The organism is Caballeronia calidae (assembly GCF_900044055.2).
In the GTDB taxonomy this organism is placed as follows: Bacteria; Pseudomonadota; Gammaproteobacteria; order Burkholderiales; family Burkholderiaceae; genus Caballeronia; species Caballeronia calidae.
The window spans coordinates 113,374-169,598 of sequence record NZ_FCOX02000012.1 but is presented as its reverse complement, the minus strand read 5'-3'; the positions used below and the strand labels follow the sequence as shown (position 1 = coordinate 169,598).

52 protein-coding genes and 2 pseudogenes (1 of these 54 running past the window's edge) are annotated in these 56,225 nt (G+C 63.0%); 22 read left to right on the top strand and 32 right to left on the bottom strand.

Going from position 1 to position 56,225, the window contains the following annotated elements; translation table 11 throughout:
* Window positions 1–236: 236 nt before the first annotated feature.
* Complete coding sequence (gene fdhA, locus AWB78_RS14160) at window positions 237–1,433, bottom strand: formaldehyde dehydrogenase, glutathione-independent (protein WP_062605216.1); 1,197 nt, start codon at window positions 1,431–1,433, stop codon at window positions 237–239.
* A gap of 249 nt (window positions 1,434–1,682) precedes the next feature.
* Here fdhA and betI point away from each other — a divergent pair, with 249 nt between their 5' ends.
* From betI to betA, 3 genes are read left to right on the top strand one after another with little or no spacing between them, the layout of a single operon-like run.
* Complete coding sequence (betI, locus tag AWB78_RS14155) at window positions 1,683–2,270, top strand: transcriptional regulator BetI (protein ID WP_062605215.1); 588 nt, start codon at window positions 1,683–1,685, stop codon at window positions 2,268–2,270.
* Between the two features lie 25 nt (window positions 2,271–2,295).
* Window positions 2,296–3,765 (top strand): betaine-aldehyde dehydrogenase, encoded by a 1,470-nt coding sequence (gene betB / locus AWB78_RS14150; protein ID WP_062605214.1) that lies wholly within the window; start codon window positions 2,296–2,298, stop codon window positions 3,763–3,765.
* Window positions 3,766–3,776: 11 nt separating this feature from the next.
* Window positions 3,777–5,504, top strand: coding sequence for a choline dehydrogenase (betA, locus tag AWB78_RS14145; protein WP_062605213.1), 1,728 nt, complete (start codon window positions 3,777–3,779; stop codon window positions 5,502–5,504).
* A 181-nt stretch (window positions 5,505–5,685) separates the two neighbouring features.
* On the opposite strand, the gene AWB78_RS14140 is transcribed toward betA, so the two are convergent.
* The 7 genes from AWB78_RS14140 to AWB78_RS14110 are packed head-to-tail and all read right to left on the bottom strand — an operon-like array spanning window position 5,686 to window position 13,043.
* Complete coding sequence (locus tag AWB78_RS14140) at window positions 5,686–5,949, bottom strand: hypothetical protein (protein WP_062605212.1); 264 nt, start codon at window positions 5,947–5,949, stop codon at window positions 5,686–5,688.
* Window positions 5,946–6,392 (bottom strand): dihydroneopterin aldolase, encoded by a 447-nt coding sequence (locus AWB78_RS14135; RefSeq protein ID WP_062605211.1) that lies wholly within the window; start codon window positions 6,390–6,392, stop codon window positions 5,946–5,948. The genes AWB78_RS14140 and AWB78_RS14135 overlap by 4 nt, the downstream gene beginning before the upstream one ends.
* Window positions 6,389–7,051 carry a sarcosine oxidase subunit gamma gene (locus AWB78_RS14130; protein ID WP_062605210.1) on the bottom strand — a complete coding sequence of 221 codons (663 nt, stop codon included), beginning with the start codon at window positions 7,049–7,051 and terminating at the stop codon, window positions 6,389–6,391. The genes AWB78_RS14135 and AWB78_RS14130 overlap by 4 nt, the downstream gene beginning before the upstream one ends.
* Window positions 7,041–10,043, bottom strand: a complete 3,003-nt coding sequence (locus tag AWB78_RS14125; protein ID WP_062605209.1) for a sarcosine oxidase subunit alpha family protein — start codon at window positions 10,041–10,043, stop codon at window positions 7,041–7,043. Before AWB78_RS14125 ends, AWB78_RS14130 begins: the two co-directional genes overlap by 11 nt.
* A complete protein-coding gene (locus AWB78_RS14120; protein WP_062605208.1) occupies window positions 10,040–10,339 on the bottom strand; it encodes a sarcosine oxidase subunit delta in 300 nt (99 codons plus the stop codon). The genes AWB78_RS14125 and AWB78_RS14120 overlap by 4 nt, the downstream gene beginning before the upstream one ends.
* Window positions 10,340–10,364: 25 nt before the next feature.
* Window positions 10,365–11,609, bottom strand: coding sequence for a sarcosine oxidase subunit beta family protein (locus AWB78_RS14115; RefSeq protein ID WP_062605207.1), 1,245 nt, complete (start codon window positions 11,607–11,609; stop codon window positions 10,365–10,367).
* A 39-nt stretch (window positions 11,610–11,648) separates the two neighbouring features.
* Window positions 11,649–13,043 (bottom strand): L-serine ammonia-lyase, encoded by a 1,395-nt coding sequence (locus tag AWB78_RS14110; RefSeq protein ID WP_062605206.1) that lies wholly within the window; start codon window positions 13,041–13,043, stop codon window positions 11,649–11,651.
* A gap of 381 nt (window positions 13,044–13,424) precedes the next feature.
* On the opposite strand from AWB78_RS14110, the gene AWB78_RS14100 reads away from it, so the two are divergent.
* From AWB78_RS14100 to AWB78_RS14080, 5 genes are all read left to right on the top strand, one after another.
* Window positions 13,425–13,739 (top strand): hypothetical protein, encoded by a 315-nt coding sequence (locus AWB78_RS14100; RefSeq protein ID WP_062605204.1) that lies wholly within the window; start codon window positions 13,425–13,427, stop codon window positions 13,737–13,739.
* A 137-nt stretch (window positions 13,740–13,876) separates the two neighbouring features.
* On the top strand, window positions 13,877–14,965 hold the full coding sequence (locus AWB78_RS14095) for a GlxA family transcriptional regulator (RefSeq protein ID WP_062605229.1): 1,089 nt from the start codon (window positions 13,877–13,879) through the stop codon (window positions 14,963–14,965).
* A gap of 51 nt (window positions 14,966–15,016) precedes the next feature.
* Window positions 15,017–15,784 (top strand): class II aldolase/adducin family protein, encoded by a 768-nt coding sequence (locus AWB78_RS14090; RefSeq protein ID WP_062605203.1) that lies wholly within the window; start codon window positions 15,017–15,019, stop codon window positions 15,782–15,784.
* A 166-nt stretch (window positions 15,785–15,950) separates the two neighbouring features.
* The gene (locus AWB78_RS14085; protein WP_062605202.1) at window positions 15,951–16,433 is read left to right on the top strand and encodes a DUF2778 domain-containing protein; all 483 of its coding nucleotides are present in this window, start codon (window positions 15,951–15,953) and stop codon (window positions 16,431–16,433) included.
* Window positions 16,430–16,957, top strand: coding sequence for a hypothetical protein (locus AWB78_RS14080; protein ID WP_062605201.1), 528 nt, complete (start codon window positions 16,430–16,432; stop codon window positions 16,955–16,957). The genes AWB78_RS14085 and AWB78_RS14080 overlap by 4 nt, the downstream gene beginning before the upstream one ends.
* 44 nt (window positions 16,958–17,001) lie before the next feature.
* Here the strand turns inward: AWB78_RS14080 and AWB78_RS14075 are convergent, their stop codons facing one another.
* From AWB78_RS14075 to AWB78_RS14050, 7 genes are all read right to left on the bottom strand, one after another.
* The gene (locus tag AWB78_RS14075; protein WP_062605200.1) at window positions 17,002–17,949 is read right to left on the bottom strand and encodes a choline ABC transporter substrate-binding protein; all 948 of its coding nucleotides are present in this window, start codon (window positions 17,947–17,949) and stop codon (window positions 17,002–17,004) included.
* A gap of 92 nt (window positions 17,950–18,041) precedes the next feature.
* A complete protein-coding gene (locus tag AWB78_RS14070) occupies window positions 18,042–19,034 on the bottom strand; it encodes a GlxA family transcriptional regulator (protein WP_062605199.1) in 993 nt (330 codons plus the stop codon).
* A gap of 13 nt (window positions 19,035–19,047) precedes the next feature.
* Window positions 19,048–19,950 carry a choline ABC transporter permease subunit gene (gene choW, locus AWB78_RS14065; RefSeq protein WP_062605198.1) on the bottom strand — a complete coding sequence of 301 codons (903 nt, stop codon included), beginning with the start codon at window positions 19,948–19,950 and terminating at the stop codon, window positions 19,048–19,050.
* Window positions 19,943–21,121, bottom strand: coding sequence for a quaternary amine ABC transporter ATP-binding protein (locus AWB78_RS14060; RefSeq protein WP_062605197.1), 1,179 nt, complete (start codon window positions 21,119–21,121; stop codon window positions 19,943–19,945). The genes choW and AWB78_RS14060 overlap by 8 nt, the downstream gene beginning before the upstream one ends.
* 459 nt (window positions 21,122–21,580) lie before the next feature.
* Window positions 21,581–21,733: a hypothetical protein gene (locus AWB78_RS47615; protein ID WP_198399269.1), complete on the bottom strand. Its 153-nt coding sequence runs from the start codon at window positions 21,731–21,733 to the stop codon at window positions 21,581–21,583.
* Window positions 21,734–21,986: 253 nt separating this feature from the next.
* A complete protein-coding gene (locus AWB78_RS14055; RefSeq protein ID WP_062605196.1) occupies window positions 21,987–22,988 on the bottom strand; it encodes a hypothetical protein in 1,002 nt (333 codons plus the stop codon).
* A 205-nt stretch (window positions 22,989–23,193) separates the two neighbouring features.
* On the bottom strand, window positions 23,194–23,877 hold the full coding sequence (locus AWB78_RS14050; RefSeq protein WP_062605195.1) for an MgtC/SapB family protein: 684 nt from the start codon (window positions 23,875–23,877) through the stop codon (window positions 23,194–23,196).
* Window positions 23,878–24,001: 124 nt separating this feature from the next.
* On the opposite strand from AWB78_RS14050, the gene AWB78_RS14045 reads away from it, so the two are divergent.
* Complete coding sequence (locus tag AWB78_RS14045) at window positions 24,002–25,132, top strand: AGE family epimerase/isomerase (RefSeq protein WP_082883310.1); 1,131 nt, start codon at window positions 24,002–24,004, stop codon at window positions 25,130–25,132.
* Window positions 25,133–25,138: 6 nt separating this feature from the next.
* Here the strand turns inward: AWB78_RS14045 and AWB78_RS14040 are convergent, their stop codons facing one another.
* Window positions 25,139–26,680 (bottom strand): methyl-accepting chemotaxis protein, encoded by a 1,542-nt coding sequence (locus AWB78_RS14040; protein WP_062605193.1) that lies wholly within the window; start codon window positions 26,678–26,680, stop codon window positions 25,139–25,141.
* Between the two features lie 271 nt (window positions 26,681–26,951).
* On the opposite strand from AWB78_RS14040, the gene AWB78_RS14035 reads away from it, so the two are divergent.
* On the top strand, window positions 26,952–27,392 hold the full coding sequence (locus AWB78_RS14035) for a PaaI family thioesterase (RefSeq protein WP_062605192.1): 441 nt from the start codon (window positions 26,952–26,954) through the stop codon (window positions 27,390–27,392).
* 74 nt (window positions 27,393–27,466) lie between these two features.
* On the opposite strand, the gene AWB78_RS14030 is transcribed toward AWB78_RS14035, so the two are convergent.
* The 9 genes from AWB78_RS14030 to AWB78_RS13990 are packed head-to-tail and all read right to left on the bottom strand — an operon-like array spanning window position 27,467 to window position 36,225.
* The gene (locus AWB78_RS14030) at window positions 27,467–28,315 is read right to left on the bottom strand and encodes an ureidoglycolate lyase (RefSeq protein ID WP_062605191.1); all 849 of its coding nucleotides are present in this window, start codon (window positions 28,313–28,315) and stop codon (window positions 27,467–27,469) included.
* 42 nt (window positions 28,316–28,357) lie between these two features.
* Entirely contained in the window at window positions 28,358–29,101 is a 744-nt protein-coding gene (locus AWB78_RS14025; protein WP_062605190.1) for an SDR family oxidoreductase, read from the bottom strand.
* Between the two features lie 52 nt (window positions 29,102–29,153).
* On the bottom strand, window positions 29,154–29,990 hold the full coding sequence (locus AWB78_RS14020) for an amidohydrolase family protein (RefSeq protein WP_062605189.1): 837 nt from the start codon (window positions 29,988–29,990) through the stop codon (window positions 29,154–29,156).
* On the bottom strand, window positions 29,987–31,036 hold the full coding sequence (locus AWB78_RS14015) for an aldo/keto reductase (protein ID WP_062605188.1): 1,050 nt from the start codon (window positions 31,034–31,036) through the stop codon (window positions 29,987–29,989). The genes AWB78_RS14020 and AWB78_RS14015 overlap by 4 nt, the downstream gene beginning before the upstream one ends.
* A gap of 49 nt (window positions 31,037–31,085) precedes the next feature.
* Complete coding sequence (locus AWB78_RS14010) at window positions 31,086–32,354, bottom strand: UxaA family hydrolase (RefSeq protein ID WP_062605187.1); 1,269 nt, start codon at window positions 32,352–32,354, stop codon at window positions 31,086–31,088.
* 9 nt (window positions 32,355–32,363) lie between these two features.
* Window positions 32,364–32,681: a UxaA family hydrolase gene (locus tag AWB78_RS14005; protein ID WP_062605186.1), complete on the bottom strand. Its 318-nt coding sequence runs from the start codon at window positions 32,679–32,681 to the stop codon at window positions 32,364–32,366.
* A 10-nt stretch (window positions 32,682–32,691) separates the two neighbouring features.
* Window positions 32,692–33,714, bottom strand: coding sequence for an ABC transporter permease (locus AWB78_RS14000; protein WP_062605185.1), 1,023 nt, complete (start codon window positions 33,712–33,714; stop codon window positions 32,692–32,694).
* Window positions 33,704–35,209: a sugar ABC transporter ATP-binding protein gene (locus AWB78_RS13995; RefSeq protein ID WP_232477704.1), complete on the bottom strand. Its 1,506-nt coding sequence runs from the start codon at window positions 35,207–35,209 to the stop codon at window positions 33,704–33,706. Before AWB78_RS13995 ends, AWB78_RS14000 begins: the two co-directional genes overlap by 11 nt.
* Before the next feature lie 8 nt (window positions 35,210–35,217).
* A complete protein-coding gene (locus tag AWB78_RS13990; protein ID WP_062605183.1) occupies window positions 35,218–36,225 on the bottom strand; it encodes a sugar ABC transporter substrate-binding protein in 1,008 nt (335 codons plus the stop codon).
* 238 nt (window positions 36,226–36,463) lie between these two features.
* Here AWB78_RS13990 and AWB78_RS13985 point away from each other — a divergent pair, with 238 nt between their 5' ends.
* Together AWB78_RS13985 and AWB78_RS13980 are read left to right on the top strand one after the other, a co-directional pair.
* Entirely contained in the window at window positions 36,464–37,240 is a 777-nt protein-coding gene (locus AWB78_RS13985) for an IclR family transcriptional regulator (RefSeq protein WP_062605182.1), read from the top strand.
* Window positions 37,241–37,333: 93 nt separating this feature from the next.
* A complete protein-coding gene (locus tag AWB78_RS13980) occupies window positions 37,334–37,879 on the top strand; it encodes a hypothetical protein (RefSeq protein WP_062605181.1) in 546 nt (181 codons plus the stop codon).
* On the opposite strand, the gene AWB78_RS13975 is transcribed toward AWB78_RS13980, so the two are convergent.
* A complete protein-coding gene (locus AWB78_RS13975) occupies window positions 37,876–40,305 on the bottom strand; it encodes a bifunctional acetate--CoA ligase family protein/GNAT family N-acetyltransferase (RefSeq protein ID WP_062605180.1) in 2,430 nt (809 codons plus the stop codon). The genes AWB78_RS13980 and AWB78_RS13975 overlap by 4 nt on opposite strands.
* A 458-nt stretch (window positions 40,306–40,763) precedes the next feature.
* On the opposite strand from AWB78_RS13975, the gene parA reads away from it, so the two are divergent.
* The 3 genes and pseudogenes from parA to AWB78_RS13965 form a co-directional block, all read left to right on the top strand.
* On the top strand, window positions 40,764–41,426 hold the full coding sequence (parA, locus tag AWB78_RS13970) for a ParA family partition ATPase (RefSeq protein ID WP_062605179.1): 663 nt from the start codon (window positions 40,764–40,766) through the stop codon (window positions 41,424–41,426).
* Between the two features lie 24 nt (window positions 41,427–41,450).
* Window positions 41,451–41,556 (top strand): annotated as a pseudogene (locus tag AWB78_RS49705) (ParB/RepB/Spo0J family partition protein); the annotation flags it as partial.
* Between the two features lie 77 nt (window positions 41,557–41,633).
* Window positions 41,634–42,515: pseudogene (locus tag AWB78_RS13965) on the top strand (ParB/RepB/Spo0J family partition protein); the annotation flags it as partial.
* Window positions 42,516–42,607: 92 nt separating this feature from the next.
* Here AWB78_RS13965 and AWB78_RS13960 read toward each other — a convergent pair.
* A complete protein-coding gene (locus tag AWB78_RS13960; RefSeq protein WP_062605177.1) occupies window positions 42,608–43,972 on the bottom strand; it encodes a replication initiation protein in 1,365 nt (454 codons plus the stop codon).
* 1,688 nt (window positions 43,973–45,660) lie between these two features.
* On the opposite strand from AWB78_RS13960, the gene AWB78_RS13955 reads away from it, so the two are divergent.
* Entirely contained in the window at window positions 45,661–46,893 is a 1,233-nt protein-coding gene (locus AWB78_RS13955) for a DNA-binding protein (RefSeq protein ID WP_374729465.1), read from the top strand.
* Between the two features lie 23 nt (window positions 46,894–46,916).
* On the opposite strand, the gene AWB78_RS13950 is transcribed toward AWB78_RS13955, so the two are convergent.
* Window positions 46,917–47,957, bottom strand: coding sequence for a tyrosine-type recombinase/integrase (locus AWB78_RS13950; RefSeq protein WP_062605175.1), 1,041 nt, complete (start codon window positions 47,955–47,957; stop codon window positions 46,917–46,919).
* A gap of 188 nt (window positions 47,958–48,145) precedes the next feature.
* Between AWB78_RS13950 and AWB78_RS13945 the strand changes: the two genes are divergently transcribed.
* Window positions 48,146–49,570: a DUF2252 domain-containing protein gene (locus AWB78_RS13945; RefSeq protein WP_062605174.1), complete on the top strand. Its 1,425-nt coding sequence runs from the start codon at window positions 48,146–48,148 to the stop codon at window positions 49,568–49,570.
* Window positions 49,571–49,620: 50 nt separating this feature from the next.
* Here the strand turns inward: AWB78_RS13945 and AWB78_RS13940 are convergent, their stop codons facing one another.
* A complete protein-coding gene (locus tag AWB78_RS13940; protein ID WP_062605173.1) occupies window positions 49,621–49,974 on the bottom strand; it encodes a DUF2471 family protein in 354 nt (117 codons plus the stop codon).
* A gap of 267 nt (window positions 49,975–50,241) precedes the next feature.
* On the opposite strand from AWB78_RS13940, the gene AWB78_RS13935 reads away from it, so the two are divergent.
* A complete protein-coding gene (locus AWB78_RS13935) occupies window positions 50,242–50,430 on the top strand; it encodes a CsbD family protein (protein ID WP_061168765.1) in 189 nt (62 codons plus the stop codon).
* Window positions 50,431–50,572: 142 nt separating this feature from the next.
* Here AWB78_RS13935 and AWB78_RS13930 read toward each other — a convergent pair whose 3' ends face one another.
* On the bottom strand, window positions 50,573–51,175 hold the full coding sequence (locus tag AWB78_RS13930; protein WP_062605172.1) for a helix-turn-helix domain-containing protein: 603 nt from the start codon (window positions 51,173–51,175) through the stop codon (window positions 50,573–50,575).
* 152 nt (window positions 51,176–51,327) lie between these two features.
* Here AWB78_RS13930 and AWB78_RS13925 point away from each other — a divergent pair, with 152 nt between their 5' ends.
* Window positions 51,328–52,530, top strand: a complete 1,203-nt coding sequence (locus AWB78_RS13925; protein WP_062605171.1) for a glycine C-acetyltransferase — start codon at window positions 51,328–51,330, stop codon at window positions 52,528–52,530.
* Window positions 52,531–52,631: 101 nt separating this feature from the next.
* On the top strand, window positions 52,632–53,663 hold the full coding sequence (gene tdh, locus AWB78_RS13920; protein WP_062605170.1) for an L-threonine 3-dehydrogenase: 1,032 nt from the start codon (window positions 52,632–52,634) through the stop codon (window positions 53,661–53,663).
* A gap of 12 nt (window positions 53,664–53,675) precedes the next feature.
* Here tdh and AWB78_RS13915 read toward each other — a convergent pair whose 3' ends face one another.
* Window positions 53,676–54,314, bottom strand: a complete 639-nt coding sequence (locus tag AWB78_RS13915; protein WP_062605228.1) for a YceI family protein — start codon at window positions 54,312–54,314, stop codon at window positions 53,676–53,678.
* Window positions 54,315–54,496: 182 nt separating this feature from the next.
* Here AWB78_RS13915 and AWB78_RS13910 point away from each other — a divergent pair, with 182 nt between their 5' ends.
* Window positions 54,497–55,015, top strand: coding sequence for a hypothetical protein (locus tag AWB78_RS13910; RefSeq protein WP_062605169.1), 519 nt, complete (start codon window positions 54,497–54,499; stop codon window positions 55,013–55,015).
* A 45-nt stretch (window positions 55,016–55,060) separates the two neighbouring features.
* On the opposite strand, the gene AWB78_RS13905 is transcribed toward AWB78_RS13910, so the two are convergent.
* Window positions 55,061–55,954, bottom strand: coding sequence for a LysR substrate-binding domain-containing protein (locus tag AWB78_RS13905; RefSeq protein WP_062605227.1), 894 nt, complete (start codon window positions 55,952–55,954; stop codon window positions 55,061–55,063).
* Window positions 55,955–56,086: 132 nt separating this feature from the next.
* Between AWB78_RS13905 and AWB78_RS13900 the strand changes: the two genes are divergently transcribed.
* Window positions 56,087–56,225: the 5' portion of a M20 aminoacylase family protein gene (locus tag AWB78_RS13900; RefSeq protein ID WP_062605168.1), read on the top strand. Its footprint extends 1,043 nt past the window's final position; the window shows 139 of its 1,182 coding nt (coding positions 1–139); it begins with the start codon at window positions 56,087–56,089; the stop codon falls past the right edge of the window.

The window sequence follows — 56,225 nt, the reverse complement described above, 5'->3', positions numbered from 1 at the left end:
GAAGTACTTTGGATGGGGATAGCTGTTTCTTTGGTTACTTTCTTTGCAGCAGCAAAGAAAGTGACTGCCGCCCCGCACAGGGGCAACGCTAATAGACCACTAAGAAAACGGGATCCGGCGAAACGAAACGAAACGAAACGAAACGAAACGAAGCGAAGCGAAACGAAACAAATCGAAAAGCCCCCACGGGCGAGGCCCGAAAAAACCAACCTCACCCGCAGGAAGCAACGAAAACCTCAAGCCGCCTTCAACAACCCGTGCGGGTCGAGCACAAACTTCCTCGGTGCTCCACCATCAAACGCCCGATACCCTTCCGGCGCCTCGTCGAGCGAAACGACCGTCACATTCACGATATCCGCGATCGGCAACCGATCCCACAAAATCGCCTGCATCAAATTGCGGTTGTACTTCATGACAGGTGTCTGCCCGGTATGGAACGAATGCGACTTCGCCCAGCCGAGGCCAAACCGGATGCTCAAACTACCCTTCCTCGCCGCAGCATCGGCCGCCCCCGGATCATCCGTCACATAAAGACCCGGAATACCGATCGCGCCCGCAGCCTTGGTGATCTCCATCAACGAGTTGAGCACCGTCGCGGGCGCTTCGTGACCGCTGTCCGTGCCGTGGCCGTGCGCCTCGAATCCCACGCAATCGACCGCGCAGTCCACTTCGGGCTTGCCAAGAATCTGCTCGATCTGCTCGCCGAGCGTCGCGTCCTTCGACAGGTTGATCGTCTCGAAGCCCATCGCGCGCGCGTGCGCAAGGCGCGCCTCGTTCATGTCGCCGACGATCGTGCACGCCGCGCCCAGCAGCCGCGCCGATGCCGCCGCCGCCATGCCCACCGGCCCCGCGCCCGCGATATACACCGTCGAGCCCGGTCCCACACCTGCCATCACCGCGCCGTGATAACCCGTCGGAAGAATGTCGGAGAGACAGGTGAGATCGCGGATCTTCGACATTGCCTGCGCCTTGTCGGGAAACTTCAGCAGATTGAAGTCGGCGTACGGCACCATCACATACTCAGCCTGGCCGCCGATCCAACCGCCCATATCCACATAGCCGTACGCGCCGCCCGCGCGCGACGGGTTCACGTTCAGGCACACGCCCGTATGCTGCGACTTGCACGTCGGACAACGCCCGCACGCGACGTTGAACGGCACCGAGACGAGATCGCCGATAGACAGCGTCTCGACATCGCGGCCCACTTCGATCACCTCGCCCGTGATCTCATGGCCGAGCACGAGGCCGACCTCCGCAGTCGTGCGGCCACGCACCATGTGCTGGTCCGAACCGCAAATGTTGGTGCTGACTACTTTCAAAATGACGCCATGGCCGATCGCGCGGCCGCGTGGATCGACCATCTTCGGATAGTCGATGGATTGCACTTCGACCTTGCCCTGCCCCAGATAAACGACGCCGCGATTGCTGCTCATTGATCGTCTCCTTGTTTCGTGGACGGCACGCGCGACAAACCCGCCGCACTCGTTTGGGTCATCGCGCCCGTGCAACGAGGGTAGCGCCGCCGCGAGCCTGTGACCGTGACTCAATGCGACGCGCGTTTGACTGAAACCGACATCGCGACCCGAAAGCCTTTCGACCCGGTTTTTATTGATTGACCGTTCAAAATAAAAAACCTAGTATCGGCTCGATCCAAGATACGCAAAGTTCAAGACAGAGCCGCCATGCCCAAGCTCGGAATGCGCGAAATCCGCCGCGCGCAACTCATCGACGCCACGCTGCACACCATCGACCAGTCCGGACTCGCGGGCGCGACGCTCGCTTCGGTCGCGCAGCGCGCGAGCACGTCGACGGGTATCGTGAGCCATTACTTCGGCGACAAGGACGGCCTGCTCGAAGCCACGATGCGGCACGTGCTGCGCTCGCTGTGGCAAGGCACGTCGCGCCGCCGCAAGGCCGCGAAAGCGGACCCGCGCGCGAAACTGCGCGCGGTCGTCGCCGCGAATTTCGACGTCGAACAGGTGAACGGGCCCGTGATGAAGACGTGGCTCGCGTTCTGGTCGGAAAGCATGCACAAGCCCGAGTTGCGGCGGCTGCAGCGCGTGAATACGCGGCGTCTGCATTCCAACCTGTGCGCCGATTTCTCCAGAGCATTGACGAAGCCCGCCGCGCGCCGTGCCGCAAGCGGCCTCGCCGCGCTGATCGACGGCCTCTGGCTGCGCGGCGCGCTCGCGGGCGAACCGTTCGACACGAAGGGCGCGCTGCGCCTCGCTTATGAATACATCGACCTCGTGCTGGACGCGCGCGGCTGATCGCACACATTTAAAGGAGCGCAACATGTCCGCATTCGGAGAACAACGGCTTTATATCGGCGGCGAATACGTCGATGCGACGAGCGGCGAAACCTTCGACACGCTCGATCCCGCCACGGGCGAAACGCTCGCGCGCGTGCAGCAGGCGTCGCAGGCGGATATCGATCGCGCGGTGCGATCGGCGCGCGAAGGGCAGCGCGAATGGGCCGCGATGACCGCGATGCAGCGCTCGCGCATCCTGCGGCGCGCGGTCGATCTGCTTCGCGCGCGCAACGACGAACTCGCCGCGATGGAAACGCGCGATACCGGCAAGCCGATCGCGGAGACGCGCGCCGTCGATATCGTCACGGGCGCGGATGTCATCGAGTATTACGCCGGGCTCGCGACCGCCATCGAAGGCGGTCAGATTCCGCTGCGCGAATCGTCGTTCGTTTATACGCGGCGCGAGCCGCTCGGCGTGTGCGCGGGCATCGGCGCGTGGAACTACCCGATTCAGATCGCATGCTGGAAGTCCGCGCCCGCGCTCGCGGCGGGCAACGCGATGATCTTCAAGCCGAGCGAAGTCACGCCCCTGACCGCGCTGAAGCTCGCGGAGATCTATAGCGAAGCGGGCGTGCCCGCCGGCGTCTTCAACGTCGTGCAGGGCGACGGACGCGTCGGCGCGATGCTCGCCGATCATGCGGGCATCGAGAAGATATCGTTCACGGGCGGCGTCGAGACCGGCAAGAAAGTGATGGCGCGCGCGGGCGGATCGACGCTCAAGGAAGTGACGATGGAGCTCGGTGGCAAGTCGCCGCTCATCGTGTTCGACGATGCCAACCTCGAACGCGCCGCCGATATCGCCATGAGCGCGAACTTCTTCAGTTCCGGGCAAGTGTGCACGAACGGCACGCGCGTATTCGTCGAGCGCGGCGTCATCGACAAGTTCGAAGCGTTGGTGATGGAACGTGTGAAGCGCGTACGCATCGGCGCACCCGACGATCCGCGAACCAACTTCGGGCCGCTCGTGAGCGCGGCGCAGTTGCAGAAAGTGCTCGGCTTCATCGAAAGCGGCAAGCGCGAAGGCGCGCGGCTCGTGGCGGGCGGCGCGCGCATCACCGATGGCGCATTCGCGCGCGGCCAGTATGTCGAGCCGACGGTGTTCGCCGATTGCCGCGACGACATGCGCATCGTGCGTGAAGAGATATTCGGTCCGGTCATGAGCATTCTCGCGTTCGATGACGAAGACGAAGTCATCGCGCGCGCCAACGATACCGACTATGGCCTCGCTGCGGGCGTCGTGACGGAGAACCTGTCGCGCGCGCATCGCGTGATTCATCGGCTCGAAGCGGGCATTTGCTGGATCAATACGTGGGGCGAATCGCCGGCAGAAATGCCCGTGGGCGGCTACAAGCAATCGGGCATCGGGCGCGAGAACGGCATCGTCACGCTGAACGCTTACACGCGCATCAAGTCCGTGCAGGTCGAGCTCGGCCCCTATCAGCCCGTGTTTTGAGGAGCATTGCGATGAGCGCGAACGAATACGACTACATCATCGTCGGCGCGGGATCGGCGGGCAACGTGCTCGCGTCGCGCCTCACGGAGGACGAAGACATCACGGTGCTGCTGCTCGAAGCGGGCGGGCCGGATTATCGCTTCGACTTTCGCACGCAGATGCCCGCGGCGCTGGCTTTCCCGCTGCAGGGGCGGCGCTATAACTGGGCGTATGAAACCGAGCCCGAGCCGCATATGAACAACCGGCGCATGGAATGCGGGCGCGGCAAGGGGCTCGGCGGTTCGTCGCTGATCAACGGCATGTGCTATATCCGCGGCAATGCGCTCGATTACGACAACTGGGCGTCGATGCAGGGTCTCGATAACTGGAGCTATCGCGACTGTCTGCCGTATTTTCGCAAGGCGGAGACGCGCGATATTGGCGCGAACGCGTATCACGGCGGCGACGGTCCCGTGCATGTGACGACGAGCAAGCCGGGCAACAATCCGCTCTTCGCGGCGATGGTCGAGGCCGGCGTGCAGGCGGGCTATCCGCGCACCGAAGATTTGAACGGCTATCAGCAGGAAGGCTTCGGCCCGATGGATCGCACCGTCACGGCGAAGGGACGGCGCGCAAGCACCGCGCGTGGCTATCTCGATCGCGCGAAGCATCGCGGCAATCTCACGATAGTCACGCATGCAACTACCGACCGCGTGTTGTTCTCGGGCAAGCGTGCGATTGGCGTGGCGTATCTGCATGGCGGGCAACGCGTCATCGCGCATGTGCGGCGCGAGGTGCTCGTGTGCAGCGGCGCGATTGCGTCGCCGCAATTGCTGCAGCGTTCGGGCGTGGGGCGGCCGGACTGGCTGAAGGCGCTGGAGATTCCCGTCGTTCACGATCTGCCGGGCGTCGGTGAGAATTTACAGGATCACCTCGAGATGTACATGCAGTACGAATGCAAGGAGCCGGTGTCGCTGTATCCGGCGTTGCAATGGTGGAATCAGCCTGCAATCGGGCTCGAATGGATGTTGAACGGGACGGGCATCGGCGCGAGCAATCAGTTCGAAGCGGGCGGCTTCATCCGCACGCGCGACGACGATCTCTGGCCGAACATCCAGTATCACTTCCTGCCGGTCGCGATCAATTACAACGGATCGAACCCGATCAGGATGCATGGGTTCCAGGCGCATGTCGGCTCGATGCGTTCGCCGAGCCGCGGGCGCGTGAAGCTCAAGTCACGCGATCCGAACGCGCATCCGAGCATTCTTTTCAACTACATGGCCGATCCGCTCGACTGGCGCGAGTTTCGCGACGCGATCCGCATCACGCGGGAGATCATGCGGCAGCCTGCTTTGGAGCGGTATCGCGGACGCGAGCTTCATCCTTCCGATGATCTGACGAGCGATGCTGAACTCGATGCGTTCGTGAGAGCGAAGGCGGAGACGGCTTTTCATCCTTCGTGTTCCTGCAAGATGGGCTATGACGATATGGCTGTCGTCGATGGCGAAGGGCGCGTGCATGGGATGGAAGGCTTGCGCGTCGTCGATGCCTCGATCATGCCGCAGATCACGACCGGCAATCTCAATGCGCCGACGATCATGCTGGCGGAGAAGATCGCGGATCGGATTCGCGGGCGGGAGGCGTTGGGGCGGGTCGATACGCCTTACTTTGTGGCGGGGGGGAAGCGGGCGCGAGAGTCGGCCTGGAAGTTAGGCGAGTCGTTGCAGACCGTCAGGAAGGAGGTTTTGAATTTGCGTTGAGGCGTGAAGACGGAGGAAGCGCGAGGGTGGCAATCACCCTCGCTCCGAACAAAAAAAAACCGCGCAAAGCGCGGCTTTAAAATCGCCCTACTCATACCACCTGCAAACTCACTCCCTGGCCAAAGCCAGCACTACACTCCCTTCCTGCTCTGTTCCCTGCCCTTCCACTATCGCGCCCGCGTCACGCATCGAAGCGCGAGCGCGCTGCAGCCGCGATGCGCATCAACGCGTCCACGCTCAATCGCGCCGCAATAGCCTTCACATAATCGTGATGCCGCGCTTCGAGCGGCGCATCGAGATACTGCGCGTGCAAATAGCGAATCAGCGCGATGCGGCGATGCTTCAACGCAATGCTCCGGTCGAGCAGCGCGAGCGCCGCGCCCGCATCGTGCTTCTTGAATGCTCGTTCGGAAAGCTGCGCGGCAACGTCGCGTGACGCGTTCATCGCTCAGTCGCGTGAAGCGCCGTGGCCTTCAAACGCCACGCATCGTAATCCGCGCGTCGCCAGTCGAGCTCGAGCCCAAGACGCCGCGTGCCCTCGCGGATCTTCGGCTTGTGCAGCGTCAGCGTGAGCGCATCGAGCGCGGGCCATTCGTCGAACGACAGCGCCGCGATTTCGATCGCGAGCGTTTCGAGCAGACGCGTGTGCGGCTTCGTTTCGAGAAACGCACTCACGCGATTGCACCACGCTTCGTAATCGATCAGGCCATCGCTCGATTCATGCGGCATCTCGCGATAGCGCAGGCTCGCATCGATGCAAACCGGCTGCGGCCCCTCATGCTCATGCTCGTACAGGCCGACGCGCGTCTTCACGATGAGTTCATCGACGACGACACGCCAGCCCTGCCCGCCCGCATTGAACACGCCAAGCGGCTCGAACGGCTTCATGACAGCAGCGGCTCGGCGGCGTCGAGCATCATCTTCACGAAGTAATCGGCGAAGCTGCGGCGAATGACGAGCTCATAGCGATCGCCGCCCAGCGGCACGATGGTCATCGATGCCTTGAAGAAGTGGCTCTGCGCGCACTGGCCTTCGCCGAAGAGCTTCGGATGCAGATCGAGCGGACAGCCGCGCGAGAGCACTTCGCGCGTCTTCGGGCCGTCGATGTCGAGCACCGTGTAGCCGCTGCCGATATCCACCGCCGCCGAGAACTGGCCGACGAACGCATCGCGCAGCTTCGCTTCGAGCGGCGCGGGACGCGCTGCGTCGTGTGCCGTGTCGGACTGCACGAGCCATTCATCGGGACCGAGCCACAGCATCGTGTAGCCGTTGCCGCGCGCGATGGTGTTCGCCTTCTCGGGCGGCGCGCAGCCGATCACGCTCTGAATCGACTTCACGAAAGCGGGATCGCGCGTATCGCCGCGCACGTTCACGAGTTCGAGGAACGGACGCTCGATGAGACGAAACGCCTTCGGCGAACCGCTCTGATGCACTTTCATCAATGCATCGGTGCCTACGAGGGGCGACTCCTGCCAGGTGCCACTGAGGCCTTGTCCGCTGATGGCACGGTCGACGACCGTCGCGGATGCCCTGATCTCATTCAACATGCTGACGTGCTCCTTCGCTATCGTAGAACACCGAACTGGTGATTTTTGCAGTGATGCGCTTGCCGTTCGCAAGCGGAATCAGAACCGATTCGCCCATCTTGTCGAGACCGCCCTTCACGACGGCCAGCGCGATCGAGCGCTTCAAAATAGGGCTGTAATAGCTTGACGTAACGTGACCGAGCATCGGCGCGGTATCGCCCTGGAACGGACCCGCGACGATCTGCGAGCCTTCCGGCAGCACGTACTGCGGATCGTCCGTCAGCAGGCCGACGAACTGCTTGCGCCCCTGCTTGGCCGTATCCGAGCGCGTGAGCGACCGCTTGCCGATGAAGTCCTTCGACTTCGCGATGAGTCCGCCCATGCCGAGGTCGTAAGGCGTCATCGAGCCGTCCGTATCCTGGCCGACGATGATGTAGCCCTTCTCCGCGCGCAGCACGTGCATCGTTTCCGTGCCGTACGGCGTGATGTCGAACTCCGCGCCCGCTTCCATCAGCGCTTCCCACACCGCGCGGCCTACGTTGGCCGGCACGTTCACTTCATACGCGAGCTCGCCCGAGAAGCTGATGCGCATCACACGCGCCGCTGCGCCCGCTACCGTGCCGTCGCGATAGCTCATGAACGGGAACGCCGCGTTAGCGAAGTCGATGTCCTGACATACCTTCTGCAGCACCTTGCGGCTGTTCGGGCCGACGACCGCGAAGGTCGCCCAATGGTCCGTCACCGATGCGAGACGCACGCGCATGTCGGGCCATTCGGTTTGCAGCCAGCGCTCGAGCCACGTCAGCACGCGCGCCGCGCCGCCGGTGGTCGTCGTCATCATGTAGTGCTGTTCGCCGAGGCGCACCGTTACGCCGTCGTCGAAGATCATGCCGTTTTCGTCGAGCATCAGGCCATAGCGGCACTTGCCGACTTCGAGCTTGCTCCACGGATTCGTGTACATCCAGTTGAGCAGCTTCGCCGAATCCGGGCCTTGAATGTCGATCTTGCCGAGCGTCGATGCATCGAGAATGCCGACGCTCTGACGCACCGCGAGCGACTCGCGCGCAACGGCCGCGTGCATGTCCTCGCCCGGCTTCGGGAAGTACCAAGGACGCTTCCAGTTGCCGACGTCCTCGAACAGCGCGCCGTTCTCGACGTGCCATTCGTGAACCGCGGTCTTGCGCACCGGATCGAGGAACTCGCCGAGTTCGCGGCCCGCGAACGTGCCGAACGTGACAGGGGTGTAATTCGGGCGGAACGTCGTCGTGCCGGTCTCGGGGATCGTCTTGCCCAGCGCGCCCGCGAGAATCGCCATGCCGTTGATGTTGCCGAGCTTGCCCTGATCCGTGCCGAAGCCCATCGCCGTATAGCGCTTCACGTGCTCGACGGATTCGAAGCCTTCACGCGCCGCCAGATAAATATCCGCCGCCGACACATCGTTCTGGAAATCGACGAACTGCTTCGGACCGCGCGTCGCCATGTCCTTGTTGCCGACGATCCACAGCGGCATCATCGGCGCTTCGACGATTTCCGCCACTTTCAGCGCAGCCGGCTTCACGACGATATGACCCGCCGCGCGCGCCGCTTCCGCGCCCGCTTCTGCTCCGAAGCGAAGGCCGCGCGCCAGCGAGAACTCGCCTGCGCACGCGCCGACGCTGCTCTCGAGTTGCAGCGCCTTGCCGGGAACGAAGCACGCTTTCTCGTCGTGCCAGTGCGCCTTGCCGCCCGACTGTGCGAACAGGTGCAGCACCGGGCTCCAGCCGCCCGACAACGCGACCAGATCGCACGGCAGTTCCGACTGCTTCTGGCCGACCTGGCCCTTCGCATACGATGCGACTTCCACCGACGCGACGCGCAGCTTGCCGCGCGCAACGGTGACCACCGCGTTGTTCATCACGCGCACGCCCTGGCGGCGCGCCGCTGCGGGCAATGCGCCTTTCGATTCGGCCGGACGCGGATCGACGACGGTCACTTCGGCGCCTGCCGCCTTCAGATCGAGCGCGCACTGGTACGCGTCGTCGTTGTTCGTGAACACGACGGCGTTGCGGCCCGGCAGCACCGCATAGCGATGCAGATACGTCGACACCGCCGACGCCAGCATGATGCCCGGCAGATCGTTGTTGCCGAACACGATCGGACGCTCGTGCGCGCCGGTCGCGAGAATCACGCGCTTCGCGCGCACTTTCCACATCAGTTCGCGCGTGCCGCTGCGGCGCGAAACCGGCAGATGTTCCGTCAGACGCTGCGTGATCGTGACGAGGTTGTGATCCTGATAGCCGAACGCCGTGCTGCGCGAAAGAATCTTCACGTCGGGCATCTTGCGCAGTTCGGCTTCGACCTTCTGCACCCATTCCAGCGCGGGCTTGCCGTCGATGTCCGCGCGGCACGACAGCAACGAGCCGCCGAGTTCGCGCTGATCGTCGACGAGAATCACGCGCGCACCCGACAGGCCGGCCGCATGCGCCGCCGCGAGACCCGAAGGTCCGCCGCCGACCACGAGCACGTCGCAATGCGCGAAGCACTTGTCGTAGCGGTCCGCATCGAGATGCTTCGGCGCTTCGCCGAGGCCCGCCGCATCGCGGATGACTTCTTCGTACTTCGGCCACAGCTTGCGCGGCCACATGAACGTCTTGTAGTAGAAGCCCGCGGGAATGAAGCGCGCGATCTTCTGGTTGACCGCCATGCGATCGTTCTCGATGTTCGGCTTCGCGTTCACGCTCTTCGCGACGAGGCCCTGATACAGCTCGACTTCCGTCGCGCGTGCATTCGGCACGGTGTATGCGCCGGTTTCGAGCTGCACGACTGCGTTCGGCTCTTCGACGCCCGCCGTGATGATGCCGCGCGGACGGTGATACTTCCAGCTACGCGCGACGAAGCGCTCGCCGTTGGCCAGCAGAGCGGACGCGAGCGTGTCGCCTTCGAAGCCCTGATAGGTCTTGCCGTTGAACGTGAAGGTCACGGGAATCGCGCGATTGATGCGCCCGCCCATGCCGAGTCGGTCTTTCTGGCTCATTTCGACGTGCCTCCGTTGTTGTCCATCACAGCCAGCGGACGGTCGAACGTCTCGTAGCCTTGAATCTCATAGGTCACCGTATCGCGCTGCACCTTGAACCAGCGGCGGCAGCCTTGCGTGTGCATCCATTGCTCGCGATGCACGCCGCGTGGGTTCTTGCGCATGAAGAGGTATTCGCCCCACTCGCGGTCGGAGAGCTTTTCGGTTTCGAGCGGGCGCGCGATATCCGCTTCGCCGCCGCAAGAGAATTCGGTTTCGGCGCGCGGCCCGCACCAGGGGCATTCGATCAGCAGCATGTTTCTTTCCTTGTGCGAGTGCGTATTAGTGAGCCACGGCAGCAGCGCCGTGTTCGTCGATCAGATGACCGGTATAGAAGCGATCCAGCGAGAAAGGCGCATTCAACGGATGCGGCTCGTCCTTCGCGATCGTATGTGCGTAGGCGAAGCCCGAACCCGGCGTCGCCTTGAAGCCGCCCGTGCCCCAGCCGCAATTGAAGTAGAGACCCTTCACGTCGGTCTTGGAGATGATCGGGCATGCGTCCGGCGAGACATCGACGATACCGCCCCACTGACGATTCATACGCACGCGCGAGAACACCGGGAACATCTCGACGATCGCTTCCAGCGTGCCTTCGATGATGTGGAAGCTGCCGCGCTGCCCGAAGCCCGTGTATTGATCGACGCCCGCGCCGATCACGAGATCGCCCTTGTCGGACTGGCTGATGTACGCGTGCACCGCGTTCGACATGATCACCGTGTTCACGACCGGCTTGATCGGCTCGGACACGAGCGCCTGCAGCGGATGGCTTTCGATCGGCAGGCTGATGCCGGCCATGTCGGCGAGCGTCGTCGTGTTGCCCGCCGCGACGATCGCGACCTTCTTCGCCTTGATGAAGCCCTTGGTCGTATCGACGCCCGTCACCTGGTTGCCATCGCGTCGAATGCCGACGACCTGGCAGTTCTGGATGATGTCCACGCCCGCGCGATCCGCGCCGCGCGCGAAGCCCCAGGCCACCGCATCGTGACGCGCCACGCCGCCGCGACGCTGAATCGACGCGCCCAGCACCGGATAGCGGCTGTTGAGGTTGATCGTCGGCTCGATTTCCTTGATCTGCTGCGGCGTGAGGAACTCGGCATCGACGCCATTGAGACGGTTCGCGTTCACGCGACGTTCCGTATCACGCACGTCCTGCAGATTGTGCGCGAGGTTCATCACGCCGCGCTGCGAGAACATCACGTTGTAGTTGAGATCTTGCGAGAGCCCTTCCCACAGCTTCATCGCCTTCTCGTACAGCGCGGCCGATTCGTCCCACAGATAGTTCGAACGCACGATCGTCGTGTTGCGCGCGGTGTTGCCGCCGCCGATCCATCCCTTCTCGAGGATCGCGACGTTCGTGATGCCGTGTTCTTTCGCGAGGTAGTAAGCGGTCGCGAGACCATGGCCGCCGCCGCCGACGATCACCACGTCGTACTCGCGCTTCGGCTCGGGACTTCGCCACTGGCGTTCCCAGTTCTCGTGATACGACATGCCGTTGCGCAGCAGGCTGAATATCGAGTAGCGGCTCATGGGTGTTTCCTTTGGTGCAGGGTTTATGCGTTGGGCTGATCAGCATTCGATGACGTTGACGGCGAGACCACCGCGCGACGTCTCCTTGTATTTCGTCTTCATATCGGCGCCGGTTTCGCGCATCGTCTTGATGACCGAATCGAGCGACACGTAGTGCGTGCCATCGCCCTTCATCGCCATGCGCGCCGCGTTGATCGCCTTGATCGCGCCCATCGCGTTGCGCTCGATGCACGGAATCTGCACGAGCCCGCCGACGGGGTCGCAGGTCATGCCGAGGTTGTGCTCCATGCCGATTTCCGCGGCGTTTTCCACTTGCGCGGGCGTGCCGCCCATCACCGCGGCGAGCGCGGCGGCGGCCATCGAGCACGCGACGCCCACTTCGCCCTGGCAGCCGACTTCAGCGCCGGAAATCGAAGCGGTTTCCTTGTAGATGATGCCGATGGCCGCGGCCGTCAGCATGAAGCGCACGATGCCTTCGTCGTTCGCGCCGTGCATGAACTTCACGTAGTAGTGCAGCACGGCGGGGATCACGCCGGCGGCGCCGTTGGTCGGCGCGGTGACGACGCGGCCGCCCGCGGCGTTTTCTTCGTTGACGGCCATCGCGTAGAGATTGACCCAGTCGAGCATCGACAGCGGATCGCGCAGCGACTCTTCGGAACGCGAACGCAGTTGCAGAGCCAGATCGGCTGCGCGGCGTTTCACGTGCATCGGGCCGGGGAGTTCGCCGCGTTCCTTGCAGCCGCGCTCGACACATGCGGCCATCACACGCCACACCGCCAGCATGCCTTCGCGCACTTCGGCTTCGCTGCGACTCGCGCATTCGTTCTGCATCGTCACTTCGGCGATAGACAGACCTGTCTCCTTGCAGACGCGCATCAGGTCGTCGCCGGTGCGAAACGGATGCGGCACGGTGCCCCCCGCGCGCAGGCCGTTCACGCGATCGCCTTCGCGATTCACGACGAAACCGCCGCCGATCGAGTAATACTCCTTCTCGACGAGCAACTGGCCGTTTTCGTCGAACGCCTGAAAGCGCATGCCGTTCGGATGCACGATGCTCGATCCCGGCGCGCCGGGCATCAGCTTGCGATAGAAGCCGATATGCTCGCGCTCCTCGAACACGACTTCGTGCTTGCCGAGCAGCTTCAGGCGCTTGCTCGCGCGGATTTCCGCGAGACGCGGCGCGATCACGTCCGGATCGATGAGGTCGGGCAGATTGCCTTCGAGGCCGAGCAGCACGGCCTTGTCGGTGCCGTGACCCTTGCCGGTTGCGCCGAGCGAGCCGAACAGTTCGGCGCGCACGCGGGTGACGAAGGCGAGCAGATTGGCGTCCTCGATATGCGACGCAAAACGGCACGCCGCGATCATCGGCCCGACGGTGTGCGAGCTGGAGGGTCCGATGCCGATCTTGAACAGATCGAAGACGCTGACGTTCATTGGCGTGTCCTTGGGTTAAGCGAGCGATTTCGGTATGGCGCTCATTGCACCAAACCCTAAAAAGACTCGATAGAACAAAAACGCCGTCGAAATGGGATAGCGGCGCCAGCGGCCTTTTTCGCGTGACGCGGGCGGCGCTTTTACGAGGTTTTCGACGTCCGGAAGCAAGTCGGCAGACGATTCGAGGTCCGCGAGATGACGCGCACGCGCGTAACAGGCCATTTCGCATTCGGCGCGTTCTTGCGCATCTTCGTTGCACTTCCCCGGTTTTTGAGACTGGTCCGAAGCGTCGGAAGAACCCGCATCGGTATATTCCCTAGGTCTCCAAATGCGCCGGGCCTAAGGGTTTCGGAGCACGCCTTTCTCTTCCGGTTCGAATCAATGGAATCTCACGCCTTAACCGACCAGTTCTTCAAATCCTGGGTGCTCTCTTTCCTCATCGCCGCCGCTGTGGTCGGCGCGCTCGAGGCCATGGATCTGCTCGCGATCGACCGCGTGCTGACACGTCAGGCGCCGGTCTGGGCCGCGCTGATGCTGCTCTGCTCGATCGGTCCCGTGCTGCGCTACTTCGGCGTGTTGAAGGCCGAAGTCGAACAGCGCTGGGGCGATTACACCATCGCGAGCGTGCTCGGCCGCTCGACGGGCGCCCTCATCGGCAGCGCGTTCGCGTGGGCGTTCGCCGTGCTCGGCGGCTGAAGCGCTTCCTGCTTCATCCGTTCGGCATTCACGCGGCCGGCGTCACGCGACGCCGGCCGCGTTCTTTCTGATGCACGCCCGAGGCGCACGGCCGAGTGTTATGCTCGATGGATAACATCCAGCCGCATGTCGCCCGCATGAACGCCGCCGAGTCCCTTCCTCCGTCTTCCGTCGACGGTCAATCGAAATCACGCATCCGCTTCGGCATCGTCCTGCTGCCGAACTTCACGCTGACCGCGTTCTCCGGTTTTGTCGATCTCTTGCGCCTGTCCGCCGACGAAGGCGACTACAGCCGCCCGGTGCGCTGCTCATGGAGCGTGATCGGCGAGACGCTCGCGCCGGTGCGCGCGAGCTGCGGCATCCAGATCACGCCGTGGGAAACCTTCGATCAGGCCGAGCCGTTCGATTACGTCGTGGTAGTCGGCGGCCTGCTGCATTCCGGCGCCGCCGCCAGCGACGCGACGCTGCAGTTCATCCGCCGCGCCGCCGCATCGAACGCGACGATCGTCGGCATGTGCACGGGCGTGTTCTCGCTGATGCGCGCGGGCGTGCTCGAAGGGCATCGCATCTGCGTGAGCTGGTTCCACTACTGGGATTTCGTGGAGCGCTTCCCGCATGCCGATGAACAGTCGCTCGTCGCGGACCGGCTCTTCGTGATCGACAGAAGGCGCATCACGTGTTCGGGCGGGCGCGCATCGATCGACGTCGCCGCCGCCATTCTTCTGCGTCACTTCGAAACCGCGACGGTGCAAAAGGCGCTGCGCATCCTGCTCGTCGACGACATGCAGAAGGGCAACGCGCCGCAGCCGCATCCGCCGGGTCTCGCGCCCGCGACGCATCCGAAGGTGAAACGGGCGATCCTGCTGATGGAGCAGCACGTCGGGCGCTCGCTCACGCTCGATGAGCTCGCGCACAAGCTCGATCTGTCGACACGGCAGCTCGAACGTCTTTTCAAGGCGGAAACCGGCAAGGCGCCGCAGGCATACGCGAAGCAGGTGCGTCTGCGCACGGCCGCGTGGCTTTTGACGAGCTCGGACAAGACCGTGGCGGATATCGCGTCGAGCTGCGGCTTCTCCGATGCATCGCATCTGGGCCGCGAGTTCCGCAAGCAGTTCGGTGTGCCGCCGATGATGTATCGCGAGCAGGGCGGCGCGCAGGATGCGCAGGAAGCGAATCAGGCAATGGACTACGACGAAGTATTTCCGGGCCGCGCCCAGGCGATCTAGTTTTTATCCGCTCCACGTTTTCCGCGGCTCATCAAACCAAGGAGGAACGGCATGCAGACTCACGGGTATTCGCAGGACGAATGGAAGGTGCGTTGCGATCTGGCGGCGCTTTATCGCGTGATCGGGCATTTCCGCTGGACGGACATGATCTTCACGCACATCAGCGCGCGCGTGCCGGGAGCGGAACATCACTTCCTGATCAACCGCTACGGCGTGCTGTTCGATGAAATGCGCGCGTCGGATCTCGTGCTCATCGATCAGGAGGGACGTCCGGTCGCGGCGGGTGCAAGCGACGATCCGGAGCGGTATCGCGTCAATCCGGCGGGCTTCACGATTCACTCGGCCGTGCATATGGCGCGTCCCGACGTGATGTGCGTCGTGCATACGCATACGGCGGCGGGCGCGGCGGTATCGGCGCAGAAGCAGGGCTTGTTGCCGATCAGCCAGCATGCGTTGAAGTACTACGGGCATCTCGCGTATCACGATTATGAAGGGATCGCGCTCGATCTTGCGGAGCGGGATCGGCTCGTCAATGACCTCGGATCGCATAACGCGATGATCTTGAAAAATCACGGTCTGCTGACTTGCGGAAAATCGATTCCCGAGGCGTTTCAGGAAATGTATTTTCTGGAAAGAGCGTGCGAGATTCAGCTTCGCGCGTTGGCGGGGAATGCGGAATTGAATCTGCCGTCGCGGAAAGTTTGTGAATTGACCGCGGAGCAATATCGGCGGGATGAAATGGACGGGATTATGGCGTTGCAGTGGGAAGCAGCGTTGAGGATGATCGAGGGCGGCGCGAGAACGGATTATCGGAGTTAGGGGCGGGTTACCGCCGTTGATACGTCGGAACACGTAGTTTTGTCAGGCAATGCCTTCAAGTATTTGATTGAAGGCATTGTTGTTTTACAGAAAGCCATCCACATCAAAACCGGTTGCGGCTAATGTTGCGTTCTTGACTTTCAGGTCATGCTCACGGACATTTCCAATGCCGATACGCTGCGAATTCACCTTGAATGGCAGAGAAACATCGACGCTCGTATGTTCTGGATACGGTACAGTCGAGGCTTTCTCCGGACATATGCGCGGTCGCGATAATCCTGATGCGGTGGCGTCGAAGGGAATCGGGCCGATCCCGAAAGGCACGTATTACATCGTAGACCGTCAGTCGGGCGGCATGCTCGGAGCGGTGTATGACGCGCTCGCGCCTCACCTTGGGTCGACTGACATGACGAAGTGGTTCACGCTCTGGAATCCCAATACCGGAGACGTCACTAACATACAGGGCGTCACGCGCGGTAACTTCCGACTGCATCCTGTCGGTGATCGAGAGCGGAGTGAGGGGTGTATTACCCTTGTGAATCCCGCCGAGTTCGAGTTTTTGCAGCGCTTCATTCGCCGCTCTCCGCCGGCGCTCCCACTGCCCGGTACGACGCTGCTCAGAGCCTATGGAACGGTTATCGTGAAATGAAGCGCAATAAGCTACCGACGGTCGTTCGCGCCTCTTCTTTGGTCATCGCGTCAATTCTGATCGGTGCCGCGATGACGCGCTTTATCCTGCTTGAATCAGGCATGATGTCTTACTGGACGGCCTCACTCCTTCGCTCCGTGCTCGAAGCGCTCCGCGTCGAGGAACCTATTGGCATAGAGGTTCTCATGAACGCCGATCTCCTCGTTACGCTGTTGATCTGCTGGCTCGTCGCTGCGCTCATCATGTTTGCTGCTGCCCGTTTCACTCGAAACGTCGTCACCTCTGCATGGTCATTTCCAACCTTGATCGTATGCACCTTTTCCGGTGCCTACATCGTGGCAGGATGGCTCAAGACCGCCCTGCTTGCACCTGCGTCGTACATCGAACCGGATGACTTCAGAGTGCCGTACCACGCGACCATGATCCTGTCTTGCTGGGCCGGCATGCTGGCCGCTGCGCTTGCTTTGCTCTTTATCATTCGACGGCTTCATGCGCGCTGGTGCAGTGATGCCGATAACGTTTGAAGGCACGCGCGCACGAGACACGCGAAACACGCGCGCCCACGCACTCAATTCGCCCCCGCCACATAAGCCTTCACCGCCGGCAACCCATCCTTCCCATCGAACGTTTTCACGCCCGCGAGCCATTTATCCAGCACGGCCGGATTCTGCTTCAGCCACTCGCGCGCCGCCTTGTTCGCGTCGGTCTTGTTCATGATCGGCAGCATCACGTGGTTCTCGATATCCGTCGTGAACTGCAAGTTCGACACGAGCTTCGCGACATTCGGGCAGCGCGTGTCGTAGTCGGTCGGCGTGACCGTCAACACTTTCGCTTCGCCGTAGTTGGGCCCGAACACGTCATCGCCGCCGGCGAGATAGTCGATCTTCATCTGCACGTTCATCGGATGCGGTTCCCAGCCGAGGAACACGATAGGCTTCTTCTCGCGAATCGCGCGATTCACCTCCACGAGCATGCCCGCCTCGCTCGATTCCACCAGCTTGAACTTGCCGAGCCCATACATATTGCTGTCGATCATCTTCTTGATGAGCGCATTGCCGTCATTGCCCGGCTCGATGCCGTAGATCTTGCCGTCTAGCTTGTCGTAGTTCTTCGCGATGTCGTTGAAAGTCTTGATCCCCGCCTGATACGCATAGTCCGGCACCGCGAGCGTGTACTTCGCGCCCGTCAGGTTCGGCGTCGGCAGGATTTTCACCTGATTCGCCTTCCTGAACGAATCGATCATCGGGTCCATCGTCGGCGACCAGTAGCCGAGGAACACGTCGATCTGCTTGCTCTTCACGCCCGCGAACGTGATCGGCACCGAAGCGATCGTCTTCGTCGGGTTGTAGCCTAGACCCTGAAGAACGGTCGATGCCAGTCCGGTCGTCGCGGCGATATCCGTCCAGCCGACATCCGCGAAGCGCACGTTTTTGCACGCAGCCGGCTCGGCGGCATTCGCCACGCATACACCCGACAGCATCGCCGCAGCCATCGACGCGATCCACAAGCGTTTCATGTATCTCTCTCCCAGGTTCTTTTAAGCACGGCACGGCCCGCGCGCGCGGCTCATGAAAGCCGGCGCGGACCAGAAAAAAGATGAGTAACGCGCTAAGCGGACAAACGCCGCTCCACGCTCGGTGCATGCCCGAACTGCGCGCGATACGCCTTGCTGAAATGGCAAGGCGAGTGGAAACCGCAGATGCTCGTCACACGCGCGATCGATGCATCGGTATTGCGCAGGAGCTCGCGTGCGCGCCGCAGACGCAGCGTCAGGTAGTAATGCGTCGGCGACACGTTGAGGAACATCTTGAACATGCGCTGCAGATGCCGCTGCGACAGATGCACGAGCCGCGCGAGCTCGTCGAGCGACAAGGGCTCTTCGATGTTCGCCTCCATCAGCCGCACCACTTCGACGAGTTCCGCGCGCGAGAAACCGACACGCGCATCGACGGGAATGTGCTGATAATCCGTCGATCCGCGTATGCGCTCGACGATGAACTGCTCTGACACCTGCGCCGCATGCGCCTGCCCGAGCCGCATGCCGACGAGATTGAGCATCAGGTCGAGCGGCGCGGTGCCGCCGGTGCAAGTCATGCGGTCGCGATCGATCACGAAGAGCTCGTCCGCGAAACGCACATGCGGAAAGCGCTTGTTGACCGGCGACATATCCTCCCAGTGCAGCGTGCAGCGATAACCGTCCAGCAGCTTCGCCGCGAGCAGGGCATACGGCCCGGTGCAGATGCCGCCCAGCGGAATGCCCGCCTCGTGCGCGCGCTGCAGCAGCGCGATCACCTTGTCGTCGACAAAATCGGCGACATGCCAGCCCGCGCACACGATCAGCACGTCCGGCATGCCCGCTTCGTCGAGCGTCACCGTCGGCTTCACGGTGATGCCGTTGCTCGCTCGCGCGGGCTCGCCGTCCGGCGTGATGATCGACCACCGGTAGTGCTGCGCGCGGCCCACGTAATTGGCCATGCGCAGCACCTCGACCGCGCTCGTGAACGCGATCATCGAGAAGTTCGGCAGCGTGAGGAAGCCGAAGTGCGCGAGATTGGACAACGGTGAATCCGTAACCGCCGGGACGATCGCGTCGCGCTTCATGCCTGAGCCTCTTTTAGCCTTGTTGCGCCGCCGGTGCGCGGCGTACCTTCATCACGCTCTTGAGACCCGAGAACAGCGGGGCGCGAGCCATGCCGGGCGAACGTCCGAAGCTTTCGGTGATGCGGTCCAGAATGATCGCCAGCAACACCACCGACAAGCCGCTCTCGAAGCCGAGGCCGATATCCAGACGCTGAATCGATGCGAGCACGTCGTTGCCGAGACCGCCCGCGCCGACCATCGACGCGATGATGACCATCGACAGCGCCATCATGATCGTCTGGTTCACGCCGGTCATGATCGAAGGCAGCGCGTTCGGAATCTGCACCTTGTAGAGCAACTGGAACGGCGTGCAGCCGAATGCCTGGCCCGCTTCCACGATCTCGCGGTTCACCTGCTTGATGCCGAGCGCGGTGAGACGCACGGCGGGCGGCATCGCGAAGATGACGGTGGCCAGGATCCCCGGCACGCGGCCCAGACCGAACAGCATCGCGGCAGGAATCAGGTAGACGAAGGCGGGCATCGTCTGCATCAGGTCGAGCACGGGGCGCACGGCCATCTCGACATACTTGCTCTTCGACGTCCAGATGCCGAGCGGGATGCCGAGCAACAGGCTGATGATCGTCGACGACAACGTGAGGCCCAGCGTGATGACCATCTGATCCCAGAAGTTCGTCGCGTAGATCAGCAATAGCGAAGCCAGCACGAACGCCGCGAATCGCCAGCCGACGCGCCATAAGCCGATACCGACGAAGATCGCGATCAGCGCCCACATCGGGATGGCCTGCAGGCCGTGCTCGACCGCCGCGGCGAAGGTTTCGATGACCTTGCCGATCGAGTCGAAGGTTTTCGCGTCGTGATCGAGGAGATAGTGGACGCCGTGGTCCACCCAACTGCCAAGCGGAATGATTTCAGACATGGGAACCTCGATGGTGCGTAAGAACCTTCAGGACATTGGCCTTGTTGATCGAGCCGCAGTACGAACCGTCAGCATCGACGACGGGCAGCGGCGCCGGACTCGCCACCACGCGATTCACGACGTCGTCGAGCGCCATGCTGCGCTGGATGCATTCGATGGGATTGATCTGCGGCACCGCGTTGCCGCTCACATCGCGTCCGACGAAGCCGCGGATGCGGCGCTGGCCGTCGAGCACGAACGCGTAGTCGGCGCTGCCGTTGAGTGTCGCCGCGACGCTCGAGGCGTCGATCTGCGGCGAGTGCTTGATGAGCGGCACGTCGTCCGTCTGCATGAGATCGCCGGCCGTCAGATAGCGGCTCGTGTCGATGCCTTCGAAGAAAGCTTCCACGTAGTCGTCGGCCGGATTCGTGATGATTTCCTGCGGCGTGCCGATCTGCACGACGCGGCCGCCTTCCATGATCGCGATGCGCGTGCCGATGCGCATCGCTTCTTCCAGATCGTGCGACACGAAGAGAATCGTGCGGCGCTGCTCGCGCTGGAGATCGAGCAGCACGTTCTGCATTTCCTTGCGCTTCAGCGGATCGAGCGCGGAGAACGCTTCGTCCATGATCATCAGCGAAGGATTGACCGCGAGTGCCCGCGCGAGACCCACGCGCTGCTGCATGCCGCCCGATAGTTGCGAAGGCAACTTTTGGGCGAACGGCGCGAGGCCGACCTGTTCGAGCACGGTCATCGCGCGCGCTTCGCGCTCCTTCTTGCCGACGCCCGCGACCTCGAGGCCGAATGCGGCGTTGGAAAGAACCGTGCGCTGCGGCATCAGCGCGAAAGACTGAAACACCATGCTCATGTCTTTGCGGCGCAGCGCCGTCAGTTCCGAGCGCCGCACGGCGGCCACGTCGCGGCCGTCGATCAGCACCTTGCCGGCGGTCGGTTCGACCAGCCGGTTGATGAGCCGGATCAGCGTGGATTTGCCCGAGCCCGACAGGCCCATGAGCACGAAAATCTCGCCTTCCTTGACATCGAAGGAGACGTTATGTACGCCGACAATCTGTCCGGTGCGCTTGAAGACTTCTTCCTTCGTCGCGCCGCCGGCCAACATGTCCAACGCCTGTTTGGGACTGTTGCCGAACACCTTGCACAGTCCTTCGACTACCACCTTGGGGGAATTCATCGAATATCTCCTTGCGTGGGCGGAACGTGCGTCCGCGCTGTGCATACATAGTTGCTAGAAAAAAGTCCTGTCAGCCGACTATTTGCGACAACCACATGTGGAAATACGACACTGGAATAAGGGCCTTTGCGCGCGTCCATAGCCGGAGCCTTGCTGGATAAGGCTTTGCGGCCGGCAGAAATGGAAAACCCGAGGTTTTTGGCGTGTCGCCTGAGTACAAGTCCGAATGCTTTTTTCGATGCAGGCGGCTTGCGAAAAAGGTGTCAGAAAGACGAAAGGAAGAGGTACTGCGTCGCGCGCGCGAAGCGCGGAGGGATGATATGTCTGATTCGATGCCGAATCGAGATCAAGAACCGCTAGAAAAACTACAGAACAACGAGAAACTGGCGGGCGGGTCGTACGGCGTTTGCCGTCGTGTGTTGCTGGTATTGTGTTTCCCGCGCCGCCGTCAGCCGCGCATTACAGGCGGAAGCCGAAAGCCGTGCCGCGGGCCTTGCGCTGACGCTCGGATTCGCGGAAACGCGCTTGATACGAGTAATCGCTGTCCATCGGCAGGTGCGGCGACTCGAACAGCGAGGCAAATTTTTGCAGCAGGGCGAAGAGGTAGCTCATGACTGACTCCGGTAAGTGATAGAGGGTTTTCCCTTAGAACGAATTATAGGGTTAGCCCTGAGCGATTTCTAGTGCAATGCAACATTTCTCGCGAAGAAATTTGGTAGTTTTTCTACATTTTACCGATCTGCGTTGCTCCCGGAAAATGGTGACGGGTCGAAGAAGGCCGTGCGACGGGCCTGCGGCGCGAGAACGCGCGAAAGCGCGACACGCCGCCACATGGCGGAGCGTCGTAGCAAAGTAACAGCGCGGATCAGTGCGTGGAGGACCTGGCGCGATGGTGCGCGTGACGCACGTGCTGTCTCGGCGCGGAACCGGGGCTGACTGCGCTCACGGGTTGTATCGGCGAGGCATCGTCGAAATCGCGCGGCGTGCCGGGCGCGGGGCGCACGCTCACCGTCGCGGAATCGGTGTCGAAGAGCGAGGCGAGCGTCGCCTGCTGGTTGAGCATCAACTGCTCGGTGCGATCCTGCTGCAGCTTGCTGTCGTGGCTCATGCGCAGCAGCACCGCCGTTTGTGCGATGCCGGTCGCCACCGTGACGAGCATCGCGCAGACGATGACCGTCAGCATCGTCTTCATGCGGCGCGCGTGGGCCGTGGCCGACGTGCGCTGCTCGGCCATCACGGCGTAGAGCGCATCGATGGTGTCCGCGAACGCCGTGGCGCGCGCGCGGTCGAGTTCGGGCGCGTTCGCCTTCGCGAGCGGCCCGGCTTCGCTGCGTTCCGTGCGATCATCGCGATCGCCGGCGATCAGCGCAGAGGTAAGCGCCGCCGGCGACAGCGTCGCGTCATCCGGCGCGACGGACGTGCTGATGCTTGCCGATCGAACCGCGACCGCGGCGATCGCGCCGTACTTGCCTGCTGCCTTCCCCGCGTCCGCCTGCGGCGCGTCGACGTGAGGCGGATCGTCCTGGAACAGGCCCTGCACCGGCACAACCGAGACCACGCTCCCGCGCGCGGCGCGCTTCGAGGCGGCGGATTCGGTTGCATTCGCGCCCGTCGATGCTGTCCCGCAATTCGATTGCACCGCCGCGAGAAACACCTCCGGCAACTCGAAGCCTTCGAACGTGCCCTGGCGGATATCGGTGCTCATCGCCTGAAGGCGCGCGCGCTCGGCGTCCTCGGCGAACAGGTCGAGCGTCTCGCCGCCGCGCGCGCCTTCGCTCAGTTGCGCGAGACGCTGCGCCGAGCGGGCGGCGCGGGCGAGCTTCTTTTCGGCGTCGGCGCGGGCCTGGGTCGCGGGAACGTCGCGCACGGCTTCCGCTCGTCGGCGGCGGGGTCTTGCGGCGGGATCGCCTCGGGGCGTGTCGGAATCTCTCTTTACTGCGGAATCGGGCATAGGTTCGAAAAGCGGCGGCCTCCGCGGCCGGAGCGCACGTCACACCGGGGCTTTGGCAAATATTTCGAGAGGCCGCATTGTCGCATGGCGAGGGCGTCGAACCCGCATCGGCGAGGCAAATTCAAATCGCGTCGTCCTCACGGAACTCACGCACGACGTCCAGTTGCCGCAACCGTTCGCAGATCGCCTGATATTCCAGCGACGATGCCCGCGACAGTTCCACCCGCACCTCGTCCAGATCGGGCGAATCGTCGCTCTGCTGAACGACGAACTGCTTCACGCGCACGCTGCCCGGCCCGAGCACCTCGTGCAGCGCGTGAAAGCTGAGCGAGCCGCGCTCGACGAGCATCGTCAGTTGCCGGCGCTGCTTCACGCTGATGAAGCGGCGCTCCAGCGGCTTGATGCCCGCGAGGATGATGAGGATGATTGCCGTCGCCGCAATCGACGCCGTGTAGAGACCGCCGCCGACCGCGAGCCCGATCGCCGCGACCGACCAGAGGCTCGCGGCCGTCGTCAGCCCGCGGACGATTTCGCCGCGCAGCAGAATCGAGCCCGCGCCGAGAAAGCCGATGCCCGACACGACCTGCGCCGCGATCCGCGATGGGTCGAGCACGACGTGATCGTTCCTCAGCACGTCCGCGAATCCGTACGCCGACACGATCATGATCAGCGCCGAGCCGACGCACACCAGCATATGCGTGCGCAGTCCCGCCGCCCACGAAAGCCGCTCGCGTTCGAAGCCGATCACGCTGCCGAGCGCCGCGGCCATGACGAGCCGCGACACGAGTTCCAGGTTTCCCAACATATTTTTACCCTCCCCGCGATGAGAAGCTCAAAGACGCGGTGCACGCCGTGCTGGTTTTGCTATTCTTTCCTGTTGCGTAGTCCTCGCACGGCTGCGCGTTTCTCGGACCAATAAGAGTCTTCGTATGCAGGATCAACGATCAAACGCTTCGTCGCCGATGCAATCGATGCAGTCGGTGCAATCGACGAGCCCGGATTCCGCCGCGCCATTGCGCGAGCATTACACGAACATCGTGCTGCCCATATGGCGCGGGCCGGGCTTCAACACGTCGCTCGGTCTCGCCTACGAGGCCGTCGCACCGGGCGATCAGGCGCCGCTGCCGCCCAAGCGCTATCGCGCGATGGCCTGCGCGCGGCAACTGTTCGTGTTCTCCGAAGCCGGCGACCTCGCGCACGCCGCGACGCTCTTCGAATCGCTGCGTCACTATTTTCAGGACAAACGCAACGGCGGATGGTTCTATAGCGTCGACGCAAGCGGCGCGCCGCTCGAGCGTCAGAAGGATTTGTACACGCACGCGTTCGTGGTTTTTGCATCCGCGCACTACGCGAAGAAAAGCGGCTCGGCGGAGGCTTTCGCGCTGCTCGACGAGACTTCGCGGCTCATCGAGGCGCGCTTTTCGACCGGCGGCGATCTGCTGAACGCGGTGCTGGCCGAGGATTTCGGCGCGACGCTCGAAACCCCGCTGCAGAATCCGCTGATGCATCTGGCCGAAGCATGGCTCGCCGCGCGGGAAGCAACCGGCGACCCGGCTTACGACAAGCGCCTCGCGCAGCTTGCGCAGTCCGTCGCGGATGCGTTCGTGCACCAGCCGAGCGGCGCGATCGCCGAATTGCCGATGGGCGCGGCGGGCAACCGGCTGGAGCCGGGCCATCAGTTCGAATGGTATTTTCTGGCGCTGGGCAGCGGGCACGCGGCGTTCGAAGCGGCGGGCCTCAATGACAGGCTCGTGCGCGCCTTCGATTTCGCGCAGCAGCACGGCGTCGATCAGGAAACGGGCGGTGTGTACGCCGCGCTCGACGAAACCGGCCGCGTGATCGACGGCACGCAGCGCATCTGGGCACAGACCGAGTATCTGCGGGCGCTGGCCACGCGCGGCGATGCCGTCGGTGAGCAGATCGCGCGTTTTCGCGCGCGCTTCCTGCATGAAACCGGCTGGGTCGAATGCCGCTCGGCGGAGGGCGAAATCACCCGCGCCGAGATGCCGTCGACGACGCCGTATCACCTCGCGACGTCGTACGCGGCCTTGCCGGTCTGAGCGAGCTCAGGCGAGCTGAAACACGGAAACGGCCGCCTTCAGTTGCCGCGTCTGCTCGTGCAGCGACGACGCGGCCGCCGCCGCCTGCTCGACGAGCGCCGCGTTCTGCTGCGTCATCTCGTCCATCTGCGTGACGGCCTGATTGACCTGCTCGATGCCCACGCTCTGCTCGAGCGACGACGCGCTGATCTCCGCCATCATCTGCGTGACGCGTGAAATCGACGCCGACACTTCGCGCATCGCCGCTCCCGCGCGCTCGACGAGCACGGAACCGTCGCCCACCTGCGCGACCGATTCGCCGATCAGCTCCTTGATTTCCTTCGCCGATTGCGCCGAGCGCTGCGCGAGGCCGCGCACTTCGCCCGCCACGACCGCGAAGCCGCGGCCCTGCTCGCCCGCGCGCGCCGCCTCGACGGCCGCGTTGAGCGCGAGGATGTTGGTCTGGAACGCGATGCCGTCGATGACGGAAATGATTTCCGCGATTTTGTCCGAGCTCGACGCGATGCCGCGCATTTTCTCGACGACATCGTCGACGACGCTCGCGCCGCGTGACGTCGCGTCGAGCGCCTCGCCTGCCAGCGTGTTCGCCTCGCGCGCGTGCTCGGCGTTCTGGCGCACGGTCGCGGTCAGCTCTTCCATGCTCGACGCGGTTTCCTCCAGCGAAGCCGCCTGATTTTCCGTGCGCGCGGAGAGATCGGCGTTGCCGCTCGCGATTTCATCGGCGCCGAAGTTGATCGAATCGGAGGTCTCGCGCACCGTCTTCACCGTGCTCGCGACGCTCGCCTGCATCGCCGCGAGGCCCGCGTAGAGCCGGCCGATCTCGTTCGTGCCGCGATCCTCGATGCGCTCGTCGAGACGCCCGTTCGCGATGCGCTCGAAATGGCGTCCCGCTTCTTCCAGCGGCTCGATCACGCCACGGCGCAGTGCCATGTGCACGAGCACGATGCCCGCGATCAGCGCCACCAGAATCGCGATGCCCACCGCCCGGAACCACGCGTAGCGCGTATCGATCGACGCGAGATAGCCGCGGCCCGCCTCATCGCCGAAATTCACGAAGTTCTGCTGCTCCGCGAGATAGCGGTCCTGGAAACCTTGCGTCGGCTGATCGAGAAACGCCTGGAGATTGCCGGCGTCGAGATACTGGACGAGCTCGCTCAAAGCCTTCGAATACTCCGCGTATTTCGCCTGCAACGCGGTCATGCGCGCCGCGTTCTCGTCGCCGGTTTTCGGCGCGCCCAGGAACGCCGCGAACGATTTGTCCGCCGCCGCGATCTGCTCGCGGGCGTGCTGCACGATCTCCGTCGGCTCGGTGCCGCCGCGCACCATGCGCGTGCCGGCGCGGGAGAGGTTGATGCGCGCATCCATCAGATGCTGCGTGGTCTTGTTGACCGCGTTGACCTGCTTCAGCGCGATGTCGGACAGGCTGCCGACATCGTCATGCGTGCGCGACAGGGACCAGAAACCGAGCCCTTCGGTCACCAGTTGAAAGAGACAGAACACCACCAGAACCGCGAGCAAACCGGATGAAACCTTGATCTTTCCGAACATCACTTGCACCCACACTTTCCGAATTAAGGCCCGCCGATGCGGGGACAGTGCGGGTTTACGGCAGTCACGCCCGAAAGCTTGAATCGTTTGCCGCAACGGTTTGTCTACGCGAATGCAGGGAATGCGCCGCTTCGGAGAACGTCGCCGAAGCGGCGCGCATGCCGCCGGAAACGCACCGTTGCACAATTTTTGCATCCCTTCCTTGCAGTGCGCGCGAACGCTTCCTATTGTCTTTGCAGGACGGCACCGAACCCACCCAAGGAGTGTCCGCATGACCGAAATAGTCGATATCGCGCGCGGTGCGCTGAATGCGCAACCGTTCAGCGCCTTGCTCGGAACCAAACTGATGCAGGTCGATTCAGCGAGTCTCACGCTGTGTCTGACGATCAGGGACGAGCTCAGGCAACAACACGGGTTCGTGCACGGCGGGGTGGTGAGCTATCTCGTGGACAACGCGCTGACCTTCGCCGGCGCGCTGCGTCTCGGGCCGAAGGTCGTCACGGGCGAATACAAGATCAACTATCTGCGCCCGGCCGTATCCGGCACGCTGATGGCGCGGGCGCGCGTCGTGCATGCCGGCATGACGCAGGCGACTTGTCAGTGCGACGTGTTCGTCACCGATGGCGGCGCCGAGCGGCTCGTCGCGGTCGCGCAGGGCACGATCACGCGCATCAGCGAAGGCGTCGCAAGCGAGCCGGTCTTCCACGCATAAGCCATCCATCACCGTCCTTTGAAGCAAAAAACCTCGCTTTTCAGCGAGGTTTTTCGTTTGTGCGACGGCTTTCGTTACTTCGCCGCGACGGTCTTCTGCGTCTGCTCGCCGAGGCCCTGAATGCCGAGCTTCATCGTCTGGCCGGCCTTCAGATACACGGCTTCGGGCTTCACGCCCATGCCGACGCCCGGCGGCGTGCCCGTCGAGATGACGTCGCCCGGCTGCAGGCTCATCACCTTCGACAGATATGCGACCAGTTGCGCGACCGTGAAGACCATCGTCTTCGTGTTGCCGTTCTGATAGCGCTTGCCGTCGACTTCGAGCCACAGATCGAGCTTCTGCGGATCGGCGACTTCGTCCTTCGTCACCATCCACGGACCGATCGGGCCGAACGTGTCGAAGCCCTTGCCCTTGTCCCATTGCGTGCCGTGCTCGAGCTGCCACTCGCGCTCGGAGACGTCGTTGATCACGCAGTAGCCCGCGACGTAATCGAGCGCGTTGGCTTCATCGATATATTTGGCTTCCTTGCCGATCACCACGCCCAGCTCGACTTCCCAGTCGGTCTTCACCGAGTTGCGCGGGATTTCGACGTCGTCGTTCGGGCCGGAGATCGCGCTCGTCCACTTGTTGAAAATGACCGGCTCGGTCGGCACGGGCAGGTTCGACTCGGCGGCGTGATCCGCGTAGTTCAGGCCGATGCACACGAACTTGCCGATACGGCCGACGCACGGCCCGATACGCGGATTGCCGTCGACCACCGGCAGCGCCGCGACATCGACCGCGCGCAGTTTCGCCAGGCCCGCTTCGGTCAGCGTCGCGCCGGCGATGTCATCGACGACCTTCGACAGGTCGCGGATCTGGCCCTCGGCGTCCAGCAGACCCGGTTTTTCCTGACCCTTGGGGCCGTAACGAAGCAGCTTCATCTGATTTGATCCTCCTGGTTCCGAAAAAGAATGAGGGCTTGGTCAGTTCGACCAGCCGCCATCGATGATGTGAATCTGGCCCGTCGTGAACGACGATTCGTCCGAGCCGAGATAGAGCGCGAGCGCCGCGATCTCTTCGGCGCGGCCGACGCGTCCCATCGGCTGACGGGAGACGAACGCCGCCTGAATCTGATCGACGCTCGCGCCCTGCGCTTTCGCCTGCTCCGCGATGCGGTCCTTCAGCGACGGCGACTCCACCGTGCCCGGGCAGATTGCGTTGCAGCGGATGCCGCGCGTGACGAAATCGGCGGCGACGGATTTCGTCAGGCCGATCACGGCCGCCTTCGACGCGCCGTACACGAAGCGGTTCGGCACGCCCTTCACGCTCGACGCCGCCGACGACATGTTGATGATCGAGCCGCAGCCCTTTTCGAGCATCTTCGGCAGAAACGCGCGAATCGTACGATACATCGCCTTCGCGTTGAGGTCGAAGGCGAAATCCCAGTCCTCTTCGCTCGCTTCGAGAATCGAGCCGGCGTGCACGAAGCCTGCGCAGTTGAAGAGCACGTCGATCGCGCCGATTTCGTCCGCGAGCGCGTTGATCGCCTGCGGGTCGCGCACGTCGAGCTTGCGCACTTCGAAGGGCTTGCCTTCGAGCGATTCGGTGCGAATGTCGGTGGCGATCACGCGAGCGCCCTGCGCGGCGAACATGTCGGCCGTCGCGAGCCCGATGCCTTGCCCCGCCGCCGTGATCAGCGCCGTCTTGCCTGCCAGTCTTTGTACCATCCACTGCTCCAGTCTGAAGTGTTTTTGAGACATGCCGGGTATATCAGCCGATTCAGAGGCGATAGAACGCACGGGCGTTCGCGCCGAAAATCGCGTCCTGCTCAGCTTTTTCGAGATGCGACGTGAGGTTTCGGGCGGTGCTGTGCCACGCAGTGTAACTGCCGTTGAGGTTGAGCACCGGCCAGTCGCTGCCCCACATCAGACGCTCGGGGCCGAAATGGTCGAGAAGATGTGCGACGTAGGGTTTCAGCGTTGCTTCGGTCCAGTTCGGATTTGCTTCCGTTGCAAGGCCGGAAAGTTTGCAATGAAGTCTTTGCGGTAATGCCGCGAGTTGCGCGATGCCATCGGCCCAGGGTTGCCAGCCGGCGTCGATACCATCGCGGATCGGCGGCTTCGCGCCATGATCGACGACGATCCTGAGCGTCGGATAGCGCTCCACGAACCTCATCAGCGAAGGCACGTGCCGCGCGAAGATCAGCGCGTCGAAGGCGAGATCGAGATCGATCAGGCGCTCGATCGCTTCCTTGCGCGGCGCGTGTTCGATCCACGTATCGTCGGGCAGGTCCTGAAGCATCGGGCGCACGGCCTTCAGCTTCGGGTCGCGCGCGAGTTCGTCGATGATCTTCACTGCATCGGGCGAATCGAGCGGAACCCAGCCGACGACGCCCGCGATCGAATCGTCGCCGCGCGCGAGATCGAGCAGATAGCGCGTTTCGTCGACGGTCGGCGCGGCCTGCACGACGACCGTTTTTTGAACATCGACGGACTTGCGAAGCGGCGCGAGATCATCGGAACCGAATACGCGAAAGAGCGACTTCATGTCGGGCGTGAGCCAGCCATAGTCGCCGCGCGCGGGGTCCCAGTAGTGTTGATGTGCATCGATATTCATCGCGGCACCGGCGCATTCGCGTGAAGCAGTCCTTCGGCGCGCAACGCATCCCACAGTGCGGACGGAACCGGCGTCGCGAACGACGCCGCGTTCTCGCGCACTTCATCGGGCGTGCGCGCGCCCATCAGCACCGTCGCCACAACTTTATGCGCATAAGGAAACTGGATGGCCGCGGTCGAGAGCGCGACGCCATGCGCACGGCACACGCGCTCCAGCTTGCCGACGCGCTCGACGATGTCCTTCGGCGCATCGCCGTAATTGAACTTGAGATCGCCGTGCGCGTTCGCATCGAGACCGCGCGCGAGAATGCCCGAGTTGAACGCGCCGCCGAGCAGAATGCTCACGCCGCGCTTCTCGCATTCGGGCAGGAGATCGTCGAGCGTGTTCTGTTCGAGCAGCGTGTAGCGGCCCGCAAGCAGCGCGCAGTCGATGTCGAATTCGGCCATCGCTTCCATCACGGCCGCGCCTTCGTTCACGCCGAGACCTACCGCTTTCACGCCGCGCGATTGCTTCAACTCTTCGAGCGCGCGAAAGCCGCCTTCGTCGGTCAGCTGCTTCCAGTAATGCGCGTTCTTTTCGCCGTGCGTGAGCCGGCCGATATCGTGAATCAGCACGATATCGATATCCGTCATGCCGAGCCGCATCTGGCTGTCTTCGAACGAGCGCAGGATTCCGTCGTAGCTGTAGTCGTAGATCGCCTGGAACGGCAGCGGCGCGGCCCAGCCTTCACTGCCGTCGTAGGGCGCCGTGCGCGGAACGAAGCGTCGGCCGACCTTCGTCGAGAGCGCGAAGTCGCCGCGCGGATATCGGCGCAGCGCATCGCCGAGACGATGCTCCGCCTTCGTGTGCCCGTAATGCGGCGCGGTATCGAAGAAGCGGATGCCCGCCTGCCACGCGGCCTCGACGGTCGCGCGCGCCTCCTCTTCCGTCAGCTCGTGATACAGCCCGCCGAGCGGCGCGGTGCCGAGCGACAGCGCGGTGACATCGAGCGACGTGCGGCCAATCTTGCGCCGGCGCGAAACGGCTTCTTGCGCTTCTGCGGTCATGTGCAAACCCCGGTCAGTTTGTTTCGATTTCCGCGACGGATTGGCAAACTCAAGCCGCCACAGTAACGCGTACCGCGCCGCCGGGCAAACACGCGGGGCCGACGGGTTCGAAGGTCTTGTAAGTCAGAATGAATTCCTGATGCCCGAGCCCTTCCGACTTCGACGCCGCGCCCGACGCCACCGCGATGGTCACATCGACGATTTCGCGGCCCACTTCGTCGAGCGTCGCGCGGCCTTCGAGGATGCGGCCCGCGTCGACATCCATGTCGCCGGACAGGTTGCGATACGTCGACGGATTCGCGCACACCTTGATCACCGGCGATATCGCCGAGCCGACCACCGAGCCGCGTCCCGTCGTGAAGAGAATTACGTGGCAGCCGCACGCGATCAGCTCGCCGATCTCCGCGTTGTCGCTGATATTGGGAAAGCCGAAGCGCGGCTCGCCATCGGGCACGACATCGAGCAGATAGAGGCCGCCGGTCGGCGGCACGTCGCCCGGCTTGATGATGCCGACGATCGGCGACGCGCCGCTTTTCGCGTAGGCGCCGAGCGATTTTTCCTCCTGCGTCGTGAGGCCGCCGTCCGCGTTGCCGACGGAAAACGAGCCGTGGCCCATCGCCGTGTAGTAGCGTGCGGCCTTCTGCACGCAGTCGACGATCGCATCGCCGAGTTCGGGCCGCGCCGCGCGCCGCTTCATGTGGAACTCGCAGCCGACCAGTTCGCCCGTTTCCTCGAAGATGCACGACGCGCCCGCGCCGATGAACGCATCGAATGCGCGGCCCACCGCCGGATTCGCCGTGATGCCGCTCGTGCCGTCCGAGCCGCCGCAGATCGTGCCGACGACCAGTTCATCGAGCGCCATCGGCACTTTCTCCTGCGCGGCGAGCGTCGCGCGCGCCTCGCGCACCCAATCGAGACCGTTCTGGATCGTGCTGCGCGTGCCGCCCGTTTCCTGGATCGTCAGCACGGCGGCGGGGCGGCCGCTCGCGCGCACGACATCGGCGAGATAGTGCTTGTTCATGCTCTCGCAGCCGAGCGACACGAACAGCACCGCGCCGACATTCGGATGCGTGCTGATGCGCTCCAGCATCTTTTCCGCGTAGCTGTTCGGGTAGCAGCCCGGAAAGCCGATCAGATGCACGGGCGGTTCGGCCTGCGGATCGAAGGAATCGAACGCATCGATCGATGGACGGAAATGCGCGACGATCTCGCGCGCGACGTGATGCGCGCATTCGACGAGATACGCCACCGCGACGACATTGCGGATGCCTTTGCGGCCATCGGCGCGCAAATAGCCCTGGAGTGCGGGAGTGTTCATAGGCGTGCTCTAGTGCTGTACGTAAGTGTGACCAGCGTCGTGCGTATAGGTGGGGATGTAGTCGCTTTCCAGATTGTGCGTATGCAGATGCTCGCCGCGCGCGACATCGACATTCACATGGCCGATGATTGCGCCGTAGCGCAGCACCTTGTCATCCTTCGACAGCGCGTGCCGCGCGAGCTTGTGCGCGAGATCGACGGTCGTCGCGAGCGTGACCGCCTCGCCTTCGATCATCAGCGTTTCGCCTGCGGCCAAGCGCGCCGCGGCGATCAGGCAGTTGTCTTCCGGACTCAGCAGGATGAGGCGCGGGTCGGTTGTTGGTTGCATCGTCGATATCTCAAGTTTGTGCTTCGCCACCCGCGAGCCGCGCCACCATCAGCGAGCCGAGGATGATCGCGCCGTAGATCGCCTGAATCCAGAACGACGGAACTTGCGCAAGTGTCAGCAGGTTTTGCACGACGCCCAACAGCAAAACGCCTGACAGTGCGCCGAGCATCGTGCCCTTGCCGCCGTCGAGCGAGATACCGCCGATGACCGCAGCGGCGAACACCGTGAAAATCATGCCATTGCCCTGGTTCGCGTTGATCGCGCCGACATAGCCTGTAACAATCAAGCCGCCGATCGACGCGAGCACGCTGCCCAGAACGAACACGCCCCAGGTGATGCGCTCGACGCGGATGCCCGCCGCGCGCGCCGCTTCCGGATTGCCGCCGATGGCATAGAGCGCGCGGCCGAGACGGTGATAGCGCAGCATGAACGCGGCGATCGCGAAGGCCGCGGCCGCGAGCCAGACCGACACGGGCAGACCGAGCACGAGCGTGGTCGCGAGCGTGAAGAACGACGGCGGCATGTCGAAGAGCGTGCCGCCCTTGGTCGCGCCGACGAGCATCCCGCGCAGCACGATCAGCATCGCGAGCGTGACGATGAACGCGTTCAGCCGCAGACGCACGACCAGAAAGCCGTTGACGAACCCGACCGCCGCGCCCACGACGAGAATTGCCGCGAGCCCCGCCGCAGCCGGCCATTCGAGCCCGAATCCCGACGATGCCGCGGGCATCACGAGCATCGCGCCGACTGCGGGCGCGATGCCGACCGTCGATTCGAGCGACAAATCGAACTTGCCCGTCAGCACGATCAGCGATTCGGCGAGCACGACGAGCGCGAGCGCCGCCGATGCGCCGAGAATGCTGATCAGGTTCGCCTGGGTCAGAAAGCTCGGGCTGACGAACGCGCCGATCGCGAGCAGCAGCGCGAGCGCGGGCACAAGCGCTAGATCGCGAAAGCGCGCGAGCTCGATGCGCGGGCGCTGCCGTTGCATCGGCACGCCGGCGATCGCGGGACTGGAAACGTCATGCTTCATGGAGACTCACTCCTTCGACGGATGCGATGAGTTCATGGTCCTGCCATCCGGCAGGGAATTCGGCGGCAATCGCGCCACGGAACATCACGAGGACGCGGTCGCAGGTGCGCAGATCGTCGAGCTCGCCGGAGACGACGAGCACGGCCTTGCCTTCCTCGCGTACGCGCTCGACGACGCCGAGCAGCGCCTCTTTCGATTTCACGTCGACGCCCGCGGTCGGATCGATGAGCACGAGCACGTTCGGATCGGTGGCGAGCGCGCGCGCCATCACGACTTTCTGCTGATTGCCGCCCGACAGGCCTGACACTTCGTGCTCGGGTCCAAGTGTCTTGATGCCGAGCGCAGCGATCATGCGTCGACCGAAGGCGTTTTTCTTCGCGGGCGTCGCGATTCCGAAGCGGCCAAGTGTTCGCGCGATGGTCATCGATGCGTTTTCCGCGACGGACTGCGACAGCACCAGCCCTTCGCGATGCCGGTCCTTCGGCACGCAGCCGACACCGTGGGCCAGCGCAGCGGGCACGTCGCCGGGAGGAAGCGCGCGGCCATCGACCGCGATCGTGCCGCTGCGTTGCGCCTTCAATCCGGCGATGGCCTCCGCGACGCTCGTGCGCCCGCTCGTCGTCGCGCCCGTCAGGCCGATGACTTCGCCGCGTCGCACGCTGAAGCTGACGTCGCCGTAGTCATCGCCGTGCAGTTTCGACACCGAAAGCGCGACCGATGCATCGGCGGCCAAAGGTGGACGCGCTGCCGCATCCGCGACGTTGAGACCGCCCTGCTCGCCCGTCATCGCTTCGATCAGCTTGTCGCGCGGCAACGCCGAAACCGGCGCGCTGACGATGTGACGCGCATCGCGCAGCACGGTCACTGCCTGACAGATTTCGTACACTTCCTGCAAGTGATGGGAAATGAACAGGAAAGTGACACCTTCGCGCTGCAACTCTTCGATACGCCTGAAGAGACGCTTGATCTCCTCGCCGTCCAACTGTGCAGTCGGCTCGTCGAGGATGATGAAGCGCGCGCCGTACGACAGCGCCCGCGCGATCTCCACGAGCTGCCGCGCCTCGACGGTCAGGTCGCCCGCGCGCGCGTCCTCGCGCACGTCGATCTTCCAGTGATCGAGCAGCGCGCGGGCATCGCGGCGCATCGCGCGCCAGTCGATCACGCCGCCACGCCGGTGCTGCCGGTTGATGAACAGATTCTCGGCGACGGACAACTCGCGGATGATCGTCGAGTGCTGATAAACGCACGCGACGCGCTCGCGCCATGCGTCGCGGTCCGCGAGCGGCGGCGCGGGTTCGCCGCCGAAGCGGATCTCGCCGGCGTCGGGTTTGCGCAGGCCGGTGATCATCGAGACGAGCGTCGACTTGCCCGCGCCGTTGCGCCCGACGAGCGCGTGGGATTCGCCGGGCAGCACGCGCATCGTGACGTCGGCGAGTGCTGCCGTCGAACCGTAGCGCTTCGTCAAGCCCAATGCCTCTACGACGGGCGCGCTCATTTGATTGCTCATTTGATCGTATTGCCCCAGAGGGACTTGTCGTCGACGTTGGACTTCGTCACGAGCGGCGCGGGCAACTGATCTTCCAGAATGCCGGGCCCACGTTGGACGATCGTGCTGCCGTGATCCGTCGGGCCGGGCTTGAAAGTCTGTCCGGCGAGCGCCGCCTTGATATAGAAGAGGCCGTACTTCGCGTACAGATCGGCGGGCTGCGAGATGGTCGCGTCGATATCGCCGCGGCGGATCGCATCGAATTCCTGCGGGATGCCGTCATTGCTCACGATCACGATGTGCTTCGGATCGCCCGCCTTGACGAGCAGTTGCTTGCGGCGCAGCGTCTGCAGCGTCGGCGACAGATAGACGCCGCCCGCCTGCATGTAGATCGCCTTCACATCGGGATTCGCGGTCAGGAGGCTGTCGAGCGCGGTCGCGGCGGCGTCGCCCTTCCAGGCCGCCGGAATCTCGAGCAGGCTCAGCGACGGATATTTCTTCAGGCACGCGCGGAACGCCTCCGAGCGGTCGCGGCCGTTCACCGACGCCAGATCGCCCATGATCTGCACGACCTTGCCCGACTTCACATGCTCGCCGATGTACTCGCACGACTTCGTGCCGTACGCGCGGTTGTCGGCGCGCACGACCATCGCGACCTTGCCTTGCGTCGGCGCGACATCGACCGCGACGACCGGCACGCTCTTCGCCGACGACGCATCGAGCGCGCGGCTGATCGCCGCCGAATCCAGCGGTCCGACGAGGATGCCCTTCGCACCGAGGTTCAGCAGATTGTTCATGTCGGTGATCTGCTGCGCCGGATCGCCGTTCGAGTTGACGGGCGCGAGGATGTCGATGCCCATTTCCTTCGCGTATTTCGGCAAGTAGTTGTTGTACGACTGCCAGAACGGCGATGTGAGCATCGGCAGTCCGAGACCGACCTTGCCGCTCTCGGCGGCATGCGCGAGCCCGATCGTACCGACCGCCGCGATAGCAACGGCAACCGCGAGTTTCCTGGTGAACTTCATCTGCGTGTCTCCTGATGTGCTGTTCTTCGTGACTGCAACGTGGGGTGCTGCGAGAAACTGTCGGTGGCATCGATTCATCAGTGAACGTATTATTCATATACGCACAATTCGAAGTCAAGAACGGCGCGCATCGAGACAGATCGGTAATTTCCCTAGCGGGTTTTTCATCGACGGAAACGGCGTTCGCTGACAAAAGGCTTAAACTCGGCGCGAATTCATGAACCGACCCAGACTGCACATGGACGTGGAAGACAACGACGCCGACCGCTATCGCGCGCCCGCGCTCGACAAGGGGCTCGACATCCTCGAATTGCTGTCCGAGCAGAAATCGGGGCTCACGCGCGCGGAAATCACGAAGATGCTCGGGCGCAACGCGAGCGAGATGTATCGGATGCTGGAGCGGCTCGTCGCGCGCCAATACGTGGTGCGCTCGCCCGAGGGCGACCGCTATTCGCTGAGCCTGAAGTTGTATGCGCTTGCGCATCGGCATCCGCCGATGAACCGGCTGATCGCCGAAGCGCTGCCCGTCATGCAGCGTTTCGCGGATGCCGCCGAGCAGTCGGTGCATCTCGTGGTCTACGATCGCGGCAATCTGCTTGTCATCGCACAAGTGGACGGGCCCGGCACGTGGGGCATTTCGGTGCGGCTGGGGTCGCGCGTCGGGCTGATCGATACCGGCTCGGGCCGCGTGATGCTCGCCTTCCAGACGGACGAGCAGCGCGAGCACATGCTCGCGGAGCATACGAAGGTCAAGGGCGAACTCGCGCTCGATCGCGCGGTGCTCGACGCCGACTACCGGCAGATTCGCGACACCGGTTATTCGAAGAAGGACAGTCAGCAGACATTCGGCGTCACCGATGTGACGTTTCCGCTGCTCGGACCGTCGGGGCAGGCGATCGCCGCGCTCACCTGTCCTTACATGCGGCGTATCGACGAGTATGTGGCGCCATCGATCGAAGACGTGACGGCGTTACTGAAAGACGCGACGGCATCGCTTTCGATGATGCACGACTGAACGGCACATGCTTCGCGCGTTAGAATGACGACCCTCTCAAAATGACGGCGCGCCATGCCGGCGCGCCGCCGTGTTCATTCCGACGCATTCCCGATGGCGAAACTTCTCTCCGACAACGAATTCCTCCGCTTCACCGAACTTCAGCAAAAGCAGGCGAACTTCACGATCACGGCCGACGAAGCCGACGAACTGCGCGACATCGTCGCGCGCGCGCAGAAGAAGCGCGACGATCGCTCGGCCGCGATGCAGGCGATCGAAACGTACATCGCGCAATTCGACATCACGCCGGACGAGCTTTTTTCGGCCGAGCAGATCGGCGATGCGGCGCGCACCTTCGGCCTGATTCCGGCCGCAAAGAAGGAGCGCACGCTGCCGCCGCAACTGACGCACAACGGCAAGCCGTATCAGTGGACGTCGCGCGCGCTGCCCGACGACATCCGCGTGCCGCTCTTCGAGGCGTTCACGTCGGGGCAATCGGTCAAGTCGTTCATCGCGACGCTGAAGGACACGTCCCGCTGCGCATTGACGATCGCGCGGCTCGAAAAGGAAACGGGCAATACGTACGACGAAGCATTGCTGGGCGAGCTCTCGCTATCGCGCGCCCAAGTCGACGAAGCGCTCGCCAGACTCGCGGCCTAATCCGCGCGCGGCTGTGACGGCGAATCGCACAGCCGCATCCTGAATCCGACGACGCCCGGGTCGTCGGTCTTCGTCACTTCGAAGCCCATATTGCGCGCCAGCGCGATCATGCCTGAATTCTCGCGCAATGCTTCGCCGATCATCCAGCGCGTGCCGCGCTTCTTCGCATAGTCGATGATGCGCGACAGCAGCAGCGATCCCAATCCCCTCCCCTTCATGTCCGAGCGCGCCGCGACCGCGAATTCCGCAGTCTCGTTGTCGGGATCCGCGACCGCGCGCGCGACGCCGAGCGTTTCGCCCGCACCTTCGCCATTCGCCCGCGTGACGATCAGCGCCATCTCGCGGTCGTAGTCGATCTGCGTCATGCGCGCGAGTTGCGAATGATCGAAGCTGCGCACGGCGCCGAAGAAGCGCAGGCGCAAGTCCTCGGCAGTGTTGGCTGCGACGAACGCCGCATGCGCATCTTCGTCCTCGGGACGAATCGGTCGCACGGTGACGCGCATCCCGCGCCAGTCGAGCGTCTCTTCGAGACTGCGCGGATACGGCACGACCGCAAGCGGCTTGCGATGCGCGCCCAACGTGAGTTGCGGCTCGTGAACGGCAACCGAATCGCGCGTCACGCGCAGCACGAGCCGCAGCGCGACGATCTCTTCGATATAGCAAACCAACTGCGACAACGCGGTCAATGCATTGAGCAGCATCTCGGCGGGCAGTTCGCGTGCGCGCGGCGAGCGCGTGACGAGATCGCGCGCGAGCACCGAATTGAGCGGCGGCAGCGCGAACTCGTGAAGCGCATCCGCGAGGCCCAGCCCGCCTTCGGCCCTGAACTCGAACACCGGCCCGAACACGCGATGATTGAGCAGACGCGTCTGAATCTCGATGGCATCGCTCGTCGGCGAATCCGGCGGGCCCGGCTTGACCGTGATGCCGAAGCGGTCGAGCACGCGCGCCGCGCATTCGCCGTTCAATTCGGCGATGCCGTTTGCGAGCGCGTTGCGAATCTCGCCTTGTGCGGCATCGATGTCGTCGGGGATATCAGCGGGGAGACCGTCGGGCGTTTGCATCAGCAATTCGCGGCCTTGCCTGAAATCGACGAGACGCGCGAAGCCGCGAGCCAGCCGATGCGGGGTCGTGTGCACGGGAATGCCGTTCGCGTGGAGTTCGTCGCGCGTGGCCGCATCGACGCAGCCGAAGAAGCACGCGAGCAATCCGCGATACGCATGACGCCGCTCGGCGATCAGCGTCCGCGCGACTTCAGAGACCGGCGCGCTGTGCGTTGGCGCATGCACGACGAACACGGTGCCAGTCTCGCGATGCGCCGCAAGCGCTTCGAGCGCGGCGCCGAAATCGGCGGGCGTGGCGTCATCGCCGAGCAGAAGCGGGTTGCCCGTGCGGGCACGAGGCAGCGCGGCGGCCACGGCATCGCGCGCAGCGGTGGGCCACTGGGCGAGATCGTCGCCGGCGGAGGCGAATGCGTCTTGCGCGAGCGCCGCGACACCGCGCCCGCTCGTGATGACCGTCGCGACATCGCTTGCCGCAACACGGCCAATGCCGAGCGTTTCGATTTCGTCGAGTAGGTCGTCGAGCGAATCAACGCGGACGAGCCCCGCGCGTCGAAACGCGGCGCCATACAGGCGATCGAACGGATCGTCGCGGCCCGTGCGAAGCACGAGCACCGGTTTGTTTCGCGCGGCAGCGCGTGCGGCCGACATGAACTTGCGGGCCGATCGAACATTTTCGATGGCCAGCAGGATCGCGCGTGTCGACGCGTCGCTCGCAAGGAAATCGAGAATGTCGCCGGAATCGACATCGGCTTCATCGCCGAGCGCGACGATGCGCGAAAAGCCGAGACCACGCGCGCGCGCCCAGCCGAGCACGCCGTTCGTCAACGCATTCGATCCGGATACCCACGCGACCCCGCCCGACTTGATGTTGCACGCGGGCGCACCGAGACATGCACCGATTGCCGGCGTCACCACCCCGAGACTGGCCGGCCCGACAACGCGCACGAGGAATGGTCGCGCGGCGGCAAGCGTTCGAACGGTCCATTCATCCGCGTTGGCCGCCGACGACTGAAGCGTGTCGTGTGGCGACTTCGACGCATAGCCACGCTCCTTCGCCTCGCCGACGATCACCACTGCTTTCGTTCCGCGTCGGCCAAGGCGTTCGACGAGACCTGGCCATGTGTGCGGTCGTGTGCAGAGCACGGCCACGTTCGGCGCTTCGGGCAGAGCGTCGATGTCCGCATACACCGCTTCCCCACCCAGCGTTTTGTGCTTCGGATTGACGGGCCAGAGGCGCCCTTCGAAGCCTGCGCACAAGGTGCGCGTCCACACCATCTCGCCGATGCTGCCCGCGCGCGACGATGCGCCCACGACAGCGATCGACTTCGGCGCAAACAGGATGTCCAGGTTGCGAACGGTCATGGAGACTCCGGCATAAGCGGCGGTTGAGACAGCGCTTAGCATAGGCGATTTTGTTCGGCCGGTGATGACGCGGATCGGCGGGTCGAGAGCCAAGCCGTGGCCGCGACTTTATGCGCATAAAGGTCCGAAGGACGGCGGGGCAGGCGCTTCGAAGTCGCGCTACCGGAGGCGCGTATTGAATCGGATCAAGGACGTCGCGACGGGAAAGTTCGCCTGGACATCGGCTTCGTGATGGCCTCGCGATCCAGTGGGTGGACTTTATGCGCATAAAGTCGCGCAGCGCTGCTTCATGGCCGTGTTCATGTTTGGCCCTGGTTTTCGTCAACCGTGACGCGATCGAACTTTATGCGCATAAACCTCGGCCAAACGGCCAACGAAGGTCATTTCTTGTTAGTTATTACTGGAAAAATAACTACGCCAATGTAGAATTCAACGGACTTCAAATTTCGGAGCAAAACGTGGCGGCGGAAATCATAGCGATCACGCAACAGAAGGGCGGCGTCGGCAAAAGCACGATTGCGATGCACCTCGGTGCGGCCTTTCACGAAAAGAAGAAGCGTGTGCTGGTAGTCGACGCGGATGGTCAGAACACACTCGTTCATTGGTCAAGCGCCGCATCGGATGGCGCGAGCGGCATTCCATTTCCCGTCGTGAATCTCTCCGAGGCAGGAGGGCAGATTCACCGTGAGATCAAGAAGTTCGTGAACGACTACGACATCATCGTCGTGGACTGCCCGCCGTCGATCACCGAGAAGGTCTCCGGTGTCGTACTGCTCGCGGCGAGCGTCGCGGTGATTCCGACGTCATCATCGCCAGCGGATTATTGGTCGAGCGTCGGCCTCGTCAAGCTCGTTCAGCAAGCGCAGGTGATGAACGAAGACTTGCGCGCCGTCTTCCTTCTCAACAAGACGGAAGAGAAGCGCATGCTCACGCGCGAACTCAAGGTCGCGCTTGAAGAGCTCGGCTTCCCCTTGCTCAAAACCCAGATCCCAACGCGCGAGTGCTACAAGCAGGCGATGGCGCTCGGACAGACCGTACTTCAGATGACCGATCGCGGCGCTCGACTCGCGGCGGCGGAAATCCGCGCCGTGGCCGATGAGATCCTCGACATGCTCCCCTGACTTTATGCGCATAAAGGACCCTGAATGAAACCGTCCCAGTTTGCAAAGGGCTTCAAGGCCCGGCCCGACTCGACGAGCAGCGAGAAGCGCACCGCGCTGGATCGTCTCAACGCGATCGATGGCATCGTCGATATTCAGCACGTGGGGCAGGCTGCGGCCAACGGCCGATCGAGCGCCTTTGTCACCGATGAAGCCGCCGACATCAACGCCGGCCCCGAGTCCGATGAATATCGCGCATGGAGACGCGCGAGTCGTTATACGGCGGGACAAGTGATCGAGCTGCCGCTGAAGTCGATCAAGCCTAGCCCGTTCAATCCGCGTCATTTCTATCTCAAGACTTCGATTGCGGAATTGGCCGTCAATCTCGCGAAGCAGGGGCAGCAGCAAGCGATCCACGTGATTCCCGATTATGAGAATCCGGGGATGTTCTTCGTCAGCGACGGCGGTCGCCGTGTGAGGGCACTGAAAGAAGCGAACAAGGAAGCCGTGAAGGCTGTGGTCGTCGATCTGCCGATCGGCATTCAGAGCTACAAGCTGGGCTACGACCTCAACGTTCAGCGCGACTCGCAGACGGTCTTCGACAATGCCGTGGTCTGGCGACGCTTCCTCGACGAGCAGCATTTCCAGAGCCAGCGCGAACTGGCGGACCATCTCGGGCTCGATGAATCGACGATCGCCGTGGCGTTGTCCATCGCGAAACTTCCTGAGAGCGTCATGCACGAGATGGTCGCGCGCCCTGACCGGTTCGGCTCGAACATGGCTTATCAGATCGCGCGGTATCACGCCGCGCGCGGCAGCGATGCCACGCTGCGCCTCATCAACAAAATCGCATCGGACGATCTGAGCACGCGCCAGGTCGCCGATATCGTGAAAGGTCGCGCGAGCGCTCAGGAAGCACCGAAGCCGCAGAGCCGGCAGCGCTATGCGCAGCGGCTCGAGATCAAGCTGGATGGCGTCGCGGTCGGCGATCTGAAGTCTTATGGCGAAGACCGTCTCGAATTGCGTCTGCGTGGCTTGTCGCGCGAAAAGCGGGACGAGTTGCTGCGTCAAATCGAATTGATGCTTCAGCCTGACGAAACGAAGAAGTGAAGAAGTAATACGAGGACTGGCCGCCGGCTGATGCTTTGGCGGTCAGTTTGAACTGGTTTATCGGTCTGAAATTTCTGTGTGTGGGTGCTGTATCAGCCAGCGCGCGACTGACTCAGGGTGAAAGCCAACAGGTCGCCGTCCGTGGGGTCGCCCCAGGTCTTCCGTGCAAGCCAGTCGAAGAAGGATGTTTCGGCGAGCTTCGAATCCAATCCACGCTTGCGCCAATCGTCGCGCATATGCGTACCCAGTCCCGGCAACACGTCTTCCTCGAATGACTGACGCGCGAGCTCCCGTTCTTCCTCACCTTGCTCGTCGTAGAGCACACGTGCTTCCTTGCGACGGTATGCCGAGAATTCGCTGAGGAGCCGCGCCTTGAGATCGTCAGCGGCTGAGACGGCGGACGCCGGGGACCGCGCGGCCGTGCCGCTCGTCGCGGGCGGCAACGCATCCACTGGCGGCGCATAGCCTTTCTTGAGCGCGTCCTTGAAGAGGGCTGCTGCGCTGCGGACCGGCGGCAACGACGTGCTGCGCATACGCTGCTCCGTCATCTGCAACGCGGCCCGGATGCGATTTTCCTCGCTGTCCGCGTAGAGCGTCTGGGCATCCTTCAGCGGAATGCCGATCTTCACCATCCGGTCCACGAGCGTGCTGTCGAACACATTCGGATGTTCATCGAGCGCGAGCATCGGCTGTTTGCGTTCGGTCACGCGGAACTGGATTTCCGCGACACGCCGTCCCTCGCGATGCTCGACGAGCTCGACGAAGATGTTCGTCACCGCGTTCACCTCGGCGATCGCCGGACGCAGATAATCGCGCTTGAAGTACTTGTATTCGCGCTTGGCCTCATCTCCGGCTTCGGTATCGGGCGTGCCGGAGAGGATCGGGCGCCACCATTCCCACGTTTCGCGCATCGTCAGATGGCTGGGATTGGTCAAGTAACGGACGCATATCTCGTACAGCGCGAGACCGGCGCTGCTGCGCAACTGGCTTTGGAACTGGAGGCTCAGACGCGCGTACTGCACGGGATCGAGCAACTTCTTCTTGATCTTGGGAGCGAACGAGAATTCGACCCATACGCGGCGCGTCGTCGGATCTTCGAGAATTTCGGCGTCGGCGATCAGGGTCGAGATGCCCCACTTTCGGCCGGGTTTCTGGCTCGACGTGCCGGTGCTCCACTCTACCTGCACCGACACCATGCGGCGCAAATGCTCTTTGACGAGCGCGGTATCGTTCGAGTCGAAGGCGGAATTTGCGACGATGTCCGAGAGCAGCGCGCGATACGTGTCACCCGACTCGTCGGCTTGCTGAGCAACGGCGAGCAGAACGTTGAACAGCTTTCTCGTCAGAAGCGTGATCTTGCCGCTCTTCGGCTGAATGGCAATGGCCTCGACCGCCTTGCGCAACTCCGCCGAACTCGGGCTGACTACGTCGGTTTTCTTTGCGCGCTTGGTGGCCATGCGATGGTCAGGATCGATATTGCGAGCAAGGATACCGACTGGGGTGAACCGCGTCTATAGGCAGCCCTTCACCGTATTGGGGTGATTCGGCGCCAACTGATCCGACTCACTGCGGTGCGCTCCCGTAAACGCTCACCGCTCACCGATCGGCCGCATCTCATATATGCAGTGCCCGCGCGGGTAAACGGATTGCGGCAGTTTTCCCGCACAATCCCGGTACGGTGGCGAGGTCCCGAAAGTACTCACCGTAAAATTTTTCTGACTCGCTGGCGTGGTGTGGCGCGTCCGATACAGCGCATTGTCGAACGCATTTCAACCGGAAACTGCAGCCCTGCGGTGCAAACTGGGCGGTGGCGCCTCTCACTCATGGTGCAAGCTTAGGGTTGCTCCCGAAAATCCTCACCTTAAACAAGCACTCACGTCTCGAAAGCGTCTGATGCAGGCCCGCAGGCAAGGGCGATCAACGATTCAAGTCCCGCAAAGACTCACCTTTGCTTCTCGTCTCACTCCACATCCGCCCCCGAAAATGCTCACCATTACCTCCTGCGAAGGCTCATTTTGCCGAGTCGCAGTCGTGAAAACGCATTCTTGCAGGCACTTATCTCGCTTCCTTCGCGCGGATCCGACCGAATAGCCTCCCGAATGTCCTCACCGTTGAACCGCGCGTCATGCGGTGCCTCGCGAGCATGGCAGTCCCGAAAATGCTCACCGTTGGCAGCTTCAAAGCCGGTTCACTCACTGTATCTATTTGTTTTATATCGACAATTTGTTCTTTCGAAAGCGCGATTAGGTGACTTTCTCATCCGCCTGCTCAAGATCCAGTCCCGCATATGCTCACCTTTTCTCTACCTCATGCAGGCTCGAACCAGCGTACTCCGCCCCCGTCTGACTCCTGAAAAATCTCACCTTGGGCCGTGAAGCAGGCGGAATTAGCATCGACGCGGGGCGTTCGTATCAGCAAATCGCCACATTGATCTCCCGAAAAGTCTCACCTTGGGCCAAAATCCCCGTGAATTCGGCCTTTTGAGCTGCGGTGTGCCCGAAAAAGCTCACCCTCATCACCATTTCTGCCCCGAAAAGCCTCACCTATCGGTAAAACTGACCTGGTTTCCGTCACAAATCGACGTTTTCACGCCCTCCCGATAACGCTCACCTTTCGATAGCAACAGACGCCAGCCGGATTACGAAGTATCAATGCTTACACGGCGGAATGGCCCCGAATTCGCTCACCTTCACGTTTTCGCCCTCTCCTGAATCCGCTCACGATCCTTCCCGCGGGTGCTCACCGAGCGCCCTGAAGCTCATCACCGCACTATCCCGAAGGCCTTCACCATTCCTCCCGAACAAGCTCACCTGACATCCCGCAAACCCTTATGCCACAAGGCTTCCAGCAGGCGTTAACTGGTTTTAACAAGGTTCAACGGTGTTTACTTCTAATACTCTCAAGACGAGTCGTGTCTCGCAGAGGAAACCTCAAACCACAACCGAAGCACGTGAAACAGCACCGAGCGACGCAAAGCGCATTAAAATCCTCGCTAAATCATGTGTTTGCGCTCACTACCTAAGAGTGTTTCACGAAAATTTCTAAGCGGACTCGATGGAATTGCCGATCGTGCTCTTCAAAGCAGAAATTTGATTCAACTCTAGAGCAATATGCGATTTTCGTAACGTTCAACACGTAAAACGTTATGATCTGCATCTCGACATGCTCCGTTTTTGCCATGGACTCAATTACCCGCGAAACCCTACGCCACGAAATCGAAGCAATGCGGACTGCCGGCGCGCGACGACAAGAGCTCTCTCAGCACGCATGCAAGCGTCTTTTCTTCGATCTGGGCATCCGTCCTTCCGTGACGACCGTGCGGGAGCTCACGCAAACGGGCAGCGCGAGCGACATCCCGAAAGACATCGAAGCATTCTGGACCAGCCTGCGTTCAGCCCTGCGCGTGCGCATCAACGCTGGCGCGATGCCGGAGTCCTTGCAAGAGCGAGCGGGCGAGCTTCTCGCGGCGCTGTATGACGAAGCGCAAAAGCACGCACATTCCGCCCTGAACGACGAAAAATCCCGTATCGATGCCGTTGTTCAGGCAACCGAAGCTCAGGTTCGTGACGCCGATATTCGCCGTGAGGCAATAGAAGAGGCGCATCGACGCGCTGAAGCGCGCGCCGAAGCCGGTGCGGCCCAGATTGCGGCATTGGAGGCCGAGCTCAAGGCGCTGCGCAACCAGGGATCGGAAGCTCAATCCGGCTTGCGCGAGGTCATCGTTCGCTGGGAGAAGGAAAACGAGGCGCTGGCAGAGCGTCTCCAGCAGGAACAGGCCTCATCGGCGCGGCTTCGTGACCGCATCGACGAACTCCAGAGCGAATTGCGCCACAACACGGAGCATTACGCCCAGCAGATCAAGGATGCCGTGAAAGAGGCTGAGCGGCGCGTTCGCCCGATGTTGGTCGAGCTCGATGCCTTGCGCGGAATGGCCGCAACCCATCAGGCGAGCGTTCGAGAGGCCGGCCAGAAAGAATTCGATTTTATTCAACAGCTTAGCGCGGCACGAAGCCGTGCGGACCGGCTCGAATCCCAAGTGCGCTCGCAGTCCGATGAAATCGACGCCCTCGTTCGCGAACGCGACGCGCAGCGTGTTCAGTCCGGCGCCAGCGCCGAGATCGGTGCTTTGATCGCCTCTCTCGCGGCGGAAGGGCGTCTGAGCGCCGCCGAAATTGCCGCTTTGGGAACGCAACTCGACGCGCACGTCGTCGCGCCGGGCGCCTGTCCGGCATGTGCGGCCGGCGAACCGGAATTGCAGCGTCACGAAGACGAATACGAACTGTCCTGTCCGAACTGCGAGCGCACGTCGGGCGCGGTGTCATCGAAGCTCGCCGCCGTCGACGGATTCATCCGGTCCGCTCGCGTCAGCGCATCCTGACCGGCTGCGAGGGCCGGCTAGGATCAAAGGTGAGGCTTTTCGGGATCGTCGGAGAGTCCGTGCGGATCGACGTCGGGAGCCTCGCCGGCGCGCGCCTGCGCCATATCCCGCTCCCGTATTTGCTCACCCATCCATTCCTGCCACGCCCGATGCAGCCGGTTAGCAGAGATCGTCTGCTGAAATCCGAGCCATTGCCCGACGCGATCGGGGTCCGTTCCGTCCTCGAACAGCTCGGCCGCGTAGGTGTTGCGCAAGGTCTGCGGACTGGCCCGCGCCACACGCGACGCGGCGATCCCCGACGCGGCCACGACCGCGTCGATCGCGCGCAGCATCGTCGCCTTGTGCATGGGGCGGCCTGACGGCGCCGCAGGAAACAGCAGCTCGCCCGAGAGACCGGCCGTCTTGCGCTCGCTGATCCAGTTGTCGATCAATTCGGTGGCGAACGGCGCGAGCCGCGCCTGGCGAATCAGCAAGGGATTCGATGCATCGACGGTCACGTAAGGCGCGCCCGCCGCATAGCACTCGATCGTCAATTGCGCGGCTTCGCCTGTTTTCACGCCGCCGCCGAGAAATACGGCGACGAGCGCCCGGTCGCGCCGCTCGCGCCAGCGCTGTCCGGCTGGCAACGTTCCGATCGGCGAAAACAGATGCGCGACCAGCAGCGCACGCTCGTCGTGAGTGAGAAAGCCCGTCGGCTCGTTGTCACGCGCCTTGCGCCACGCGGCATTGCCGTCCTGAGCGATGAACCGCGCCGGATTCGTCGCCGCCGACTCCACTTCCCGCACATGATCGAGCACGCGCTCGATCAGCCTCAGATAACGCATGCGCTGCGGCCGGCGGATGTCCAGTTGCGCGACGAACTGCTCGATGACGGGACGTTGCACCGTATGCAGCGTCGCGCGCTTCGTGGCCAGCCACTCGAGAAAGTTGCCCCATTGCGCGCGATAAACATCGGCCGATGACGCCCGGAACGCCTGTTGGGTGAGCCATGCATCGAATGCGGCGTGCGGATCCGCCTGCCAGTCGGTGGACTGTTGGTCGAAGAGATCGGAAGTGTTCGGCATGGTGTCGGAAGGCGCGTAGCCGCAGTGTATTGCACTGCGCACAGGGTCAGGCTTCGAGCGGCGAACGTCAAGCACAGCTGTCGATCGAAGTGTCGATAACTGTCTTGCCGGGCGTGCATGTCGTCGATTACTGTCGTCTCTACGGCTTTCTTCCATCCGCACGCACAAGAGCAAGAAAGGAGTGATCGATGGCCCAGCAGTCCTGGCAGCAACGCCGCGCGAACGGACGCGCCGCGCGCGAGCGCACGCCGCGGGGCGCGCACGAGGCAATCGGCGATATCGATCGCGATCCCATCGAACTGTTGCGGATGAGTAGCAAAGGCCGTGTCGAGGCGCTGATTCCACTGCGCTACGGTCGCATGCTGGTGTCGCCGTTCACGTTTTATCGCGGCAGCGCGATCCTTCAAGCGCACGATCTGGCCATCACGCCCGCCAGCGGCATCGACATCCAGATTTGCGGCGACTGCCATTTATCCAATTTCGGCGGCTTCGCGACGCCGGAGCGCGCGCTCATCTTCGATCTCAACGATTTCGACGAGACCGCGCCGGGGCCCTGGGAATGGGATCTGAAGCGGCTCGTCGCGAGTTTCACGATTGCCGGCCGCCATCTCGGCCACGGCGGTCTCGCGGCCGACGAGTTCGCGTTCCTCGCCGCGCGCAGCTATCAGACGCACATGCGCGAGTACGCCGAAATGAGCGTGCTCGATCTCTGGTACGAACGCATCACGTTCGACCGCATGCATGACACCGTGCAGAACGATGATGCGCGGCGGCGGATCAAGCGCGGCATCGAGCGCGCTTCGCGCCGGACGCACGAGACGATGTTGCCGAAGCTCGCGGATCGGACGGGCGATAAGTGGCGCATCCGCGATGCGCCGCCCGCCGTGTTCCACATTCGCGGCAAGAGTTCGCTGATCGACAGGAGCGACGGCTGGATGACGCTGAAAGGCAGCCGCGAGGAGATTTTCGCCGCGCTCACGCGCAACTATGTCGCGACGCTGACGCCGGAACGCGCGAGACTGCTGTCGCAGTTCACGTTACAGGACGTCGCGTTCAAGGTGGTCGGCGTGGGCAGTGTCGGCACCCGCTGCCTCGTTTTGCTGCTCACGGATCACCACGACAAGCCGCTCTTCCTGCAGATGAAGGAGGCATCGACGTCGGTCGTCGCGAGATATGCGAAGCAGGCGAAAGATGCGCAAGCCATCGAACACGATGGCCACCGCGTGGTGCATGGACAACGGTTGATGCAGGCGGCCACGGACCCGTTCCTCGGCTGGGCGACGGGTCCGCTCGGCCGCATGCTCTACATTCGCCAACTGCGCGACATGAAGATTTCGCCGGAACTGGAAACCTTCAGTGACGACGCTTTCCGTGAGTACGCCGCACTGTGCGGCTGGGCGCTTGCTCGCGCGCATGCGAAGTCCGGCGGATGCGCGCCGGAGATCTCGGGTTATCTCGGCAACGGCGATCGCATGGCCGAAATGCTCGTGCGCTATGGCCGCGGCTATGCGGATCAGGTCGAAAAGGACTACGAGGTGTTTCGCGCCGCGTGTCGGGACGGCAAGCTCGAAGCGCGTTCCGATGCGGACATGGCGGCAGATTTCGCGGCGTGAGCGGCGATGAACCGGGGCACGCGGATCCTGCCGCGTGCCGGGCGCGGGCGTTAGTGCGCGGCGATGGCGAGTTGCGGTCGGTGTCGTGCGGCGCGCTCGTAGGCGTCCACGGCGAAGGCGAAAACGGCGGGCAAGGCCTCGGAGGCCGCGACGTCGACTACATCGTCGGTTTCGGGAAAATGAAAGGTATCGGGACGCGCGAACAGCTCGCGCAGCGCGGCTTCGTGCCGTCCGGCGAAGCCTAGATCCGCAACGGCTTCGGCTTCGATCGCATGCAACAGCCGCCAGGTCAGCGGCACGCCTTTGTCGATATAACGTCCCGCAATTTGACGCGTGATGCGCTCGAGGTCACGCACAGCGCGGGAGAACTGCCTTTTGCTTAGATTTTCGCCGTTCGACTCCATGACTCACCCCTTCCCAACTGGTCTTATAGTACTGTACAAACATACAGTACTTGTTGCAATGAAAATAGCGTCGCGCTAGTCGAACCGGGTGTATGTGCGATTCCGCCTACGTGCGTATCAGACATGCGCCGCTATGCGCGCCGGACAACGAAGCGCATCGTTGAACCGTGCTTGGGAGATCTCCTGAGCTGAACGCGCAGTCGCTTTTCTGCGTTCGTTCGACGGCACTGCGCGGCCAATAGCGCTGCAAACCACGGGAGAACTGAGATGAACAAGGATCAAGTCGAAGGCGTCGGCAAGCAGGTCAAGGGGAAGATCAACGAAGGCGTCGGCAAGATGACCGGCGACAAAGCCCAGGAAGCCAAGGGCGACATGCAACAGGCGGCGGGCAAGGTTCAAAAGGGCGTGGGGGATGCGCGCGAGGATCTGAAGGACAGCGTGAAGAAGAACCCGTAATGCGGGGCATGACGGCGCCGCGAAGTCGGCGCCGCTTCGAGCGGGACGCGCCCAGGCGCGTCCCGTTTTTCGCTTGGCCGCGAGTGTCAGCGGGCCGAAACTTGATGCGCATAAAGTCCGCCGCGCCTCCCGCCCGGCTGGGTCAGCCGTGAATCACCACCAGCAGCGCCCTGGCATCGGCGCGCCCCACGTTGCGGATCGCATGCGCTTCGTCCGCCGCGTAACGTGCGGTTTCGCCGGCCTTGAGCCGACGCGTTGCGCCCGACGCATCCACTTCGATCGATCCGTTCAGCACCGTGAGATGTTCACGCGTGCCCGGCTCATGCGCGTTCGACGTGAGCGCGGCACCCGACTGCAAGGTGAGCTCGTACCATTCGAACTTGCCGGCAAGCTCTATCGGCCCCCACACGCGCAACTGATAACCGCCGTTGTCCCCGCTCAAGGTCGGTATTTCGTGCGGCCCGGCGACCCGAATCGCCTCGACGGGTTTCTGCTGCGCAAACAGCTGATCCAGGCTGATGCCGAGCGCGTTCGTCAATCGCCAGGCGACCGCGATCGTCGGATTGGCCTTGTCGCGCTCGATTTCCGACAGCATCGATTTCGATACCCCGGCGGCCCGCGATAGATCGTCGAGCGTCAGCTTTCGCTCGTTGCGCAATCGCTGAATGGTTTCTCCGACGCGCGGCGGCGCCGCGCCGGCTCCCGCGAAATCGCCCGCTTTTCCCTCTGAACCCGTGCTTGCCATCAAACGATCAATCCCTTAAAGTGTTCGGCATATCGGAAATGTGTTCGAAATATCGAACGTGTCCGATGCGATGGATGCACTATAACAGGGCTAAGGGCGCGTGCGTTAGCAGCGCCGCCGGACTCCAGCAGCAGGCCACGAAAAGGATTGCGATGAAAGATCGATATCTCACCCATCTACGCGCCACGATCGACGAAATTCGCGCCGCGGGTTTCTACAAGACGGAGCGCGTGATCGCGAGTCCGCAGTCATCCGGCATTCGTCTCGCCAACGGAAGCGACGTGCTCAACTTCTGCGCGAACAATTACCTCGGGCTCGCGGACGATCGCCGCCTCATCGATGCCGCGAAGGCCGGTCTCGATGCCGACGGCTTCGGCATGGCGTCGGTGCGCTTCATTTGCGGCACGCAGACCGTGCACAAGGAACTGGAGCAGGCGATCGCGCAATTTCTCGGGACCGACGACGCAATTCTTTATTCGAGCTGCTTCGACGCGAACGGCGGTCTTTTCGAGACCTTGCTGACCGAAGAAGACGCGATCATCAGCGATGAACTGAATCACGCCAGCATCATCGACGGCGTGCGTCTGTCGAAGGCGCGGCGCCTGCGCTACAAGAACAACGACCTCGCCGATCTCGAAGCGCGCCTTCAGGAAGCCGACGCGGCGGGCGCGCGCTTCAAGCTGATCGCGACCGACGGCGTTTTCTCGATGGACGGCATCATCGCCAACCTCGCCGGCATCTGCGATCTCGCCGACCGCTACGGCGCACTGGTGATGGTCGATGATTCGCACGCCGTGGGCTTTATCGGCGAGAACGGACGCGGAACGCCGGAGCACTGCGGCGTGCTGGATCGCGTCGACATCATCACCGGAACGCTCGGCAAGGCGCTCGGTGGCGCGTCGGGCGGATACGTCGCGGCGCACAAGGAAGTGATCGAATTGCTGCGCCAGCGCAGCCGGCCGTATCTCTTCTCGAATACGTTGGCGCCGAGTATCGCGGCAGCTTCGCTGAAGGTGCTCGAATTGCTCGCAAGCGATGAAGGCGCGGCATTGCGCCAGCGCGTCCGCGAAAACGGCGCGCACTTCCGCCGCGCGATGTCCGCACTCGGCTTCGATCTCGTCCCCGGGGAACATCCGATCATTCCGGTCATGCTCGGCGACGCTCAACTCGCATCCAAGATGGCCGATGCACTGCTCGAGGAAGGCGTCTACGTGATCGGCTTCTCCTACCCCGTCGTGCCCAAGGGACGCGCGCGTATCCGCACGCAGATGAGCGCCGCGCATACGCCGGAACAGATCGATCGCGCGGTCGATGCGTTCGCGCGCGTCGGCCGATCGCTCGGCGTCATCCGCTGAGCATGACCGCCGACCTTTATGCGCATAAAGCAAGGGACCGGGCCACAAGCCCGCGACCTTGGAAGCAGAACCATCAGGACCAAACGTCAGGATCAAACGCAATGAAAGCCCTCGCCAAACTCGAACGCGCACCCGGCCTCACCTTGACGCGCGTGAAGCGGCCGGAAGTCGGCCATAACGACGTCCTCATCCGCATTCGGAAGGCTGCTATCTGCGGCACCGATATTCACATCTGGAAATGGGATGAGTGGGCGCAGAAGACGATTCCCGTGCCGATGCACGTCGGTCATGAATACGTCGGCGAGATCGTGGAGATGGGCCAGGAGGTGCGCGGTTTCGCCATCGGCGATCGCGTGTCGGGCGAAGGACATATCACGTGCGGATTCTGTCGCAACTGTCGTGCCGGGCGCCGTCATCTATGCCGCAATACGGTCGGCGTCGGCGTGAACCGCGAAGGCGCCTTCGCCGAATATCTCGTGATTCCCGCGTTCAACGCGTTCAAGATTCCGCCCGACATTTCCGACGACCTCGCAGCGATCTTCGATCCATTCGGCAACGCGACGCACACTGCCCTCTCGTTCAACCTGGTCGGCGAGGATGTGCTGATCACCGGCGCGGGACCGATCGGTGTGATGGCCGCGGCAATCGCGCGGCATGTCGGCGCGCGCAACGTCGTCATCACCGATGTGAACGAGTACCGTCTTGAGCTCGCCCGCAAGATGGGCGCGACGCGTGCCGTCAACGTCGCGAATGAGGATCTGCGCGATGTGATGAGTGAACTCGGCATGACCGAAGGCTTCGACGTCGGTCTGGAAATGTCCGGCGTGCCCAGTGCATTCACGGCAATGCTCGAATCGATGAACCACGGCGGCAAGGTTGCGCTGCTCGGCATTCCACCGGCGCAAACCGCGATCGACTGGAATCAGGTGATCTTCAAGGGCCTCGAAATCAAAGGCATCTATGGGCGCGAGATGTTCGAGACCTGGTACAAGATGGTCGCGATGCTGCAAAGCGGCCTCGATCTCTCGCCGATCCTCACGCATACCTTCCCCGTCGACGACTACGAGCGCGCGTTCGATACGATGCTCTCCGGCAACAGCGGAAAGGTCGTGCTCGACTGGACCGAGGCCTGAGCGGCTCGGTGTTCACTGCGAGGCGTCTGCCGGCGCCTTCGAGAATTCGGCCTGAATGGCGACGTGCACATCGTCGCCGACGGCCGGATACCACGTCGTCAATCCGAACTGCGCGCGGCTGAAATGCCCATCGGCTGAAAAGCCCAGCGTTTGCTGCTTCGTGAGCGGATTGACCGCGTGCCCGTTGAACGTGACGTTCAGCGACACCGGCCGGGTCGTGCCGCGTATCGTCAGATCCCCCTTCAACACGCCTTTGTCGTCGCCCGTGCGCTCGAAACCCGTGCTCACGAAGACGATGTCGGGATAGCGCGCGACGTCGAACATGTCCGGGCCCTTCAGCATGCGGTCGAGCAGCGGCACGTTCGTGTTGACGCTCGATGCATCGAGCGTCGCGCGCACCGAGCTCGCGGACATTCCGTCCGCATTCCAGTCGAGTTGCGCCGTTGTCTTGTCGAATCGAATGACGAAGCGCGAATAGTGGAAATGGTCCACATCGAAGCTCACGTTCCAGTGATGCGGATCGAGCTGGTAGCGCCCCGGCGGCACGCTCGCTTCATTCGACGACACGCGATGCGTGACCACTTGCAGCGGCGTGCATGCAATCAACGCGGCAGCCGCCAGCGACGGAACGAGATACTGATAAAACTTCATCGCGCTTTGCCTCGAATACGGAAACGAACTTCGACAAGTTTCGCCGAGATCGAAACAACGCGCGCGCACATCGTCATGTTCTTTTCGCTCGCTCACACGAAAATGGCGCGATCGGGTAGAGTTCGCCTCGACCTCCATCTCAAAAAAAGGCGCCATGGCGTACGCGCGATGGCGGAGAAGACATGCGCTCATGGCTGTCCCGCTTCCGAAACTTCCACGCTTTCTTACTGACGGCTGCCGCCTTGACCGCATCGGTGTGGACGCCGGCCGCGCATGCGGAGTGGTGCGGCGACGGCCTCTGGATCGATGCGATGATCGCCTCGCATCACGTTCACCCGGAGAAGGATTTCGAGGAGTTCAATCCCGGCATCGGCGTGGAATGCTGGGTCGCGCCGCAATGGGCCGTGACGGGCGGCTACTTTCGCAACTCGCTGTCGAAGCCATCGTTCTATGGCGGCGGCGTGTGGGGGCCGGACTTCCTGCACTGGAACTACATCCGGCTCGCCGTGATGGCGGGTCTCATCTCCGGTTACGACTATGGCAGCTATGGCATCGGTCATAACCATACGATCGGACCCGTGGCCGCGCCGCTCATCATGCTCGATTACAAACGCGTCGGTGCCAACATCATTCTGATTCCGCCGATTCCATCGAGCGATCTGCCATTCACGATCGGGTTCATGCTCAGAGTGAAGTTCTGAGCATTCCCGAATATTCTCACCCGAAGCAAAACAAGCGCGCCTATCTCACTTCGATCGCGCCGCATGCTGCAAACATTCCAGCAACACGGTAGCGGCGGGCGTCAGCGGACTGTCCCGCCGGGTTATCACACGTACCGACACCGCAGGCAACGGATCGGCGATAGGAAAGATCGCGAGCCCGTCGCCGACCCACGGATGTTCGAGCAGCGCCGCAGGCATCGCGGCCAATGCATCCGAGCCGCGCAACAACCCATGCGCAATGATGAAGCTCGGACACTCGATCACGCGCCCCGGCACCGCGAGCCCGCGCTCGGCATAGGAATCGAGCAAGGCCTGCGTCGAACTCTCGGGCGACGGATTCAGCAGCCACTCCGCGTCCGACAACTGCGCGAGCGACGTGCAATGCCGCAACGGATGATCCGCGCGCCCGACGATCGCCGAGCGGCTTTCATACAGCTCGATGTGATCGAACTCCGGCGCGAGATGCTCGGGCACGACGACCGCGACCACGAAGTCGAGCGAGCCGTCACGCAATCGCGGCATCGCGACGCCGGGAAAGCCTTCGATGAAACTCACGCGTGCGTTCGGCATCTGCCGTCGAAACGCGCGATAAGCCTGCGGCAGGATCGATAGCGCCGCAGTCGGCGTGACGGCCGCGCTCACGCTCCCCGCGCCCGCGCCTTTCATCTGCGCGATGTCGTCTTCGGCGCGGCGCATCTCGCTCACGATCAGATGCGCGCGCACGCGTAACTGCTGGCCGAACGCGGTCAACTGCACGCCGCGCGCGGTGCGCAACACGAGCGGCACGCCGAGATCCTGCTCCAGTTCCTTGATCGCTTTCGTGAGTGCGGCTTGCGACAGATGCAGGCTGCGCGCGGCCGCGCGGATGCTGCCTTGCTCGGCGGTCGTCAGGAATGCGCGCAGCTGGTGATACTTCATGCTCATGACCGACATCCTAGGGTTAGCACCGACAACTCTCGGTAATCACGCAATAAATTTACCGTCTTTTGGTTTGCTTTTCGGCTTTATATCCTTGGTGCACGTTGAAACGCATCGAGCAAGGAGTGTCACATGCTGTCAGTCGAGCCCGTCATCCCCGGCATTGCCGCTATCGCACCGGAATTCGTCGATGTACGCCGGCGCATTCACGCGCATCCCGAGCTTGCGTATGAAGAAACGCAGACGAGCGATCTCGTCGCCGCATCGCTCG

What these genes read in the sequence shown, in the direction of transcription:
- fdhA (WP_062605216.1), bottom strand. Translation starts at nt 1,433, where the DNA reads ATGAGCAGCAATCGCGGCGTCGTTTATCTGGGGCAGGGCAAGGTCGAA.
- betI (WP_062605215.1), top strand. Translation starts at nt 1,683, where the DNA reads ATGCCCAAGCTCGGAATGCGCGAAATCCGCCGCGCGCAACTCATCGAC.
- betB (WP_062605214.1), top strand. Translation starts at nt 2,296, where the DNA reads ATGTCCGCATTCGGAGAACAACGGCTTTATATCGGCGGCGAATACGTC.
- betA (WP_062605213.1), top strand. Translation starts at nt 3,777, where the DNA reads ATGAGCGCGAACGAATACGACTACATCATCGTCGGCGCGGGATCGGCG.
- AWB78_RS14140 (WP_062605212.1), bottom strand. Translation starts at nt 5,949, where the DNA reads ATGAACGCGTCACGCGACGTTGCCGCGCAGCTTTCCGAACGAGCATTC.
- AWB78_RS14135 (WP_062605211.1), bottom strand. Translation starts at nt 6,392, where the DNA reads ATGAAGCCGTTCGAGCCGCTTGGCGTGTTCAATGCGGGCGGGCAGGGC.
- AWB78_RS14130 (WP_062605210.1), bottom strand. Translation starts at nt 7,051, where the DNA reads ATGTTGAATGAGATCAGGGCATCCGCGACGGTCGTCGACCGTGCCATC.
- AWB78_RS14125 (WP_062605209.1), bottom strand. Translation starts at nt 10,043, where the DNA reads ATGAGCCAGAAAGACCGACTCGGCATGGGCGGGCGCATCAATCGCGCG.
- AWB78_RS14120 (WP_062605208.1), bottom strand. Translation starts at nt 10,339, where the DNA reads ATGCTGCTGATCGAATGCCCCTGGTGCGGGCCGCGCGCCGAAACCGAA.
- AWB78_RS14115 (WP_062605207.1), bottom strand. Translation starts at nt 11,609, where the DNA reads ATGAGCCGCTACTCGATATTCAGCCTGCTGCGCAACGGCATGTCGTAT.
- AWB78_RS14110 (WP_062605206.1), bottom strand. Translation starts at nt 13,043, where the DNA reads ATGAACGTCAGCGTCTTCGATCTGTTCAAGATCGGCATCGGACCCTCC.
- AWB78_RS14100 (WP_062605204.1), top strand. Translation starts at nt 13,425, where the DNA reads ATGGAATCTCACGCCTTAACCGACCAGTTCTTCAAATCCTGGGTGCTC.
- AWB78_RS14095 (WP_062605229.1), top strand. Translation starts at nt 13,877, where the DNA reads ATGAACGCCGCCGAGTCCCTTCCTCCGTCTTCCGTCGACGGTCAATCG.
- AWB78_RS14090 (WP_062605203.1), top strand. Translation starts at nt 15,017, where the DNA reads ATGCAGACTCACGGGTATTCGCAGGACGAATGGAAGGTGCGTTGCGAT.
- AWB78_RS14085 (WP_062605202.1), top strand. Translation starts at nt 15,951, where the DNA reads ATGCCGATACGCTGCGAATTCACCTTGAATGGCAGAGAAACATCGACG.
- AWB78_RS14080 (WP_062605201.1), top strand. Translation starts at nt 16,430, where the DNA reads ATGAAGCGCAATAAGCTACCGACGGTCGTTCGCGCCTCTTCTTTGGTC.
- AWB78_RS14075 (WP_062605200.1), bottom strand. Translation starts at nt 17,949, where the DNA reads ATGAAACGCTTGTGGATCGCGTCGATGGCTGCGGCGATGCTGTCGGGT.
- AWB78_RS14070 (WP_062605199.1), bottom strand. Translation starts at nt 19,034, where the DNA reads ATGAAGCGCGACGCGATCGTCCCGGCGGTTACGGATTCACCGTTGTCC.
- choW (WP_062605198.1), bottom strand. Translation starts at nt 19,950, where the DNA reads ATGTCTGAAATCATTCCGCTTGGCAGTTGGGTGGACCACGGCGTCCAC.
- AWB78_RS14060 (WP_062605197.1), bottom strand. Translation starts at nt 21,121, where the DNA reads ATGAATTCCCCCAAGGTGGTAGTCGAAGGACTGTGCAAGGTGTTCGGC.
- AWB78_RS47615 (WP_198399269.1), bottom strand. Translation starts at nt 21,733, where the DNA reads ATGAGCTACCTCTTCGCCCTGCTGCAAAAATTTGCCTCGCTGTTCGAG.
- AWB78_RS14050 (WP_062605195.1), bottom strand. Translation starts at nt 23,877, where the DNA reads ATGTTGGGAAACCTGGAACTCGTGTCGCGGCTCGTCATGGCCGCGGCG.
- AWB78_RS14045 (WP_082883310.1), top strand. Translation starts at nt 24,002, where the DNA reads ATGCAGGATCAACGATCAAACGCTTCGTCGCCGATGCAATCGATGCAG.
- AWB78_RS14040 (WP_062605193.1), bottom strand. Translation starts at nt 26,680, where the DNA reads ATGTTCGGAAAGATCAAGGTTTCATCCGGTTTGCTCGCGGTTCTGGTG.
- AWB78_RS14035 (WP_062605192.1), top strand. Translation starts at nt 26,952, where the DNA reads ATGACCGAAATAGTCGATATCGCGCGCGGTGCGCTGAATGCGCAACCG.
- AWB78_RS14030 (WP_062605191.1), bottom strand. Translation starts at nt 28,315, where the DNA reads ATGAAGCTGCTTCGTTACGGCCCCAAGGGTCAGGAAAAACCGGGTCTG.
- AWB78_RS14025 (WP_062605190.1), bottom strand. Translation starts at nt 29,101, where the DNA reads ATGGTACAAAGACTGGCAGGCAAGACGGCGCTGATCACGGCGGCGGGG.
- AWB78_RS14020 (WP_062605189.1), bottom strand. Translation starts at nt 29,990, where the DNA reads ATGAATATCGATGCACATCAACACTACTGGGACCCCGCGCGCGGCGAC.
- AWB78_RS14015 (WP_062605188.1), bottom strand. Translation starts at nt 31,036, where the DNA reads ATGACCGCAGAAGCGCAAGAAGCCGTTTCGCGCCGGCGCAAGATTGGC.
- AWB78_RS14010 (WP_062605187.1), bottom strand. Translation starts at nt 32,354, where the DNA reads ATGAACACTCCCGCACTCCAGGGCTATTTGCGCGCCGATGGCCGCAAA.
- AWB78_RS14005 (WP_062605186.1), bottom strand. Translation starts at nt 32,681, where the DNA reads ATGCAACCAACAACCGACCCGCGCCTCATCCTGCTGAGTCCGGAAGAC.
- AWB78_RS14000 (WP_062605185.1), bottom strand. Translation starts at nt 33,714, where the DNA reads ATGAAGCATGACGTTTCCAGTCCCGCGATCGCCGGCGTGCCGATGCAA.
- AWB78_RS13995 (WP_232477704.1), bottom strand. Translation starts at nt 35,209, where the DNA reads ATGAGCGCGCCCGTCGTAGAGGCATTGGGCTTGACGAAGCGCTACGGT.
- AWB78_RS13990 (WP_062605183.1), bottom strand. Translation starts at nt 36,225, where the DNA reads ATGAAGTTCACCAGGAAACTCGCGGTTGCCGTTGCTATCGCGGCGGTC.
- AWB78_RS13985 (WP_062605182.1), top strand. Translation starts at nt 36,464, where the DNA reads ATGGACGTGGAAGACAACGACGCCGACCGCTATCGCGCGCCCGCGCTC.
- AWB78_RS13980 (WP_062605181.1), top strand. Translation starts at nt 37,334, where the DNA reads ATGGCGAAACTTCTCTCCGACAACGAATTCCTCCGCTTCACCGAACTT.
- AWB78_RS13975 (WP_062605180.1), bottom strand. Translation starts at nt 40,305, where the DNA reads ATGACCGTTCGCAACCTGGACATCCTGTTTGCGCCGAAGTCGATCGCT.
- AWB78_RS13960 (WP_062605177.1), bottom strand. Translation starts at nt 43,972, where the DNA reads ATGGCCACCAAGCGCGCAAAGAAAACCGACGTAGTCAGCCCGAGTTCG.
- AWB78_RS13955 (WP_374729465.1), top strand. Translation starts at nt 45,661, where the DNA reads ATGATCTGCATCTCGACATGCTCCGTTTTTGCCATGGACTCAATTACC.
- AWB78_RS13950 (WP_062605175.1), bottom strand. Translation starts at nt 47,957, where the DNA reads ATGCCGAACACTTCCGATCTCTTCGACCAACAGTCCACCGACTGGCAG.
- AWB78_RS13945 (WP_062605174.1), top strand. Translation starts at nt 48,146, where the DNA reads ATGGCCCAGCAGTCCTGGCAGCAACGCCGCGCGAACGGACGCGCCGCG.
- AWB78_RS13940 (WP_062605173.1), bottom strand. Translation starts at nt 49,974, where the DNA reads ATGGAGTCGAACGGCGAAAATCTAAGCAAAAGGCAGTTCTCCCGCGCT.
- AWB78_RS13935 (WP_061168765.1), top strand. Translation starts at nt 50,242, where the DNA reads ATGAACAAGGATCAAGTCGAAGGCGTCGGCAAGCAGGTCAAGGGGAAG.
- AWB78_RS13930 (WP_062605172.1), bottom strand. Translation starts at nt 51,175, where the DNA reads ATGGCAAGCACGGGTTCAGAGGGAAAAGCGGGCGATTTCGCGGGAGCC.
- AWB78_RS13925 (WP_062605171.1), top strand. Translation starts at nt 51,328, where the DNA reads ATGAAAGATCGATATCTCACCCATCTACGCGCCACGATCGACGAAATT.
- tdh (WP_062605170.1), top strand. Translation starts at nt 52,632, where the DNA reads ATGAAAGCCCTCGCCAAACTCGAACGCGCACCCGGCCTCACCTTGACG.
- AWB78_RS13915 (WP_062605228.1), bottom strand. Translation starts at nt 54,314, where the DNA reads ATGAAGTTTTATCAGTATCTCGTTCCGTCGCTGGCGGCTGCCGCGTTG.
- AWB78_RS13910 (WP_062605169.1), top strand. Translation starts at nt 54,497, where the DNA reads ATGCGCTCATGGCTGTCCCGCTTCCGAAACTTCCACGCTTTCTTACTG.
- AWB78_RS13905 (WP_062605227.1), bottom strand. Translation starts at nt 55,954, where the DNA reads ATGAAGTATCACCAGCTGCGCGCATTCCTGACGACCGCCGAGCAAGGC.